General features: G+C 71.8%; 50 protein-coding genes, 1 pseudogene and 1 riboswitch (2 of these 52 cut by a window edge). Of the genes and pseudogenes, 24 read left to right on the top strand and 27 right to left on the bottom strand.

Annotation, left to right across the window (positions count from 1 at the left end; genetic code table 11):
* On the top strand, positions 1 to 360 hold the 3' portion of the coding sequence (locus ACIBTS_RS26120) for a sensor histidine kinase (RefSeq protein ID WP_399322540.1). 1083 nt of this gene lie to the left of the window's left edge; 360 of the gene's 1443 nt are visible here — the last part of the coding sequence; its start codon lies beyond the left edge, outside the window; the stop codon is at positions 358 to 360.
* Positions 361 to 579: 219 nt separating this feature from the next.
* On the opposite strand, the gene ACIBTS_RS26125 is transcribed toward ACIBTS_RS26120, so the two are convergent.
* From ACIBTS_RS26125 to ACIBTS_RS26140, 4 genes are all read right to left on the bottom strand, one after another.
* A complete protein-coding gene (locus ACIBTS_RS26125) occupies positions 580 to 996 on the bottom strand; it encodes an ATP-binding protein (protein ID WP_399322542.1) in 417 nt (138 codons plus the stop codon).
* Positions 997 to 1093: 97 nt separating this feature from the next.
* The gene (locus ACIBTS_RS26130; protein ID WP_399322544.1) at positions 1094 to 2632 is read right to left on the bottom strand and encodes an ABC transporter substrate-binding protein; all 1539 of its coding nucleotides are present in this window, start codon (positions 2630 to 2632) and stop codon (positions 1094 to 1096) included.
* A gap of 210 nt (positions 2633 to 2842) precedes the next feature.
* Complete coding sequence (locus ACIBTS_RS26135) at positions 2843 to 4276, bottom strand: metallophosphoesterase (RefSeq protein WP_399322665.1); 1434 nt, start codon at positions 4274 to 4276, stop codon at positions 2843 to 2845.
* A gap of 2 nt (positions 4277 to 4278) precedes the next feature.
* Entirely contained in the window at positions 4279 to 4518 is a 240-nt protein-coding gene (locus ACIBTS_RS26140) for an SCO4848 family membrane protein (RefSeq protein ID WP_319673561.1), read from the bottom strand.
* Between the two features lie 91 nt (positions 4519 to 4609).
* Between ACIBTS_RS26140 and ACIBTS_RS26145 the strand changes: the two genes are divergently transcribed.
* Positions 4610 to 5953, top strand: coding sequence for a D-alanyl-D-alanine carboxypeptidase family protein (locus tag ACIBTS_RS26145; RefSeq protein ID WP_399322545.1), 1344 nt, complete (start codon positions 4610 to 4612; stop codon positions 5951 to 5953).
* Here the strand turns inward: ACIBTS_RS26145 and ACIBTS_RS26150 are convergent.
* On the bottom strand, positions 5907 to 6824 hold the full coding sequence (locus tag ACIBTS_RS26150; RefSeq protein ID WP_319673563.1) for a YihY/virulence factor BrkB family protein: 918 nt from the start codon (positions 6822 to 6824) through the stop codon (positions 5907 to 5909). The genes ACIBTS_RS26145 and ACIBTS_RS26150 overlap by 47 nt on opposite strands.
* 165 nt (positions 6825 to 6989) lie before the next feature.
* Between ACIBTS_RS26150 and ACIBTS_RS26155 the strand changes: the two genes are divergently transcribed.
* Positions 6990 to 7745, top strand: coding sequence for a decaprenylphospho-beta-D-erythro-pentofuranosid-2-ulose 2-reductase (locus ACIBTS_RS26155; RefSeq protein WP_399322667.1), 756 nt, complete (start codon positions 6990 to 6992; stop codon positions 7743 to 7745).
* Between the two features lie 140 nt (positions 7746 to 7885).
* On the opposite strand, the gene ACIBTS_RS26160 is transcribed toward ACIBTS_RS26155, so the two are convergent.
* Positions 7886 to 8362, bottom strand: a complete 477-nt coding sequence (locus tag ACIBTS_RS26160; protein WP_399322546.1) for a MarR family winged helix-turn-helix transcriptional regulator — start codon at positions 8360 to 8362, stop codon at positions 7886 to 7888.
* Between the two features lie 73 nt (positions 8363 to 8435).
* Between ACIBTS_RS26160 and ACIBTS_RS26165 the strand changes: the two genes are divergently transcribed.
* Both ACIBTS_RS26165 and ACIBTS_RS26170 read left to right on the top strand, forming a co-directional pair.
* Entirely contained in the window at positions 8436 to 9359 is a 924-nt protein-coding gene (locus ACIBTS_RS26165; protein WP_399322548.1) for an alpha/beta hydrolase, read from the top strand.
* Positions 9360 to 9526: 167 nt separating this feature from the next.
* Positions 9527 to 10030, top strand: a pseudogene (locus ACIBTS_RS26170) (transposase); the annotation flags it as partial.
* A gap of 197 nt (positions 10031 to 10227) precedes the next feature.
* Here ACIBTS_RS26170 and ACIBTS_RS26175 read toward each other — a convergent pair.
* Positions 10228 to 10806, bottom strand: coding sequence for a 2'-5' RNA ligase family protein (locus ACIBTS_RS26175; protein ID WP_399322549.1), 579 nt, complete (start codon positions 10804 to 10806; stop codon positions 10228 to 10230).
* A gap of 177 nt (positions 10807 to 10983) precedes the next feature.
* Positions 10984 to 11997, bottom strand: a complete 1014-nt coding sequence (gene trpS / locus ACIBTS_RS26180) for a tryptophan--tRNA ligase (protein WP_099937157.1) — start codon at positions 11995 to 11997, stop codon at positions 10984 to 10986.
* Positions 11998 to 12139: 142 nt separating this feature from the next.
* Between trpS and ACIBTS_RS26185 the strand changes: the two genes are divergently transcribed.
* The 3 genes from ACIBTS_RS26185 to ACIBTS_RS26195 all read left to right on the top strand — a co-directional run bounded on the left by ACIBTS_RS26185 (position 12140) and on the right by ACIBTS_RS26195 (position 14530).
* Positions 12140 to 12697, top strand: coding sequence for an RNA polymerase sigma factor (locus tag ACIBTS_RS26185; protein ID WP_399322551.1), 558 nt, complete (start codon positions 12140 to 12142; stop codon positions 12695 to 12697).
* The gene (locus ACIBTS_RS26190; protein WP_399322553.1) at positions 12694 to 13611 is read left to right on the top strand and encodes a hypothetical protein; all 918 of its coding nucleotides are present in this window, start codon (positions 12694 to 12696) and stop codon (positions 13609 to 13611) included. Before ACIBTS_RS26185 ends, ACIBTS_RS26190 begins: the two co-directional genes overlap by 4 nt.
* A 169-nt stretch (positions 13612 to 13780) precedes the next feature.
* Positions 13781 to 14530: a hypothetical protein gene (locus tag ACIBTS_RS26195; protein WP_399322554.1), complete on the top strand. Its 750-nt coding sequence runs from the start codon at positions 13781 to 13783 to the stop codon at positions 14528 to 14530.
* A 34-nt stretch (positions 14531 to 14564) separates the two neighbouring features.
* Here the strand turns inward: ACIBTS_RS26195 and ACIBTS_RS26200 are convergent, their stop codons facing one another.
* The 3 genes from ACIBTS_RS26200 to ACIBTS_RS26210 all read right to left on the bottom strand — a co-directional run bounded on the left by ACIBTS_RS26200 (position 14565) and on the right by ACIBTS_RS26210 (position 17990).
* Positions 14565 to 16016, bottom strand: a complete 1452-nt coding sequence (locus tag ACIBTS_RS26200) for a glycine hydroxymethyltransferase (protein WP_399322556.1) — start codon at positions 16014 to 16016, stop codon at positions 14565 to 14567.
* Positions 16017 to 16064: 48 nt separating this feature from the next.
* A riboswitch (ZMP/ZTP riboswitch) is annotated at positions 16065 to 16154 on the bottom strand.
* Between the two features lie 229 nt (positions 16155 to 16383).
* Positions 16384 to 17574, bottom strand: a complete 1191-nt coding sequence (locus ACIBTS_RS26205; RefSeq protein ID WP_399322558.1) for a glutathionylspermidine synthase family protein — start codon at positions 17572 to 17574, stop codon at positions 16384 to 16386.
* A gap of 41 nt (positions 17575 to 17615) precedes the next feature.
* A complete protein-coding gene (locus ACIBTS_RS26210; protein WP_399322560.1) occupies positions 17616 to 17990 on the bottom strand; it encodes a hypothetical protein in 375 nt (124 codons plus the stop codon).
* 138 nt (positions 17991 to 18128) lie between these two features.
* Here ACIBTS_RS26210 and ACIBTS_RS26215 point away from each other — a divergent pair, with 138 nt between their 5' ends.
* Positions 18129 to 19193 carry a hypothetical protein gene (locus ACIBTS_RS26215; RefSeq protein WP_399322668.1) on the top strand — a complete coding sequence of 355 codons (1065 nt, stop codon included), beginning with the start codon at positions 18129 to 18131 and terminating at the stop codon, positions 19191 to 19193.
* Here ACIBTS_RS26215 and ACIBTS_RS26220 read toward each other — a convergent pair.
* Positions 19174 to 19953, bottom strand: a complete 780-nt coding sequence (locus ACIBTS_RS26220) for a DUF3050 domain-containing protein (RefSeq protein ID WP_399322562.1) — start codon at positions 19951 to 19953, stop codon at positions 19174 to 19176. The genes ACIBTS_RS26215 and ACIBTS_RS26220 overlap by 20 nt on opposite strands.
* A 200-nt stretch (positions 19954 to 20153) precedes the next feature.
* Between ACIBTS_RS26220 and ACIBTS_RS26225 the strand changes: the two genes are divergently transcribed.
* The 6 genes from ACIBTS_RS26225 (at position 20154) to ACIBTS_RS26250 (ending at position 28510) form a co-directional block, all read left to right on the top strand.
* Positions 20154 to 20780, top strand: a complete 627-nt coding sequence (locus ACIBTS_RS26225; RefSeq protein ID WP_319675690.1) for an antibiotic biosynthesis monooxygenase — start codon at positions 20154 to 20156, stop codon at positions 20778 to 20780.
* A gap of 30 nt (positions 20781 to 20810) precedes the next feature.
* Complete coding sequence (pabB, locus tag ACIBTS_RS26230; RefSeq protein WP_399322563.1) at positions 20811 to 23117, top strand: aminodeoxychorismate synthase component I; 2307 nt, start codon at positions 20811 to 20813, stop codon at positions 23115 to 23117.
* Complete coding sequence (locus ACIBTS_RS26235) at positions 23114 to 24784, top strand: benzoate-CoA ligase family protein (protein ID WP_399322565.1); 1671 nt, start codon at positions 23114 to 23116, stop codon at positions 24782 to 24784. Before pabB ends, ACIBTS_RS26235 begins: the two co-directional genes overlap by 4 nt.
* Before the next feature lie 77 nt (positions 24785 to 24861).
* Entirely contained in the window at positions 24862 to 26451 is a 1590-nt protein-coding gene (locus tag ACIBTS_RS26240) for an AMP-binding protein (protein WP_399322567.1), read from the top strand.
* Entirely contained in the window at positions 26448 to 27626 is a 1179-nt protein-coding gene (locus ACIBTS_RS26245) for an FAD-dependent monooxygenase (protein WP_399322568.1), read from the top strand. The genes ACIBTS_RS26240 and ACIBTS_RS26245 overlap by 4 nt, the downstream gene beginning before the upstream one ends.
* Before the next feature lie 32 nt (positions 27627 to 27658).
* Complete coding sequence (locus ACIBTS_RS26250) at positions 27659 to 28510, top strand: aminotransferase class IV (RefSeq protein ID WP_399322670.1); 852 nt, start codon at positions 27659 to 27661, stop codon at positions 28508 to 28510.
* Between the two features lie 85 nt (positions 28511 to 28595).
* On the opposite strand, the gene ACIBTS_RS26255 is transcribed toward ACIBTS_RS26250, so the two are convergent.
* Positions 28596 to 29081 (bottom strand): carboxymuconolactone decarboxylase family protein, encoded by a 486-nt coding sequence (locus ACIBTS_RS26255; RefSeq protein ID WP_399322569.1) that lies wholly within the window; start codon positions 29079 to 29081, stop codon positions 28596 to 28598.
* A 506-nt stretch (positions 29082 to 29587) separates the two neighbouring features.
* Complete coding sequence (locus ACIBTS_RS26260; RefSeq protein WP_399322570.1) at positions 29588 to 30475, bottom strand: hypothetical protein; 888 nt, start codon at positions 30473 to 30475, stop codon at positions 29588 to 29590.
* Positions 30476 to 30708: 233 nt separating this feature from the next.
* Here ACIBTS_RS26260 and ACIBTS_RS26265 point away from each other — a divergent pair, with 233 nt between their 5' ends.
* Positions 30709 to 31365, top strand: a complete 657-nt coding sequence (locus ACIBTS_RS26265; protein WP_399322571.1) for an FG-GAP-like repeat-containing protein — start codon at positions 30709 to 30711, stop codon at positions 31363 to 31365.
* Positions 31366 to 31473: 108 nt separating this feature from the next.
* Here ACIBTS_RS26265 and ACIBTS_RS26270 read toward each other — a convergent pair whose 3' ends face one another.
* Entirely contained in the window at positions 31474 to 32904 is a 1431-nt protein-coding gene (locus ACIBTS_RS26270) for a PLP-dependent aminotransferase family protein (protein WP_399322572.1), read from the bottom strand.
* A 47-nt stretch (positions 32905 to 32951) separates the two neighbouring features.
* On the opposite strand from ACIBTS_RS26270, the gene ACIBTS_RS26275 reads away from it, so the two are divergent.
* Positions 32952 to 33470 carry a carboxymuconolactone decarboxylase family protein gene (locus ACIBTS_RS26275; protein WP_399322574.1) on the top strand — a complete coding sequence of 173 codons (519 nt, stop codon included), beginning with the start codon at positions 32952 to 32954 and terminating at the stop codon, positions 33468 to 33470.
* Positions 33471 to 33490: 20 nt separating this feature from the next.
* Here the strand turns inward: ACIBTS_RS26275 and ACIBTS_RS26280 are convergent, their stop codons facing one another.
* The 7 genes from ACIBTS_RS26280 to ACIBTS_RS26310 form a co-directional block, all read right to left on the bottom strand.
* Positions 33491 to 34456, bottom strand: a complete 966-nt coding sequence (locus tag ACIBTS_RS26280; RefSeq protein WP_399322672.1) for an ABC transporter substrate-binding protein — start codon at positions 34454 to 34456, stop codon at positions 33491 to 33493.
* A gap of 13 nt (positions 34457 to 34469) precedes the next feature.
* A complete protein-coding gene (locus ACIBTS_RS26285; protein WP_399322575.1) occupies positions 34470 to 36413 on the bottom strand; it encodes an ABC transporter permease in 1944 nt (647 codons plus the stop codon).
* Entirely contained in the window at positions 36413 to 37594 is a 1182-nt protein-coding gene (locus ACIBTS_RS26290; RefSeq protein WP_399322576.1) for a glycine betaine/L-proline ABC transporter ATP-binding protein, read from the bottom strand. Before ACIBTS_RS26290 ends, ACIBTS_RS26285 begins: the two co-directional genes overlap by 1 nt.
* Entirely contained in the window at positions 37591 to 39123 is a 1533-nt protein-coding gene (locus ACIBTS_RS26295; RefSeq protein WP_399322578.1) for a GMC family oxidoreductase, read from the bottom strand. Before ACIBTS_RS26295 ends, ACIBTS_RS26290 begins: the two co-directional genes overlap by 4 nt.
* A gap of 61 nt (positions 39124 to 39184) precedes the next feature.
* A complete protein-coding gene (locus tag ACIBTS_RS26300) occupies positions 39185 to 40720 on the bottom strand; it encodes an aldehyde dehydrogenase family protein (protein ID WP_399322580.1) in 1536 nt (511 codons plus the stop codon).
* Between the two features lie 174 nt (positions 40721 to 40894).
* Positions 40895 to 41452, bottom strand: coding sequence for a DinB family protein (locus ACIBTS_RS26305; protein WP_399322582.1), 558 nt, complete (start codon positions 41450 to 41452; stop codon positions 40895 to 40897).
* Positions 41449 to 41577 carry a hypothetical protein gene (locus tag ACIBTS_RS26310; protein ID WP_399322584.1) on the bottom strand — a complete coding sequence of 43 codons (129 nt, stop codon included), beginning with the start codon at positions 41575 to 41577 and terminating at the stop codon, positions 41449 to 41451. The genes ACIBTS_RS26305 and ACIBTS_RS26310 overlap by 4 nt, the downstream gene beginning before the upstream one ends.
* A gap of 70 nt (positions 41578 to 41647) precedes the next feature.
* Here ACIBTS_RS26310 and ACIBTS_RS26315 point away from each other — a divergent pair, with 70 nt between their 5' ends.
* From ACIBTS_RS26315 to ACIBTS_RS26330, 4 genes are read left to right on the top strand one after another with little or no spacing between them, the layout of a single operon-like run.
* A complete protein-coding gene (locus ACIBTS_RS26315; RefSeq protein ID WP_399322586.1) occupies positions 41648 to 42046 on the top strand; it encodes a CU044_2847 family protein in 399 nt (132 codons plus the stop codon).
* A gap of 3 nt (positions 42047 to 42049) precedes the next feature.
* Entirely contained in the window at positions 42050 to 44413 is a 2364-nt protein-coding gene (locus ACIBTS_RS26320) for a trypsin-like peptidase domain-containing protein (protein WP_399322588.1), read from the top strand.
* Positions 44410 to 45372 (top strand): AAA family ATPase, encoded by a 963-nt coding sequence (locus ACIBTS_RS26325; RefSeq protein ID WP_399322590.1) that lies wholly within the window; start codon positions 44410 to 44412, stop codon positions 45370 to 45372. Before ACIBTS_RS26320 ends, ACIBTS_RS26325 begins: the two co-directional genes overlap by 4 nt.
* A 38-nt stretch (positions 45373 to 45410) precedes the next feature.
* Entirely contained in the window at positions 45411 to 48803 is a 3393-nt protein-coding gene (locus ACIBTS_RS26330) for an SAV_2336 N-terminal domain-related protein (protein WP_399322592.1), read from the top strand.
* A 64-nt stretch (positions 48804 to 48867) separates the two neighbouring features.
* On the opposite strand, the gene ACIBTS_RS26335 is transcribed toward ACIBTS_RS26330, so the two are convergent.
* The 5 genes from ACIBTS_RS26335 to ACIBTS_RS26355 all read right to left on the bottom strand — a co-directional run bounded on the left by ACIBTS_RS26335 (position 48868) and on the right by ACIBTS_RS26355 (position 53338).
* Positions 48868 to 49857 carry a malate dehydrogenase gene (locus ACIBTS_RS26335; protein ID WP_079660315.1) on the bottom strand — a complete coding sequence of 330 codons (990 nt, stop codon included), beginning with the start codon at positions 49855 to 49857 and terminating at the stop codon, positions 48868 to 48870.
* A 321-nt stretch (positions 49858 to 50178) separates the two neighbouring features.
* Entirely contained in the window at positions 50179 to 51234 is a 1056-nt protein-coding gene (locus ACIBTS_RS26340) for a helix-turn-helix domain-containing protein (RefSeq protein ID WP_399322594.1), read from the bottom strand.
* A 108-nt stretch (positions 51235 to 51342) separates the two neighbouring features.
* Complete coding sequence (locus ACIBTS_RS26345; protein WP_399322595.1) at positions 51343 to 51801, bottom strand: helix-turn-helix domain-containing protein; 459 nt, start codon at positions 51799 to 51801, stop codon at positions 51343 to 51345.
* Between the two features lie 84 nt (positions 51802 to 51885).
* A complete protein-coding gene (locus ACIBTS_RS26350; protein ID WP_399322673.1) occupies positions 51886 to 52425 on the bottom strand; it encodes a DUF3017 domain-containing protein in 540 nt (179 codons plus the stop codon).
* A 58-nt stretch (positions 52426 to 52483) separates the two neighbouring features.
* Positions 52484 to 53338, bottom strand: coding sequence for a bifunctional methylenetetrahydrofolate dehydrogenase/methenyltetrahydrofolate cyclohydrolase (locus tag ACIBTS_RS26355; protein ID WP_079660318.1), 855 nt, complete (start codon positions 53336 to 53338; stop codon positions 52484 to 52486).
* Between the two features lie 283 nt (positions 53339 to 53621).
* Between ACIBTS_RS26355 and ACIBTS_RS26360 the strand changes: the two genes are divergently transcribed.
* The 3 genes from ACIBTS_RS26360 to ACIBTS_RS26370 all read left to right on the top strand — a co-directional run.
* Entirely contained in the window at positions 53622 to 54239 is a 618-nt protein-coding gene (locus tag ACIBTS_RS26360; protein ID WP_399322597.1) for a hypothetical protein, read from the top strand.
* 144 nt (positions 54240 to 54383) lie between these two features.
* Positions 54384 to 55163: an FHA domain-containing protein gene (locus ACIBTS_RS26365; protein WP_399322599.1), complete on the top strand. Its 780-nt coding sequence runs from the start codon at positions 54384 to 54386 to the stop codon at positions 55161 to 55163.
* Positions 55160 to 56417, top strand: partial view of a protein kinase gene (locus ACIBTS_RS26370; protein ID WP_399322600.1) — the 5' portion only. The gene runs 362 nt beyond the window's last position; only the first 1258 of its 1620 coding nucleotides appear in the window; it begins with the start codon at positions 55160 to 55162; its stop codon lies off the right edge, out of view. The genes ACIBTS_RS26365 and ACIBTS_RS26370 overlap by 4 nt, the downstream gene beginning before the upstream one ends.

The raw sequence follows: 56417 nt of genomic DNA on the forward strand, positions 1-56417 counted from the left end.
GAGGGGGCGCTGCTGGTGCGGGCCGACGAGTCGGGGCTGCGGCAGGTACTGGGCAACCTGGTCGCCAACGTGCGCACCCACACGCCCGCCGACGTGCCGGTGCGGCTCGGGGCGCAGCGCGTGGACGGGGTCGTACGGCTGTCGGTCGAGGACAAGGGGCCGGGGCTGGGCGCGGAGGACGCGGCGCGGGTGTTCGACCGCTTCTTCCGGGCCGGCGGCGGCGCGGGCAGCGGGCTGGGCCTGGCGATCGTGCAGGGCGTCGTCGAGGCCCACGGCGGCGAGGTGAGCGTGCGCACGGCACGCGGCGAGGGCCTGGAAGTAACGGTGGAACTGCCGACGCGCCCGAAGATCTGCCCCTGAGCGCCCACCGCCACCGGATGCGACCTGGGGCCTGTCCGGCGGATCAAGTCGCAGGAGAGCAGCGGTGCCTGATCGATGCAGGTGAGCGGGGGATGGTGCGTCCAACTGCAAGGCGGAGGAGGGCGTCGACGCGATGGGGGTCCCCCCGCTCGAGCGCAGCCGAGAGTGGGGGAGGGCGTGCCAATCCCCGCGTCTGCGGCATGATCCGCCGGACAGGCCCTAGCCCTTGGCTCCCAGGCCCGGGGGTGTGATCAGGGCCCAGACCGTCTTGCCGTGGCGGCCCCTGGTCCAGACGCCCCATGCGGTGGCGAGGTGCTCCACCAGGTGCAGGCCGCGGCCGTGTTCCTCCCCCTCGCCGACCAGCCGCGGCCGCGGCTCCAGCCGGCCCTCGTCGGACACCTCTATGAGGCAGGAGCCGTCGCCGAGGGCGGTGACGGCCACCTCGAACTCCCGCTCCAGAAGCGGCCCGTGGCGTACGACGTTGGTGGCGAGCTCGGACACGACGAGGACGGCGTCGGCCAGCGCCGGGTCGTCCGGGCGGTGTCCCCAGTCGGCGAGATGCTCACGCACCCGACGCCGGGCGAGGCCGACGGACGCCGGGTGCCGGGGCAGCCGGAAGGAGTTGCGTCGCGACACGTCTGCTCCTCACCCCGAACGCACCTCCGTCACATGGTGCCCATCGGGTGCCTGCCCGTTGGCACGGGGGCGCATGCCCGGCGCGCGGGAGGATCCGTCAGATCCAGTCGAGCTTCCAGAGGCGGAACACGCCGTTGCCGTCCGCCAGATACTGGCCGCCGCCGACGTCCGCGCCGGTGACGACGTACTCCTTGCGCTGCCACAGCGGGATGACCGGCACGTCCTCGGCGACGGCCTGCTGGAGGCGGCGGAAGTCGTCGGCGACCCGGCTGCGGTCGGCGAACCGCTGGCTGTCGGCGATGTAGTTGTCGACGGCCTTGCTGCTGTAGCCGGTGTTCATGGTGGAGCCCGTGCCGACGAGCGGCGCCGCGAACGTGTCCGGGTCGGGGTAGTCGGCGACCCAGCCGACGGCGTACGCGTCGAGTTTTCCGGTGGCCCACCGTTTCTGGAAGTCGGTCCACTCGTAACCCTTGACGTTCACCTTGAACAGGCCGCCGGCCTCCAGCTGCCGCTTGAGCTCCTGGGCCTCGCTCGCCGCGGCCCCGCTGCCCAGGCCGTAGCCGTAGGTGAAGCTCACCGGGATGCTGACGCCGGCCTTCTCCAGGAGCTTGCGGGCCTTCTCGGGGTTCTGGTTCGGGTAGGTGTCGAAGAAGGAGGTGCTGTGGCCGGTGATGCCGGTCGGGACGAGCGAGTACAGCGGCTCGACGGTCCCGTCGTACACGGTCGACGCCAGTTGGGCGCGGTCGATCAGCCAGGCCATCGCCTTGCGGACGTCCGTGTCGTGCAGCGGGGAGTCGGAGCGGGTGTTGAAGTACAGGTTGCGGGTCTCGGAGCTGTCGGCCTCGGTGACGCGCTGGCCCGGGTCGCTGACGTTGAGGGCGGCGAGGACCGCGGGCGGCAGCTGCCGGGTGGCGGCCTCGACGTCCTTGGCCTTCCAGGCCTTCTCCAGGGCGTCGGGGTCCGCGTAGTAGCGCAGCTCGATGGGCGCGCCGGTGGAGACGGCCCCCTTGTAGCGCGAGTTGGGCGACAGAAGGACCTTCTTGCCCTTCGTGTACCCCGTCAGCCGGTACGGGCCGGTGCCGTCGACGTCGCTGCCGGTGCGCAGCGCGTCCGCCGGGTAGCGGGTGTGATCCACGATGGAACCGGCTCCGGTGGCCACCTTGAACGGGAAGGTGGCGTCCGGCGCCGACAGGTGGAAGGTGACGGTCAGGCCGTGGGCGTCCACCGACTTCAGGGTGGAGAACAGGGACGAGGGACCGACATCCGAGTTGATCTTCTTGACCCGGTCGAAGGAGAACTTCACGTCCTCGGCCGTCACCTTGCCGCCGCCGGTGAAGGTGAGGTCGTTGCGCAGCTCGCACGTGTACGTGACCAGGCCGCCCTGGGCGAAGGAACAGCTCTTGGCCGCGTCCGGCACGGGTGAGACGCCGCCCGGCTCGTACGTCAGCAGCGACTGGAAGACGTTGCTGAACAGGGCCCAGGAGCCGGCGTCGTAGGCGCCGGCCGGATCGAGCGAGGTGACGGTGTCCGTCGTGCCGACCGTGATGGTCGCCTTGTCGTTCTCCTGCGACGGCAACAGCTGCCAGCCGCCCACTCCGACGACCGCGAGAACCAGCAGCGTCATGAGTATCCGCATGCGAACGGACCGCATGGTGATGCCCTGCCTCCCCAGGCCCGCAAGCCGGGCCCAGTCAACAAAAAAGTGCCACTCCCCTTGGCGGCGGGCTCACCTAATCACACGAGTTTCGCGTGGGGGAAGAGGATTCTGACGAGATGAGAAAGAACTTACCGACGTACTGTTTCCGCCGGGTTTCACAGCTCCTTCTCACCTTCGCCCTCATCCGCCTCAGGCCTGTTTCGAGGCCAGTTCGATGACCGTGATGTCGGACGGGGCGCCCACGCGCGTGGGCGGGCCCCAGGCGCCCGCGCCCCGGGAGACGTACAGCTGGGTGTCGCCGTAGCGCTCCAGGCCCGCGACGGTCGGGTTGGCCGCCGCCGCGATGAAGTTGCCGGGCCACAGCTGGCCGCCGTGGGTGTGTCCGGAGAGCTGGAGGTCGACGCCGTGGTCGACGGCGTCGTGGATCTGGACCGGCTGGTGGGCGAGGAGGACGCATGCGCGCGTGGTGTCCCGGTCGCCGAGCGCACGGGTGAAGTCGGGGCCGTGCCCCTCGCTCTCGCCCGCGATGTCGTTGACACCGGCCAGGTCGAACCAGGGGAGTTCGGTGCGGGCGTTCTCCAGGGGGTTCAGGCCGAGCCGCCGCACCTGACGGACCCACTGTTCGGCGCCGGAGAAGTACTCGTGGTTGCCGGTGACGAAGAAGCTGCCGTGCCGGGCCTTCAGCTGCGCGAGCGGGGCGGCCGCCGGGCCCAGGTCCTTCACGCTGCCGTCGACCAGATCGCCGACCACGGCGATCAGGTCGGGCTGCGTCGCGTTGATCGTGTCGACGACCTTCTGCGCGAAGCCTCTGCCGAGGATCGGGCCGAGGTGGATGTCGCTGACGACGGCGATCCGGTACCCGTGCGCGGCGCGTGGCAGCTTGGCGAGCGGGACGGTGACCCGTTTGACCCGGGGACCGCGCAGGACGCCGTAACTCCCGTACCCGACCGTCCCCACGGCGGCCGCGGCGACCGCACCGCCGACGACGCGCGAGACGAAAACCCGACGCGAGGACGCCACCCCCGCGGACCCCGACTGCCCACCCTCCGACCGACCGGACCCCGGCTGCCCGGACCCCGGCTGCCCGGCGGCGAGCTGTCCAGGCGCGGGCTGCTCCGGCTGCCCGGCGGCGGCCTGCCCAGGCGCGGACTGCTCCAACTGCCCGGCAACGGCCTGCCCTGGCGCGGGCGCCGCCGTCGGGACCGGATCCGGGTTCGGGGACGGATCCGGGTTCGGGGACGGATCCGGGTGCGGGCTCGGGTCCAGGGGCGGGTGCGAAATGGGTGTCTCGGCAGGCGGCGCTGTGCGGGCCCGGCTCTCCAGGAAGCGGTGCAGCAGCGGGCGTACGGCCTCGGCGGCGAGCACGCCCAGGAGCAGGTAGATCGACAGGGCCAGCCACAGGAAGCCCGGCCAGGCCAGGGTGCGCTGGAGCCAGAAGGGGGCGCCGGCGCGTTCGGCGACCAGGGCACCGATCGCCAGGGCCCAGCCGCCCGCGATCAGCACGGCGCCGCCGCGACGCGCCCGGCCGGGGCCGCGGGTCGTGTCGCGGAACAGACGGCGCCACAGGTACCAGTTGGCCGCCACGAGCACCGCCGGCGCGAGCAGCGCGAAGACGATCACCATCGTCATGACATCCGACGCAGCGCGCGCAGACCACGCAACCCGATGGCCCCGACGACCGTCCCCAATACGAAGGAGACGACGGCCAGCGTCAGGTGCACCCAGAAGTACGCCGTCGGGTCGCCGTCGTCGAAGGCGAGCCCACTGCTGTCCTTGACCAGGTTTTTGACGAAAGTGACCCAGATGATCCAGCTCCACACCCCGAAGGCGAGCAGGAACCAGGAGACGGGGCGGCTGAGCTTCATGGGGTCAGTATCGCCGCCGGGTGTCCGGTTCCGTGACCGGGGTGGGGAGGGCGGCGGGACTTCCCCTCGTGTGCCAGGTACGTTCTCCGTCGTGCCCGCACCCATGAAGCAGACCCTCAGGCGATCCCTGCTGGTCACCTCCGCGACCCTCGCGTCCCTCGCGCTGACCGCGCCCGTCTCGCTCGCGGCGCCGAGCCCGTCACCGAAACCGTCGGCCGGTACGACGTCGTCACCGTCGCCGACGACCGGCAAGTCGCCCGCGCCGTCGGCCAGTGCCTCCCCCTCGGCCACTCCCCCGGCGAACATGTCGACCGTGGGCGGCACGCGACTCGGGCAGGCCGGGACGCAGGTGGCGATCGCGGGCGGCGCGCCGGTGCTGCCGAAGGACCTCACCGCGCGGTCGTGGATCGTCGCGGACGCCGAGTCGGGGGACGTGCTCGCCTCGCACAACGCGCACTGGCGGCTGCCCCCGGCGAGCACGATGAAGATGCTGTTCGCCGACACCGTGCTGCCGAGGTTCCCGAAGACCACCACGCACAAGGTCGACCCGAAGGACCTGGCCGGCATGGGGTCGGGTTCCAGTCTGGTCGGCATAAAGGAGGGCGAGACGTACACGGTCCACGACCTGTGGCTCGGCGTCTTCCTGCGCTCCGGCAACGACGCCGTGCACGTGCTGTCGGCGATGAACGGCGGCGTCGCGGGCACGGTGAAGGAGATGAACGAACACGCCGAGGAGCTCCAGGCCCTCGACACGCACGTCGTCTCCCCCGACGGCTACGACGCCTCCGGTCAGGTGTCCTCGGCGTACGACCTGACGCTGTTCGCCCGCTCGGGTCTGCAGAAGAAGGACTTCAGGGAGTACTGCTCGACCGTCTCGGCCAAGTTCCCGGCCGAGACGAAGAAAGACAAGAAGGGCAAGATCACCCGCGGGACCTTCGAGATCCAGAACACCAACCGGCTGCTCGCCGGCGACTACGACATCTCGCAGTACCCGGGCATCGCGGGCGTCAAGAACGGCAACACCACCAACGCGGGCGCCACGTTCACCGGCGTGGCCGAGCGCGGCGGCAAGGTGCTGCTGGTGACGGTCATGAACCCGTCGAAGACCGACCACAACGAGGTCTACAAGGAGACCGCCAGGCTCTTCGACTGGGGCTTCCAGGCGGCCGGCAAGGTGACGCCGGTGGGCGAGCTGGTCCCGCCGAAGGGCGCGCAGCCCGGCGCGAAGCCGTCCTCCTCCCCGGACTCCGGTCAGGCCGGCGGCGCCGGGAACGTGTCGTCGAAGCCGGTGGCCGGCGCGGTCGCCCGGGACGGCTCGCGCGGCATCTGGATCGCGCTGGCGATCACCGGCGGGCTGCTGGTGCTCCTCGCGGGCGGGGCGTTCCTCGTCAACCGCCGCTGGCCGCTGCCGGACCTGGTACGACGTCGTCGCTGACGTCGATGTCGCGCGGGTTGTCGGGGGCGGTGCCCGTCGCCGTCCAGGCCGCACAGAACAGGACCAGTTTCGACGTGAAGTTGATCCACAGCAGCAAGGCGATCGGCACGCCGAACGCGCCGTACATGCTCTTCGCGGCCACGCCCTGCATATAGCCGCTCAGCAGCAGCTTCAGCAGTTCGAAGCCGACGGCGCCGATCAGCGCGGCCACCACGAGGCGGCGGCGGGTCGGTTCGACGCCGGGCAGCAGGGTGAGGACGTACAGCAGGAGCAGGAAGTCGGCGAGGACGGCGATCGCGAAGGCGGCGACGCGCAGCAGGATGCCGCCCCAGCCCGCGTTGTCGATGCCGAGGGCGTCGGTGATCCGGCCGACCAGCGCCGAGGCGACGGTGGAGATGGCGAGGGTGACCAGCACGGCGCCGCCGAACCCGACGAGGACGCCCATGTCCTTGGCCTTGCGCAGAACGGGGTTCTCGTCGTCGTCGGGCCGCTCCCACACCGCGCGCAGACAGTCCCGCATCTGACCGACCCAGCCGATGCCGGTGAACAGCAGTGCCGCGCCGGCGATGAGGCCGATGGTGCCCGCGTTCTGGACCAGGCTGTTGATGTCCAACTGGTCGGAGATGCCGGGGACCTGGTCGGCGATCTTGTTCTGGAGTTCCTGCTGCCGGGACTCGCCGAGGGTGGCGGCTGCGACGGCGGCGGCCACGGTCAGCAGCGGAAACAGCGCGACGAAGCTGACGAACGTCATCGCGGCGGCCAGCCGCGTCCACTTCACCCGGTCCAGGCGCTCGTACGACCGCCACGCGTGCGTGGCCATGAGGCGGGTGACCCACGGCCCGATGCCGGGAAGCTTCTTCAGCCAGTCCATGATCCGAACTCTGCCCCAGTCTCTGCTTCAGTTGTCAGTCTCTGCTTCAGTCGTCGACAACCCCTGGTGCGAGTACCCGAAAAGCCCGGTCACCCATTTCGGGTAGCGGACGAATGTTGGGCGACCGACGTGTCATAGCGGGGCGATACGGTCATCTCCATGCTCATGAAGGACGCCTTCGGCCTGCCCCAGTCCATGCTCGTCCTCGGCGGTACGTCAGAGATCGCGCTGGCCACCGCACGCCGGCTGATCGCCCGCCGCACCCGCACGGTGTGGCTGGCCGGGCGGCCGTCCCCCGACCTGGAGTCGGCCGCCGCGCGGTTGCGCGTCCTCGGGGCGGACGTCCACACCGTGCCCTTCGACGCGCTGGACCCCGCGTCGCACGAGACCGTCCTCGGCAAGGTCTTCGCCGAGGGCGACGTCGACCTGGTGCTGCTCGCCTTCGGCGTCCTCGGCGACCAGGCAACCGACGAGCGCGAACCGGCGGCCGCGGTGCGCGTCGCGCAGACCAACTACACGGGCGGGGTGTCGGCGGGGCTGGTCGCCGCCCGCGCCCTGCAGACACAGGGGCACGGCTCCCTGGTCGTGCTGTCCTCCGTCGCCGGCGAGCGGGCCCGCCGCTCGGACTTCATCTACGGCTCCAGCAAGGCCGGCCTCGACGTCTTCACCCAGGGCCTGGGCGACGCGCTGCACGGCACGGGCGTCCACGTCATGGTCGTACGCCCCGGCTCCATGCGGACGAGCGCGACCACGGGGCGGACCCGGGAGCCGTTGACGACCACGCCGGGAGAGATCGCGACGGCCGTCGAACTGGGGCTCCGTCGACGGTCGGAGACGGTGTGGGTGCCGGGAGTGCTGCGCCTGGTGATGTCCGCGCTGCGCCACGCCCCACGCGCGATGTACCGCCGACTCCCGCTCTAGGAGTACGCCGACGCCACTCCAGGGCCTGTCCGGGGCGTCGGCCAGGGTGCGTATCGAGTCGTGATCAATCTGCGGGATTCGCCTCGCAACAAAGGCTGATCACATGGCCAGCGGGCAATCGCACTGGATCCACATGCCGGTCAGCCTGTAGGCAGGCCGATCTGGTCGCGTTCGAGCACGGAGCGGAGCTCCGAAAGGACCTGTACGGCGGCCAGTCCTGAGGGGCCACGGAGGGCGCCTGCGGTCAGCTCGGCCAGCGTTTCGGTGAAGGTCGCCTCCGCCGCCTCGACGAGTTGCAGGCCGTCATCGGTCAGGTCCAGCAGTGATGAGCGACGATCCGATGGATTGGTTCGCCGTATGACCCATGCCTGCTTCTCCAGGCGGTCGATGCCCTTGCTGGTCGCACCGATCCCGATGGCGAACTCAGCGGCGAGGTCCGCCACCCGGGACCCAGGGCGGTCGCGCAGGAAGCACAGGAATTCGAACTGCGAGGTGACGATCCCGTGCCGCTCGCGAAGACGGTCGTTCAGCGCGTTGTAGAGGCGCGTCTCACAGCGAACGAGGTCGGCGAAGAAGCCCGGGAGGTCGACCCGGCCACCGCTTGACTTAGATGCCATGGCATATATCTTAGCATTCACACAGATGCCTAGGCAGATAGTTCCTTGGCATGCACTTTCGATGGAGGCGACAATGAGCAGGCAACAGCGCACGGAAATCGACGCGATGGTCCGGCGGCCCCGGCCTGAGGGCCCTCGGTCGGTGGAGGAGCTCCGCGCCGGGTTCAGGGCGATGATGGCCGAAATGATCGTCCCAGCTGGGATCCGCACCCAGACTGCGACGCTCGGCGACCGGCCAGCGGTGCTCGTCGAGCCGGTCGGCACTCCGAAGGCCGGGACAATCCTTTACTTCCACGGCGGCTCCTACGTGGTCGGTTCACCGGAGACGGCGATGTCGCTGACGGGGAACCTGGTGACCAAAACAGGATTCAGGGCGTTCTCGTTGGATTACCGGCTTGCCCCTGAGCACCCGTTCCCGGCCGCGATCGAGGACGGGCTGAGCGCCTACCGCGCACTTCTCGACAGCGGCGAAGACCCTTCGGCGATCGCGTTCGCCGGGGACTCCGCCGGTGGAGGCCTCACTGCCGCCACCTGCCTCGCCGCTCGCGGCGCGGGCCTGCCCATGCCTGCCGCGATCGTGGCGTTCTCCCCCGGACTCGACATGACCCGGACAGGCGGGAGCATGGACAGCAAGGCGGGCATCGATCCGTTCTTCACGCGTGAGGGCATGGAACACACCGGGGCCATGTACCTTGCGGGACAGGATCCGCACCAGCCCATGCTCAGCCCCGCCATCCGCGCCGACCTGACCGGCTTCCCCCCGATACTTCTGCAGGCGGGCACCAACGAAATGCTCCTGGACGACTCCACACGCATGGCCACGCGCGCGAGGGAAGCCGGAGTGGACGTCATCCTGGACGTCACCGCTGACGTTCCACATGTCTTCCAGGCGTTCGCCGGCGTCCTGGACGAAGCCGACGAGGCACTGGAGCGAGCCGCCCTCTTTCTCAGTCAGCACGTCCGCACCAAGGGCACGGCACACACGCCAGCAAGCTGAAGGCGGCAGACGCCCTCATACGGACGACGGCCCACACCCCGGGCCCTGGCTCGCCGTTCCCCTCCCTGGCAGCCGCGGCCCCGCCACCCCGCTCTGAGGGCCATTCAAGACCCCGAGGCCCGTTCGCCGTAGGCGGTGTCTCACCCGGGGATGCTAGATCTTCTTGCGTGACGCGAATGCAACTGACTGATGAGGAATGGGAGTTCATCGGGCGGTACCTACCGATCGGCCAGTACGGCCCGTATCCCGAGCGGCTGCGGCAGCAGTTCGAGGGCGTGATCTGGCGGTTCAAGACCGGCGGGCAGTGGCGGGAGATACCGAAGGAGTTCGGCGCCTGGTCCACTGTGCACAACCGCTTCCGGCAGTGGCGTGACGCGGGCGTCTTCGAGGCCCTGCTGGAGGGCCTGATCGCGGAAGCAGCGAAGCGAGGCGAGGTGGACCTGTCCCTGGTCAGCATCGACTCCACCACCGCGCGCGCTCACCACGACGCCGCCGGGATGCACCTGGACCAAGACGTCCTCACTGCCCTGCAGAAGGCCGCGGACAGCCCGCAGTTCATCCCCGTGCTGGGGAAGATACGGGTCCGCGGTCCCGTCGGCCGCCCCCGCACCCGACCGGACGCGGTCGCCGCCGATAAGGCCTACTCCTCCCGCGGCAACCGCGCCCACCTGGGGCCAGCCGTCCTCGACCACGCAGCGGGCCAGGCGCAGCCGTCCGGTCTCGGCAGGGGTGCATTACGGTGGACCACGAGGGCCTTTCGGTCAGGTGCAGACGTAGCAATCCACACCGAACCGGAAGGCCCTCACCTGTTCAAGATCCCTCAGCCGAGACCTGGCTCACCCGTCCACAACCTCCCGGGACAGAACACCTAGTGCGTCGGCAGGGAGTTGCGGTCGGTGTGGGCTGCCTGCGGGGGGACGGTCGCGCCGCCGAAGGCGTACTCGCGCAGTTTGCGCCAGACGCCGTCGGCGCCCTGCTCGTGGAGGGAGAAGCCGGTGCAGGACCACTCGGCCTCGTAGTGGGCGAGCTCCTTGAAGGCCCGGTCCATCGCCGCCTCGTCGATGCCGTGCGCGACGGTGACGTGCGGGTGGTAGGGGAACTGCAGCTCGCGGGTGAGCGGCCCGGAGGCGTCACGGACCCGGTGCTGGAGCCAGGCGCAGGCCTCGGCGCCCTCGACGACCTTCACATAGACCACCGGTGACAGGGGCCGGAAGGTTCCCGTGCCGGACAGCCGCATCGGGAAGGGCCGGCCGGCCACGGCGACCTCGGTGAGGTGCGCGTGGACCGCCGCGAGCGCGGCCGCCTCGATCTCGGTCGGCGGCAGCAGTGTGACGTGGGTGCGGATGCCATGAGCCGCGGCGTCGCCGAAGCCCGCGCGCCGCTCCTGGAGCAGGCTGCCGTGAGGCTCCGGGACCGCGATCGACACACCGATCGTTACGGTCCCCACGTCTTCTCCTGTCGTCATGTCGTCATGGCGGGGTGTGGTGCCGGGTTCGTACTCAGTCGTACGGCTATCGACTGTACGGCCACGGCTGTGCTCTGGGCAGGCGCAGGGAACGTGATGTGCAGCGCTCTGCCCAGAGGAACGTGTGTGCGGTGCGCCCCGAGTGCTTCCGAGCGCCGCTCAGTGCTTCGCGGGCAGGAAGCCCACGCGCTCGTACGTCTGGGACAGCGTCTCCGCGGCGACGGCACGGGCCTTCTCGGCGCCCTTGGCGAGGAGCGCGTCGAGCGTCTCGGGGTCGTCCAGATACTGCTGTGTGCGGTCCCGGAACGGCGTCACGAACTCGACGACGACGTCGGCGAGGTCCGTCTTGAGCGCGCCGTAGAGCTTGCCTTCGTACTGCCGCTCCAGCTCCTGGACGCTCGTGCCGGTGAGGGTCGAGTAGATGCCCAGCAGGTTGCTCACGCCCGGCTTGTTCTCGGGGTCGTAGCGGACGACCGTGTCGGTGTCCGTGACCGCGCTCCTGACCTTCTTGGCGGTGGCCTTCGGGTCGTCGAGCAGGTTGATGAGGCCCTTCGGCGTGGACGCCGACTTGCTCATCTTGATCGACGGGTCCTGAAGGTCGTAGATCTTGCCCGTCTCCTTCAGGATGTACGGCTTCGGGATCGTGAACGTCTCGCCGAAGCGGCCGTTGAAGCGGGTGGCGAGGTCACGGGTGAGCTCGACGTGCTGGCGCTGGTCCTCGCCCACCGGCACCTCGTCGGCCTGGTACAGCAGGATGTCCGCGACCTGCAGGATCGGGTACGTGAACAGGCCCACGGAGGCGCGGTCGGCGCCCTGCCTGGCGGACTTGTCCTTGAACTGCGTCATACGGGACGCCTCGCCGAAGCCGGTGAGGCAGTTCATGACCCAGGCGAGCTGGGCGTGTTCGGGGACATGGCTCTGGATGAAGAGCGTGCAGCGGTCCGGGTCCAGGCCGGCCGCGAGGAGCTGCGCCGCGGCCAGGCGGGTGTTGGCCGTGAGCTCCTTCGGGTCCTGCGGGACCGTGATCGCGTGCAGGTCGACGACCATGTAGAACGCGTCGTGGGACTCCTGCAGGGCCACCCACTGGCGGACGGCGCCGAGGTAGTTGCCGAGGTGGAACGAGCCTGCGGTGGGCTGGATTCCGGAGAGCACGCGAGGACGGTCTGAGGCCATGCGCACCATTCTCGCAGAGCTTCAGGGCCGCTCCGGAACCCGCGCGAAACAGATGTCCCCGGGGTCGGAACCGATCGGGCTCGAGCGGTGTACCAAGAACGTGAGAGCGCGGGAGGGGGGCCGCATCGTCGATGAGGCCGCGGTGATCGCACGCGTACGCGCCGGAGAGCCGGAGGCGTACGCGGAGCTGGTGCGGGCCCACACTGGCATCGCCCTGCGGGCGGCCGCCGCGCTCGGGGCGGGTGCGGACGCGGAGGACGTGGTGCAGCAGGCCTTCGTGAAGGCGTACTACGCGCTGGGCCGGTTCCGGGACGGGGCCGCCTTCAAGCCGTGGCTGCTGTCGATCGTCGCCAATGAGACGAGGAACACAGTGCGTACGGCGGTGCGGCAGCGGACGCTGGCCGGCCGCGAGGCGGCCTTCGCGGAGGCCGAGCCGCTGATACCGGAATCGGCCGACCCGGCGGTCGCGACGCTCGAGACCGAGCGCCGCACGGCACTGCTGACAGCCCTGGAGAAGCTGAGCGAGGAGCACCGGCTGGTGGTGACGTACCGCTATCTCCTGGAGATGGACGAGTCCGAGACCGCCCAGGCCCTCGGCTGGCCGAGAGGGACGGTGAAGTCCCGACTCAACCGCGGCCTGCGCAAACTGGGCCGCCTGCTGCCGGACTTTCAGCCTGGGGAAGGGGGTGATGAAGCATGAGCGAGCCGTACGACGGTGAGGGCGCCGCTCGGGATCCACGCGGGCCCGCCGCCCGGCTGCCGGAGGAACTGCGGGCGCTCGGACGATCAATGGACGCGCCGAGAGGCGACGGGATCGACGGGGTCGGTGGGGTCAACGGGGTCGGTGGGATCGGGATCGACATCGGCGAGACGATGGCCGAGCGGGTGCTGGCGCAGCTACTCGCCGAGCGGGTGCCGGTGCCGGTGGCCGAGCCGCCGGGGGCCGCCGAGCGGCTGCGGGCCGTGCGGCGCTGGACGCGGGCGCGATGGCGTTCGCTGACGGCCGCGCTGTGCGGTCTGCTGACCGTGCTCGTGCTCACGCCCCCGGTGCGAGCGGCGGTGGTCGACTGGTTCGACTTCGGCGGCGTCGAGGTGCGGTACGACCCCTCGGCGTCCCCCTCCCCCGGCGCGCAGGCGCCCGACTGCGGCGGTTCGCTGTCCCTCGCCGAGGCCCGGCTCGCAGCCGGTTTCGAGCCGCTGGTGCCGGACGCACTGGGCGCCCCGGACGAGGTGGCGGTGACCCGTGAGCCGCAGGGGCGGTTCCTGATCAGCCTGTGCTGGAGCGAGAACGGCCGGGCGATCCGGCTGGACGAGTATCCGGCGCACCTGGACGTCAGCTTCGCCAAAACCCTGCGCGAGCCCCCGGAGTGGGTGGACCTGGACACGGCGACCCACGACGACGGTGTGCCTGACCCCGCCCTGTGGTTTCCGAAGCCGCACCTGCTGAGCTTCTGGCTGGTGGACGCCGACGGCAACCGCTACACCCGCGAGAAGCGGACCGCCGGGCCGACGCTCCTGTGGGTGCACGGCGCCGCCACCGGCGACACCACGCTCCGGCTGGAGGGCGTGCCGTCCAAGGCACGGGCCGTGCAGATCGCGCGCTCGCTGGGCTAGGTGTGGGCTGGGTGTCCAGTCCCGGGAGGCCGTGGCCGACCTCGGAATCGGCCCCCGTGGGGTGGGAACCCCGGGCGGCCGGGCGGTGTACCAGGAGTGACACAGCGGATGCGGACGCCGAGCCGCTCCGGGGCAGGGCACGGAGGGCGTGAGAGAGGGAGACGGGCAAATGATTCGGGGGAATGGCAGGGCGCTGGTGGCCGCATGGGCGGCGGCACTGTCGATGGCGGTGGGCCTGGTCGTCGGCCTGGCGGTGACCGGCGCGAGCGCGGCACCGGACAACGGGGATGACGGCCCCGATGTGGCGATGGTGATCGCCGGCTCGACCGGGCGGACGACGACCCTGCGGGCCGGGGACGCGCGGACCGGGCAGGACTTCGCCCTGCTCTGGCAACTGCTCCAGCCGACGAACACCACGATGGAGCGGTCGCCGGAAACATGGCAGGAGGACCGGTATCCGCCCGTGCGGTTCACCGTCTTCTGGGGGCTGACGGGCGTCGGGGGCTGGCCGCAGACCAAGCGGGCACCGGGCGGTGATGTGGCCGTCGAACGCCAGGATCAACTGTTCATGGCCCAGGACGGCACCCCATGGGTCCGCTCGGACCCGGCACCGGAGGTGGAGGACGACGACATCCGCTGGCATCGGGCACCGAGGGACATCCTCGCGCGAGTGGAGCAGGAGAGGCTGCTCGCCGACGGCACCGGTTCGGAGAGCTCGGGCAAGGGCCCGGGAAAGGGCTCGGGGGCGGCCCTCGATGCACAGACCGGCGCCTGGTGGGCGATACCGGGACTGGCCCTGGGCGCGGCTCTGGGGGCCGGCGGTTCGGTGCTGATACGCCGCGCGGCGGCCCGGCACCAAGCCGGACCGCCGCGGAGAAGCTCGCAGGGAGAGCCACGTCAGGAGCTGATCGATCTCTGAGCTCGCCGGATGGGTCCGGCCGAGGGCGACGACGTCAGCCGAGGTTGATCTCCGGGTACAGCGGGAAGCCCGCGACCAGGTCCGTGGCCCGCTGCGAGATCTCGTCCGCCACCTTCGCGTCCAGGACGTGAGAAGCCTTGGAGGGGGCGCCCGACTTCGTCGTACCCGGCTCGGTGGTGGTGAGGACACGGTCGATCAGGGCCGCCACCTCGTCCATCTCGGCCGTGCCCAGGCCGCGCGTGGTCAGGGCAGGGGTGCCGATACGGATACCGGAGGTGTACCAGGCGCCGTTCGGGTCGGCGGGGATGGCGTTGCGGTTGGTGACGATGCCCGAATCGAGCAGCGCGGCCTCGGCCTGACGGCCGGTGAGGCCGTAGGAGGAGGCGACGTCGATCAGGTTCAGGTGATTGTCCGTGCCGCCGGTGACGAGGGTCGCGCCCCGGCTCATCAGCCCCTCGGCCAGCGCGCGGGAGTTGTCGACGATGCGCTGGGCGTAGTCCCGGAAGGAGGGCTGACGGGCCTCCGCGAGGGCGACGGCCTTGGCGGCCATGACGTGCGGGAGCGGGCCACCGAGGACCATCGGGCAGCCTCGGTCGACCTGGTCCTTGAGGGAGTCGTCGCACAGGACCATGCCGCCGCGCGGGCCGCGCAGGGACTTGTGAGTGGTGGTCGTCACGATCTGCGCGTGCGGAACCGGGTCGAAGTCGCCGGTCAGGACCTTGCCCGCGACCAGACCCGCGAAGTGCGCCATGTCGACCATCAGGGTCGCGCCGACCTCGTCGGCGATCTCCCGCATGATCCGGAAGTTCACCAGCCGGGGGTATGCGGAGTAACCGGCGACGATGATCATCGGCTTGAAGTCACGGGCCGAGGCGCGCAGGGCCTCGTAGTCGATCAGGCCGGTCGCCGGGTCCGTGCCGTAGGAGCGCTGGTCGAACATCTTGCCGGAGATGTTCGGGCGGAAGCCGTGGGTGAGGTGGCCGCCTGCGTCCAGGGACATGCCGAGCATGCGCTGGTTGCCGAAGGCCTGGCGCAGCGTGGCCCAGTCGGCCTCGGAGAGGTCGTTGACCTGGCGGGCGCCGGTCTTCTCCAGGAAGGGCGCCTCGACACGGTCGGCGAGGACGGCCCAGAAGGCCACCAGGTTGGCGTCGATACCGGAGTGCGGCTGGACATAGGCGTGGCGGGCGCCGAACAGCTCGCGGGCATGCTCTGCGGCCAGGGCTTCGACCGTGTCCACGTTGCGACAGCCGGCGTAGAAGCGGCGGCCGACGGTGCCCTCGGCGTACTTGTCGCTGAACCAGTTGCCCATCGCGAGGAGCGTGGCCGGGGAGGCGTAGTTCTCGGACGCGATCAGCTTGAGCATCTCGCGCTGGTCGTGAACCTCCTGGACGATGGCGTCGGCGACACGCGGCTCGACCGCACGGATCACGTCGAGAGCCGCACGGAAGGCGGTGGACTCGGTGGAGAGGGGCTGCTGCTCGGACATGTCGTCGGCCTCCGGGTGGCGTGGTGCTGGAAAGCGGTCACGGTGTCACGGTTCGGCCCAGGCGCACGGCACAGTCACTGCTCAAGGCCGCTCCCCGATGGTCCGTCCCATCCCAGCGCGCCAGTCACGGCCTGCTCACCACCCTAGCGGGCACGTCACAAGGGCAGGGCCCCGAGTCCACCATGCGAGCGATCTCGGGGCGCCTCCTGAGCTTGCGGGCTTCCGGGCTTCCGGGCTTGCGGGCTTGCGGGCTTGCGGGCTTCCGGGCTTCCGGGCTTCCGGGCTTCCGGGCTTCCGGGGCTACGGGGCTACGGGGCTACGGGGCTACGGGGCTACGGGGCTACGGGGCTACGGGGCTACGGGGCTTCTAAAGGATCACGTGGGGGAGGAAGCGGGCGTACTCGTCTGTGATCAGGCCGGAGGATTCGCGGATGCCGAGGCCTGCCGACTCGTCCTCGACGATCCAGGCGCCGAGGACGACGTGGTTGCCGTCGAAGGCGGGCAGCGGCGCCAACTGCTGGTAGCAGCAGGGTTCGTCGGTGCGCAGGACGGCCGGGGCGGCGCCCGGTTCGTGGACCGTGACGCCGGCGCCCTCGCGGCCCAGCAGCGGCTTGGCGACGTAGCCGGTCGTGGCCGCCAGTTCGCGGGGGCCGTCGAGGTAGGCGGGCAGGAGGTTGGGGTGGCCGGGGTACAGCTCCCACAGGACGGCCAGGAGCGCCTTGTTACTGAGCAGCATCTTCCAGGCCGGCTCGATCCACATCGTGGAGCCGGTGCCGCCGCCGTTGTCGAGGGTGTCGAGGACATGACCGCCGAAGCGGTCGGTGGTGAGCCACTCCCAGGGGTACAGCTTGAAGCAGCTGCGGATGAAGCGGAGTTGGTGGTCGACGAAGCGGCCGGACAGGGGGTCCCAGCCGATCTCCTCCATGGAGATCCAGTCGGTGTCCAGGCCGGCCTGCTCGGCGGTCTCCTTGAGATAGGCGACCGTCATGAGGTCCTCGCCGAGTTCGTCGGCGGAGGAGTGCGCGAAGTGCAGCGGGCTGCCGGGCGGGAGCAGGACGGCCTGTTTCTTCCAGGCGGCGACGAGTCGTTCATGGAGGGAGTTCCACTGGTCGGCGCCGGGGAAGCGCTCCTCCATCCAGAACCACTGGGGGGAGGCGGCCTCCACGAGGGAGGTGGGGGTGTCGGCGTTGTACTCCAGGAGTTTCGCCGGGCCGGCGGCGTCGTAGCGGAGGTCGAACCGGCCGTAGACGGAAGGGAGCTCGGCGCGTCGGCGCCAGGCCTCGGCGACCGCCGCCGCGATGCGCGGGTCGGTGATGCCGAGGTCGGCGAGACGGTCGGAGTCGACCAGGTGCGTGGCCGCCGCCAGGCACATCTCGTGGAGTTCCTCGACGGTCTCCTCCAGCGCCTCGACCTCGTCGAGAGTGAACGTGTAGTACGCGCTCTCGTCCCAGTAGGGGCGCAGAAGGCCGTCGGGGTGGCGGGTGAGGGGATAGACGAGCCCCTGTTCCTCGACGGTGCGCTGCCAGTCGGGGCGGGGTTCGATGGTGTGACGTCGCATGGGTGCAGGTGTCCTCTTCAGCCGCTCGGTCGCTCAGCCGCTCAGCCGCCGGAGCTGCCCTTGTGGCTGCCGCCGTCGCTGTCGCCGCCGCCGAAGCCGCCGCGGCTGACACCGCTGCCGCCTCCACTGCTGCTGGAGGAGCCCCCGGATCCCTTGCCCGGCTTGCTGAAGGAGCCGCCGTCGACCCAGGAGCCCTGCTTCTTGCCGCCGTAGTACCAGACGCCGGCCGCCGAGGTCTTGGTCGACTTGCAGTTCTTGTCGGCGACGACCTTGTACCCCTTGGCGAGGTTGTAGCTGTCGCGGTCGACGCAGCGCTTGTCGGGGTCGGAGGAGCAGGCGGTGAGGGCCGCCGCGAGCAGTCCCATGCCTCCCAGTACGACCGTGCCCGAGCGCAGCTTTCGACGCGTGTCCGCCATGTTCCCGTCTCCCCGTGTCCCCGTTGTCGCATCGCCCCTACGGCGATTTCCGGCCGTCAGCCTAGACATCGGTCGGACGGGACCCGCGGGCGGCCCGTTCACCCGCCGCTCGCCTACAGTCCTTTCGTGCTCTTTGGAATGGTGTGTGCCCTCAGCGCGGCGATCTGCTTCGGTACGGCGACGGTGTTGCAGGCGATGGCGGCGCGCGCCGCCGCCGACGGCAGCGACGGGCGGGGCGGTGGAGGCGGTGGCGACGCGGCGCTGTTGCTGCGGGCGGTGCGCCAGTGGCGGTATCTGGCGGGGCTGGCGCTGGACGGGCTCGGGTTCCTGTTCCAGATCGCCGCACTGCGGTCGGTGCCGATCTACGCAGTCGGTGCGGCCCTCGCCTCCAGTCTGGCGGTGACGGCGGTGGTCGCGGCGCGGCTGCTGCGGGTGCGGCTGAGCCGGATGGAGTGGCTGGCCGTGGCGGTGGTATGCGCGGGGCTAAGCATGCTGGGGCTGGCCTCCGGGACGGAGGGCGAGGAGAGCGGCCCGGACGCGTTGCCGTGGGTGATGCTCGGCGCGGCGCTCGGGGTGCTGCTGCTGGGCCTGGCGGGCGGGCGGCTCACCGGGCGGGGGCGGGCGCTGGTGCTGGGGCTGGGTGCCGGGTGCGGGTTCGGGGTGGTGGAGGTGGCGGTGCGGCTGATCGACTCGCTCGCGCCCTCGGATCTGCTCGCCAACCCGGCGACGTACGCCCTGCTGGTGGGGGGCGGTGCCGCGTTCCTGTTGCTGACGACGGCGCTGCAGCGGGGGTCGGTGACGACGGCCACGGCCGGCATAGTGATCGGCGAGACGATCGGTCCGGCGCTCGTGGGCGTGGTGTGGCTGGGAGACCGCACCCGGGAAGGGCTCGGCTGGCTGGCCGTGCTGGGGTTCGCGGTCGCCGTCGCGGGGGCGCTCGCACTGGCCCGGTTCGGAGAGGCCCCGGAGGCGGCACCGACCCAGGACACGCCGGAAACGCCTGAGACGCCTGAGACGCCGGAGACACCTGAAGCGTCGGAGACGCCGGAGACACCTGAAGCACCGGGCGCACCGGACTCGCCGGACTCGCCGCACTCGCCGCACTCGCCGGACTCGCCGGAGGCCTCGGATTCGCCGGAGGCACCGGAGGCACCAGAAGCCCCAGGTGCACCGGGCGCGCCCGTCAGGCCATCGCCTCGGTGATGCCGTCCCACAGGCGGGTTCGCGCCTCCAGTGCGTGGGTCGCGGTCTCGACGGCCTCCTGCCAGTGGGTGTCGTCGGCGCCGCACAGGTCGGCCACCATCTGCATGGCCATGGGGGTGTGCTCCTCGCCGTCGACCTCGATGTGCCGGGCGAGGTAGTCGCAGAAGAGCGGGAACCGGTCGGTGCCCTCCTTCTTGATCACCTGGTCGAACATGTCCGGGATGAGGTCCTCCCGGGAGAAGGCGAAGGCGGCGGCCCGGCAGTGCAGCGGCCGGTCGGCGATGATCTCGAAGGTGGTGCGCACGAACTCCGCGGCGGGGGCCGGTACTTGGGCGACCCGCAGCGCCGAGGACACATCGTGGCCCTCGCCGACCAGCGCGAGGAACGTGTCGATGCGGGAGGTGTCGGCGCCGGCCTCGTCCATGCCCGCGCGGTACAGCTCGAAGTGGCTGGTGAAGCCGCCGTTCAGCTCGTCGCTCTCCTCGACGAGGACGATGTCGTTGATGAGCCGCCGGCTCACCTCCGAGCCGCGCGGCACCCAGGGGACGTCGACGCAGGTGAGGTCGCGCTGGAGCGACTTGAGCAGGGACATGAAGTCCCAGACGGCGAACACGTGGTGCGCCATGAACGTCGCCATGTCGTCCCGGGTGCTGATCCGCTGGTAAATAGGGTGGGCGGTGACTTCTTTTCGGGCGGGTTCGATCATGGAACGAGCCCTTTCGATTCCCTCATGGGTCAGATTCCAGTCGTACCTGGACATGAATCTCCTTCGGTTCGGAAACTCGACGGGAACTCGACGGGGGACTCGATCGTGCACTTCTCCCGACTTACCGGCAAGCGCTTCCGAGAATTCGTAATAGTTACCGGCAGTACCGTTCCACATACCTCTCGACAGAAGCCGCCAAGGTTGCCGAAAAACGCATGAAGACTAACGTATCGGACATCCGCAGACGTTAGTAAATGTTTGAAGGATGTGTGAACACTGAGAGCCTCCGCTCCGTACTTGACACCGTGACCAGTAATCCCGTCACCGTCACCTCGGCTTATCGCGTGACGCCGGGCCGAGAGGCCGACTTTCACTCCTGGGGGTGGGCCATGCTGGGCGCGAGTGCGCAGCAGCCCGGCTTCCTCGGGGGTGGCGTGCTAGTCGACGGAGAGGCGGAGTGGCATGTCGTCTATCGCTTCGCCAGCGAAGGAACATCCCGGGCCTGGGAGAACTCGGCTGCCCGTATGCAGTGGGACGCCCGGGCCGCGGGGATCGCCGTGCAGACGGACCGCAAGAGCGTGCGGGGCTCCAAGGTGTGGTTCGACTCCCAGACCGCCGTCCCGAAGGCGCCGGCCCCGCCGTCGAAATGGAAGCTATGGTTCGTGAATATGAGCGCGGTTTTCCCACCGGTGCTCCTCTTCAACCTGACCGTGATTCCTTATCTCGGCGGCCTCAACCCGTTCATTCGCACCCTGCTGCTCTGCCTGTGCGTGACGGCCATCGTGACCTGGATTCTCATGCCCCGCCTTCAGCGTTTCTTCAAGAAATGGCTGTATCCACCGCTCCAGGCACTGCGCGGGCGGCACAAACGGACCGCGTAGTACCGAGAACGACCCTAGGGAGGTGGGCGGGTGAAGACCCTGCTCATCGACAATTACGACTCGTACACGTACAACCTGTTCCAGCTGATCGCCGAGGTCAACGGCGAGGAACCGGTCGTGATCCTCAATGACGCCCCCGCGGACGCGATTCCGGATCTTGCGGAATTCGACAACGTGGTGGTGTCGCCGGGTCCGGGGCATCCGGCGAAGGCGCGTGACTTCGGCATCAGCGCCCGGGTGCTCGCCGGGTCCACGGTGCCGGTGCTCGGGGTCTGCCTCGGCCACCAGGGCATCGCGCACGGGGCAGGCGCCCTGGTGGCGCCCGCCCCGGAGCCCCGGCACGGGTATCTGTCGGCCGTACGGCACGACGGGCGCGACCTGTTCCAGGGGCTGCCGCAGAACTTCACCGCGGTCCGCTACCACTCGCTGGCCGTGCGCGAGCCGCTGCCCGACGGCCTACAGGCCACGGCCTGGGCGGAGGACGGCGTCCTGATGGGGCTGCGGCACCGCGAACGGCCGCTGTGGGGCGTGCAGTTCCACCCGGAGTCGGTGCTCACCGAGTACGGGCACCGCATACTGGTGAACTTCCGCAACCTCACCGCCGAGCGGGCCCGCAAGCTGCGGACGAAGAACACCGCGGTCCCGCCGACCGAGGCGGCGATACCGAGCCGCGCCCCCGCGGTGACGACCGTCCCGATCCCGCGTCCGCGCCGGTCCGGCGGCCCCGCCCACCGGCTGCACACCCGCCGCATCGCCGAGGCGATCGACGCGGAGGCCGCCTTCACGCGGATGCACTCCGCCTCCCCGCGGGCGTTCTGGCTGGACAGCTCCCGGGTCGAGCCGGGGCTCTCCCGGTTCTCGTTCTTCGGTGACGACAGCGGTCCGCTCGCCGAGTTCGTCCGATACGACGTCGAGACCGGGACGTGCGAGATCGAGCGGGCCGGACGGCCGACGCGCAAGGTCAGGGCCGGCGTCTTCGACTATCTCAAGCGGCAGCTGGCCAACCGCCGGGTCGACGCCACCGGGCTGCCCTTCGACTTCACCGGCGGCTACGTCGGCTACTTCGGCTACGAGACGAAGGCCGACTGCGGCTCCCCGAACGCGCACCGCTCCGCCACGCCGGACGCCTGCTGGCTCTTCGCCGACCGACTGATCGCGGTGGACCACGAGGAGGGCTTCACCTACGCGGTCTGCGTCGCGGAGGACACCCCGCAGGCCACCCGGGAGGCCACGGAGTGGCTGGAGAGCACCCTCGCCCAGCTCACCTCGCTGCCCACGGAGACCGACCGGCCGACGCCCGCGCACGCGCCCTTGCCCGTGCACGCCGAGGCGGCCGTGCCCGACCTCGGCGAGGTCGAGCCGTGGCTGGTGCGGGACCGGGCGACGTATCTCGCGGACATCGAGGCCTGCAAGCGGGAGCTCGCGGCGGGCACCAGCTACGAGATCTGTCTGACCAACGCCGCCCGTTTACCCGCTCCGGACGACGCGTACGCCTTCTACCGGGTGCTGCGCCGCGTCAACCCGGCCCCGTACGCCTCCTATCTGCGGTTCGGCGACCTCGACGTGGTCGGCTCCTCGCCCGAGCGGTTCCTGCGGATCACCCGGGACGGCATCGCCGAGGCCAAGCCCATCAAGGGCACCGCGCCGCGCGGCGCGGATCCCCGGGAGGACGCCCTGCTCAGGGACGCGCTCGCAGCGGACGCCAAGACCCGCGCCGAGAACCTGATGATCGTCGACCTGCTCCGCAACGACCTGGGGCGGGTCTGCCGGAGCGGGACCGTGCGCGTCTCCCGGCTCATGGCCACCGAGACGTACGCGACCGTGCACCAGCTCGTGTCCACCGTCGAGGGGCGGCTGCGCCAGGGCACCGACGCGGTGGACTGCGTGCGCGCCTGCTTCCCCGGCGGGTCGATGACCGGCGCGCCGAAGCTGCGCACGCTGGAGATCATCGACGAGCTGGAGACCGAGGCGCGCGGCGTGTACTCGGGGGCCCTCGGCTACCTGGGGTGCAGCGGCGGCGCCGACCTCAACATCGTCATCCGCACCGCCGTCCTGGCCGACGGCCTCCTGCAGTTGGGCGCGGGCGGCGCGATCGTCCTCGACTCCGACCCGGTCGCCGAGTACGACGAGATGCTCCTGAAGACGGCCGCCCAGATGCGGGCCCTGCGGGAGCACACGGCGGCCCGGGCGCGGGTGCCGTCGCGTGCGACGAAGGCGGCCGAGGCCCAGGTGAGCGCGCTGCGCCGGGCCGGGGCCAGAACCGGGAGGCGCGGAGCGCGCCCGGAGTCCCCGGAGCCCGGCCCCGCTGTGGGCACCGTGAAGGAGGACACCCGATGACGACGCCCCGGCCCACGGCCACACCGCAGCTCGCGGCACCGCAGCCCACGGCCATGCCACAGCCCATGGCCACGACCACGGCGCGTGCCACGACCGTTCCCCAGCCCAGAGCGGCCCTGGACGGCTCCGTGTCCGCCTCCGTGTCCGTGTCCGTCTCCGCCTCCGGATCCGGATCCGGATCAGGTGCCCCCGGCAACCTCGCCGCCTACCTCGACGATCTCGCCGAGCGGCGCGGGTGGGGCAGCCGGGTCGCCTTCCATCAGGGGCATCAGGGGTGGACCCACGGGGAGGTGCACGCGCTCGCGGCGCGGGCGGCCGGTGTGCTCGCCGGTCACGGGGTGCGGCCCGGCGACCGGGTGCTGCTCGCGCTGCCCGACGGGATCGCCTGGGTGACGGCCTTTCTCGGGGTCGCCCGGCTGGGCGCCGTCGCCGTCCTCGTCAACCCCGAACTGCCCGCCGCCGAGCACGCGTTCATGGCCGAGGACACCGGCGCCGTGCTGTGTCTGACCGGGCCGGGGCTGGAGGACCGGTTCACCGAGCGGGCGCGGCTCGGCGCCGACCAGTTCCTCGCGCTGGCCCCGACCGCCGTGCCGGCCCCCGCCCACCCGGTCGACGCGGACGCGCCGCTGTACGTGCAGTACACCTCCGGCACCACGGGCCGCCCGAAGGGGGTCGTGCACACGCACGGCGACCCGAAGGCGTACCACGACCTGATCGGCCGGCGGCTGCTGGGGATCACCGAGGACGACGTCACCCTGTCGGTGTCGAAGCTGTACTTCGCCTACGGGTTCGGCAACGCGTTCGTCTTCCCCCTCTTCTCCGGGTCGTCCGCCGTGCTGGTGGACCGGCGTCCGACGCCCGCCGCCGTCGACGAGCTGGTCGCCAGGCACCGGGTCACCCTGCTCTACTCCGTGCCGTCGGCGTTCGCGGCGCTGGTCGCCGACCGGGGCAGCGGGCACGCGGCCTGCTTCGCCTCGGTGCGCGCCGCGGTGTCGGCCGGCGAGGGCATGCCGGACGAACTCGGCCAGCGCGTCGGCGAGTTGCTCGGGGCACCGGTGCTTGAGCAGATCGGCTCCACCGAAGCCGGTCACGCCTTCTGCGCCAACAGCCTCGGCCACAACCATCCCGGCACCGTCGGGCGTCCCGTACCGGGGTTCGAGGTGGAGGTGCGCGATCGTGCCGGGCGGCCCGTGTCCGACGGCGAGGAGGGCGAGCTGTGGGTGCGCGGGCCGACGGTGACGTCCGGCTATCTGAACCGACCCGAGGAGACGGAACGCACCCTCGTCGGCGGCTGGCTGGCCACCCACGACCGGGCGCGCCGTGAACCGGACGGCGCCTACCGGCATCTGGGCCGCACCGACGACATGGAGATGGTCGGCGGGATCACCGTCTCCCCGCTGGAGGTGGAGGCCGTGCTGCGCGCCCATCCGGCGGTGCGGGAGGTCGCGGTCGCGGCCGTCACCGACGGGCGCGGCTTCAGCCGGCTGCGTGCCTTCGTCGTGCCGGTCTCGTCCCCCGCGGACGGTCTGAGCGACGACCTCGTCGCGCTGGCCCGCGACCGGCTCGCCGCGTTCAAGGTCCCGCGCAGCGTCAGCTTCGTGCCGTCCCTGCCCCGGACCTCCACCGGAAAGCTCCGCCGCCACCTCGTCCGCCAGGGCGCGTGGTGACCGCCGCAGCCCCGGACCCGGCCCCGGTCCCGGCCGCCGCCCCAGCCCCCTGCCGTACGTCAGAGAGGAACAGCCACATGTCGCAGCAACCCCTGCTCGCCGACCGCGGGTTCTACCTGGGCCCGCTGTTCCGGCGGGCGGCCGACCGCCACGGCGCCGTCTTCGTCACCCTGGACCGGCCGCTGGACACCCACCCGGCCCTCGGGGTCGACCTCGACTACCAGGCCCTCGCCGACGTGGTCGAGGACCTGTCGGGCAGGCTGTGGGCGGCGGGGGTGCGGCCCTCGGAGCAGGTGGTCGTCCACAAGACGGACAACGTCGACATCGTGCTGCTGACCTGCGCGGTCTCCCGTATCGGCGCAGTTCCGGTGCTCCTGTCCCCCGGGCTGGCCGGGCCGGTCGTCCGACAGCTTCTCGGACGGCTCCGGGAGCCGTGGCTGATCACCGACCGGGCCAAGCTGGACGGCCCGCTCGCGGACGTCGAGCTCTCCGGGCTCGTCCGGCGGGCGCTCTCCGTCGACGACGCGACCGGCGAGGACGGGCACGACGCCGAGCCGCTGGCGAAGCACGCCGGCGCCCAAGTCCCCGCGCCCGTCCGGCTGCACCCGCGTGAGCCCGCCCTGATCACCCACAGTTCGGGCACCACCGGCGTGCCGAAGCTGGCCGTGCACTGCGCGAACACCATGTGGAACCGGCTCGTCCCGCAGAAGGCCATGGGCTGGCCCACCCGCGGGGAGACAGCCGCGCTGCACATGTCGTTCGTGCACTCGCGCTTCTACCACCTGCTGGGCGTCCTGCTGCACTTCGGCAGCCCGCTGGTGCTGATCACCGACCCGGAGCCGGCCGCCGTGGGCCCGCTGCTGGCCCGTCACCGGCCCGGCATCGTAGAGACCCACCCCAACACCTTCGTGCTGTGGGAGGAGCTGGCCGACGCACCCGGGGCCCCGCTGTCCCGGGTGAAGTCGTACGGCTCCACGTTCGACGCGATCCACCCGCGCACCGTGAAGCGGCTGCTGGGCGCGTCGAAGCGCCGGGCGCCGTGGCTGATCCAGCTGTACGGGCAGAGCGAGACGGGGCCGGTCGCGTTCCAGTGGTTCACGCGGCGCAGCACGGAGCGGGCCGACGGGCGGCGGGTCGGGATCGGCATCCCCGGCTTCACCCGGGTCCGTATCGCGGACGCCGACGGCTTCCGGGCCGCGCCGGGCACGCCCGGCCGGATCGAGGCCCGCACCCGGGGGCGCATCCTCACCTACCTGGGCGCGCGGGCGCAGTACGAGCGCCAACTGGACGGCGGCTGGTGGCAGATGGGCGACATGGGCTACATGAGCCGGTGGGGTTCCCTGCATCTGATCGACCGTGAGATCGACCAGATCGACGCCGTGCACAGCACCCTGGAGGTCGAGGACGCGCTGATGGAGCGGCTGGAGGAACTGCGTGAGGTCGTCATCGTGCCGGGCGCGGACCGCGAGCCGGTACCGGTGGTGTGTGTCCGGGGCGAACAGCCACTGGACCCGGAGCGCTGGCGGGAGGCCACGGCCGATCTGCCCGCGATGGCCGAACCGCGACAGTGGCGGTTCGAGGAACTGCCGATGACCGCCACCTGGAAGGTGAAGCGGGTGGAGATCACCCGCATGCTGACCGGGACGCGAGAGAGCGTGCGCGTGTGAACCCGGTGATCGTGGTGGGCGCGGGCCCGGTCGGCCTGTCGGCCGCGCTGGGCCTGCGCTCGCGCGGACTGCCGGTCGTGCTCCTGGAGGCGGACCCCGAGGACCGCGAACGGCCGGGCAGCCGGGCCCTGTTCGTGCACAAGGAGACCCTGCGGCTGCTCGACGGGATGTCCCCGGGCCTGGCCGCCGAGATCACGGCGTACGGTCGGACCTGGCACACCCGGCGCACCTTCTACCGGGGCCGCGAGGTGTACTCCCGCACCTTCCCGCCCCCGTCCGGGCTGCCGCCCTTCACCAGCCTGCGCCAACTGGACACCGAGCGCTTCCTGCGCGCCGCGTGCGAGCGGGCGGGGGTCGAGTTCGTCTGGGACGCGCGCATCCTCGGTGTCCGGGCGTCCGAGAACGGCGTCACGCTGACCGGCGAGGACGGACGCGCCTGGGACGCCAAGTACGTCGTAGCCGCCGACGGCGCCCGCTCGGTCGTCCGGGGCGAGCTGGGCATCGCCATGGAGGGCGTGCGCGGCGAGGGCTTCCACGTCGTCGTGGACGTCGCCGACGTCCTGGGCGCCGAGCAGCCGCTGGAGCGGGTCTTCCACTACGAGCATCCGGGCGTCGGGGGGCGCAGCGTGATGCGGGTGCCGTTCACCGGCGGCTTCCAGGTCGACCTCCAGTGCCGCGACGACGACCAGGAGGAGGCCTACGGCACCGAGGACGCCGTACGGGAGTGGCTGCCCGAGGTCGTGGGCGACGGGTACGCCGACCGGATCCTGTGGGTGTCGACGTACCGCTTCCTGCGCAAGGTCGCGGCGTCCTTCACCGATCCGCACGGGCGGGTGCTGCTCGTCGGGGAGGCCGCGCATCTGTTCCCGCCGTTCGGGGCGCGCGGCATGAACAGCGGGATCGCGGACGCGGCAGCGGCGGCGCAGGCGATCGCCACCGGGACGGCCCAGGCCGTACGGGAGTTCGCCGAAGTACGGCGCGCGGCGGGGCTGTTCAACAGCGAGGCCGCCGGAATCGCCCTGGACCACCTGCGCCCGCAACGCCGGATCGTACGGCTCAGGCAGCGCGCGGCGGCCGCGCTCGCGCCCGTACTGCCGTCGTGCGGCTCGTGGCTGGAGCACGCACCGTACGGGCCCCGGGGCGGTGCCCCGGCGGTGGCGGGCGGGAAGTACTGAGCGGGAAGCAGGAGGCAGGGGTGACTGCACAACTGACGGCGGCCGGGGCCGAGGAAGTCCTGTTGACCTGGACGCCCAGCCGGGGCCTGACGGTGGAACCGGGCTCCGTGACGACCGCGACGACCGGTCCGCTGCTGGTCGCGGACTCGTGGCTGGTGCGCGAGGGCCGGGTGCGCGGGTACGGCCGGCACCGGGAACGCTTCCTGCGGGCCTGCGCCGAGTCTGACGGGCCCGGGCCCGGACCGCGCCGGCTGGTCGAGTTCTGGCACGACATGACGGCCGCGCTGCCGCGTACGGGTGAGTGGTTCCCCCGGGTGGAACTCGCCGCCGGCTCCCGGGAACTGCGGCTACGGCTGCGGCACGCGCCGCCGCTCGGCAGCGAGGTGCGCCTGTGGGCGGTCGGTCAGCCCGATCCACGGACCCTGCCCCGCCGCAAGGGCCCCGACCTGGACGCCCTGGCCCGGGTACGCGGGCGGGCGGTCGAAGAGGGGGCCCAGGAAGGAATCCTGGTCGACCCCTCGGGGATGGTGCTGGAGTCGGCGACCGCGAGCGTCCTGTGGTGGGAGGACGACACCCTCTGCCTGCCCCCGGCGGGGTCGCCCCTGCTCCCCGGGATCACCGGCGGGCTGATCCAGGAACGGGCCCTGCGGTCCGGGATCCGCGTCGCCCACCGCAAGCGGACGGTGCCCGAGCTGGCCGACCGCGAGGTGTGGCTCGTGAACGCGCTGCACGGCATCCGCCCGGTGACGAGCTGGACCGGGACCGGGACCGGGACCGGGACCGGGACGGGAATCGAAGAGCCGATGACGGCCGGTCCGGCGACGCGGGCGACGGAATGGAGGAACTGGCTGGAAAGTCTCCCGGAGCCGCTTCCGGACATGTGATCAAAAACAAACGATGGGCATCGGTAATTACTACCGATGCCCATATTCGACGTGCCCTCGTATTACTTCTCGACTACTTCCTTGATTACTTCTTGGCAGGCTGATAAGCACCCGGAACCATACGCGTCGCGATCGCGATCCGGTTGTAGGCGTTGATGACCGTGGCCGCCCAGATCAGCGCCGCGACCTGTGCCTCGTCGAAGACGGCCGCGGCCTCGGCGTAGACGTCGTCCGGTACGTGCCCGTCGGCGACGAAGGTCACGGCCTCGGTCAACGCCAGTGCAGCGCGCTCCCGTTCGGTGAAGAAGGGGGTCTCCCGCCAGGCGTTCAGCGCATAGATGCGCTGCTCGGTCTCGTCCGCCGAGCGGGCGTCCTTGGTGTGCATGTCGAGGCAGAACGCGCAGCCGTTGAGCTGCGAGGCGCGGATCCGGATCAGTTCCAGAAGCTCGGGCTCGACCTTGGCGTCCTGCGCCGCGGAAACGGCCGCGCCGTGCAGGGTGCCCATCGCGGCGGAAACGTCTGGAGTTATCTTCTTGAGGGCCACGCGGGACACGGAATTGTTGTTCGTCATGGGTAAGACTCTATCCGGGAAAAGGAAGAACCCAGCCACTTTCGAGAAGAGAAACGGCTCACGCCGCCTTCCTTCCCAACGCACACCACACCAACTTGCCCCGACGCCCTATGTGCGGGACAGCGCCCGCACCAAGGCCGTCGCCCGCCGGCCCTCCGAGTCGCCGAGTCACGTGCGGGTGGACGACTTCGCAGGCGCCGGAAGCGCCACAGCGTACGTGGGCGGAGCCGTGTCCCGCCTGGGCACCGTCGTACGCGATGCTCCGCACGGCACGGGCAATTGGTGGTTATGCGCCATCTCGCGGCCAGGAGACCCAGGCCGGGCACGCCGACGACGGCCCGAACCCGCCAACCGACGAGCTTGCCGAACCCAGCGAGGGCTCAGCCCGGCGAACGGGCGCGTTCCGGGACGGCTGCGACGCCCGATCTGCCCGATGCGTCGGGGGCGTCGGTGCGGGTGCCGGGCTGAACTCCGGCACCCGCGACGGAAGGCGTGGGCTGGACCGTCTACTCGGTGGCGTCGAAGAGCTGGGCCGCGCCGGTCGCGTGAACCGCGCGCTCGGACCAGACGGTTAGCTGGTCGGAGTCGGTACAGGCTTCGACGCGGGCTCTGACATCGTCCGGCACAGCGATGCCACGCCACTCAAGGATGCGAAGAGTCATCTCGGCCCGCTCTCGGACCCGGCCTTCCTCGCGGCCTTCTTCCCGTACCTCCTCGGCGAGCGGGTGTCGCCAGAAGTACTGCATCGCCGTCATCAGGTCCCTCCACATCTGCCGAACCTGGTCATCCGCCAGGCACGAGTCGACGAACTGCACGAGCACCGCGGCACTGTCGCGGTCCATGTCCTTCAGGGCCGCTGCCAGCGATTCCAGTATGGCGGGGGCCTGCCGCCCCCGGCCGTGTGTCATGGCCGAGAGCGCCGCGAGGGGTGGATCCTGCTTGGCCTCCCGCTCGGTGGCGATCACGGGTACGTTGTCCGGCCCCAGCACGAAGGGCCGCACGGTCAGCGAAGGCACACCGCGTACGCCCAGATGGATGGGCTGCGCCGCCCAGCGGGCCGTGGCACGGCTCTGGGTGACGACGATGAGGACGGGCTCGCAGCGGTACTTCTCGTACAGGTAGCTGAGGTAGTACGGCCAGCTGCCGCGCTTCCGGTCGTCCGGCTGGCCCTGCGACTCCACGACCAGGAGGTAACTGCCCTCGTCGGTCTCGGCCCGCAGGAGCGTGTCCACGCGCCGCTCGACGGGCTCGATCTCGGTGAGGTCGACGTTCATGCCGGCGAAGTCGTACGGCTCGGGAAAGGGAACGTGTAACACCTGCTGGAGCGCTCGGGTAAGCAGCGCCGGGTCCTTCTGGAAGATCCGGTGCAGCGCCTCGTGCGACGAGCCGACCATCGGCTCTCCTTTCTGTCTGACGTGATCAACGAGCTACGCCGCGTTCAGTTCGCACCACACCAACTTGCCTCGATGCCCCGTCCGGGACAGCCGACACCTTCGGCACCCACGACAAGGGGAACCTGCTCACCGACGGCAAGACCGCCCCGCACATCTGGGACGGCGCGAGCAGGTATTCCCTGGTCACCCACAACGGCGACTTCGCTCCCTCCGACGGCGTCACCGACTGGGTGGTGCGCACGCCCGAGGGTCTGCTCTTCATCTACCCCGGCGACGGCTACGGCGCGATCGACGTCAGCAAGCGCATCGAGGTGCAGCTCCCGGCCAACGCCCCCGCCCCCGCCACCTTCACGGAGATCAAGTCGGCGGGTGACATCACGGGGGACGGTCAGCCCGAACTCTTCGTGACCGGTGGAGTGGGCGGCGCCGAACTGTGGGTCTTCACCGGCTACAGCGGCGGCGCCTTCTCCACTGCCACCCGGCTGACCACTTCCGACTGGGGCGACGCCGAGCGGGACTTCGTGGCCATCGCCGACTACAACGCCGACGGCGCGGCCGACCTCACGTACCGCACCTCGGCCGGCCATATCCTCCTGCGCAAGGGCATCCTCGACAGCGACGGCGTGGGCACGGTTCTGACCAGCCTGGGCACATCCGGCGCGAGCCTGGGCGGCGGCGACGTCATGTACGTCACCAGCACCATGACCCGGGCCGCCTTCCCCCTGCTCTACGGCAGCCCCGACACCACCGGGGACGGCATCCCCGACATCTGGGCGACCAACAGTGCCGGAGCACTCCTGCTGTACAAGGGCGGCGCCACAGCGATCGGCACCGCCACGACGCTGCGCACCAGCGGCTACACCACCAGCACGGCAAAGCAACTGGGCTGACGCCGACTCCTACAGAAAGGGGGTCCGAGACGACGGTCTCGGACCCCCTTTCAGACACCGTCCGGTCGGCGAGCACCGCTCCGGGAGCCTCCGGGAACTCCGGGACCCTTACCCGGGAAGAGGAATCCCGGTGCCGTACTCACCCAAGGACAACGCCCCGCACAACGCGTCCAGTGCCCCGGACCAGGCGTGGTCCGGTGGGGTGCCGTAGCCGACGACGAGGGCGTCGAGGGGGGTGGTGACCGCGTCGGGGTGGCGGTGGCGGGGGGTGAGGCCGTCGACCGCCAGGCCCTGGTGGGCCGCGGCTCGGACCACCGCCGGTTCGGTGCCGGGCGGGAGGCGGAGGACTGCGTGCAGGCCCGCCGCGATGCCGGTGACGCGGATGGCGGGGGCGCGGGCGGCCAGGGCGGACACCAGCGCGTCGCGGCGTCGGCGGTAGCGGGTGCGGGACGCCCGGACGTGGCGGTCGTACGCCCCCGACGTGATGAACTCCGCCAGCGTCAGCTGGTCCAGGACCCCGGAGGTGTCCACCCCGCCCTTGGCCGCCACCACCTCCTCCGTCACGCCCGGCGGCAGCACCATCCAGCCCAGGCGCAGGCCGGGCGCCAGGGACTTGCTCGCCGTGCCCAGGTACACCACGTGGTCGGGGTCCAGGCCCTGGAGGGCGCCGACGGGCTGGCGGTCGTAGCGGAACTCGCCGTCGTAGTCGTCCTCCAGGACCAGGCCGCCGGTGCGCCGTGCCCAGTCCACGACGGCCGCCCGCCGGTCGCGGTGCAGGGGCACGCCCATCGGGAACTGGTGGGCCGGGGTGAGCAGCGCCGCGCCGGATTCCCGTCCCTTCAACTCGCCTGTACTCGTGCCCAGTTCGTCGAACGGGAGCGGGGTCGTGGCCAGACCGGTCGCCGCCAGGAGCCTCCAGTGCTCGTCCAGGCCGTACGCCTCGACGGCGATCGTGCGCGCACCGCGTGCCCGTAGGACGGCGCTGAGGAGTTTCAGGCCATGCGCGAACCCGGCGCACACGACGATGCGTTCGGGGTCGGCGCGCACTCCGCGAGCCCGGGAGAGGTACCCGGCGAGCGCGGTGCGCAGTTCGACGCGGCCCCGGGGGTCGCCGTAGCCGAAGGCGTCGGAAGGGGCGGCGGTGAGGGCGCGGCGGGCCGCCTTGAGCCACTCGGCGCGGGGGAAGGAGGCGAGGTCGGGAGTGCCGGGGCGGAGGTCGTAGGCGGGGCGGTGGTCTTCGAGGCGGCGGGGCGATGCATCCGTCGGCAGAACCACCCTCCGGTCCCCCACCTGCGTCCCCGAACCCTGGCGTGCGGTGAGCCAGCCCTCGGCTACGAGGTCGGCGTAGGCGTCGGCCACCGTGTTGCGGGCGATGCCCAGGTCGACGGCTAGGGAGCGCGAGGAGGGCAGCCGGGTGCCCGGGGCCAGTCGGCCGGTGCGGACCGCCTCGCGCAGGGCGTCGGTCAGGCCCCGGCGCAGCTGCGGGCCGGTCGGTTCGAGATGCAGGTCGACACCCAGAGTGGCCCAAGCTTTCGGCATGGAAATGGACCATACCCCTGGGCAGCTTCCCTTCTAGGGTCGAGGGCATGACGACGCACGCAGACACCCCGACCACCGATGAACAGGTTCAGTACGCCCCCGAACACACCCCTCGGCTGAACTGGACCGAGCACGCCCCCGAGGTCTTCAAGGCGATGCTCCGGCTCGACGCCGCCGCCCGTAAGGGATTCGACTCGAAGCTGCTGGAGCTGGTGAAGATCCGCGCCTCGCAGATCAACCGCTGCGCGCTCTGCGTCGACATGCACAGCAAGGACGCGCTGGCGGCCGGCGAGAGCGTCGAGCGGATCGTCCAGCTCAGCGCCTGGGAGGAGTCGGAGCACTTCTACACGGAGAAGGAGCTCGCGGCGCTGGCGCTGACGGAGGCGGTGACCGTCCTGACGGACGGCTTCGTGCCCGACGCGGTGTACGACCGGGCCGCCGGGTTCTTCGAGGAGGCCGAGCTGGCGCAGTTGATCGCCGCGATCACGGTGATCAACGCGTGGAACCGGTTCGGCGTGACCTGCCGACTGGTGCCGGGGCACTACCGGCCGGGTCAGTACGCGTAAGGCGTATGAGCCGAGCGGGGTCAGGACAGCCACGGTTTCCAGGTGGGCTCGTGGCTGTTCACCCACCTTTTCGCCGCCTCCTGCGGGGTCAGTTTCTGGTCGGCGATCATCAGGGAGACCTCGTTCTGGTCCTCCGTCGTCCACTTGAGCTTCTTCAGGAACGCGGCCGCCTTGCCGCCGTCCTTCGCGAAGTCCGCGTTGAGGTACTTCTCCAGCGGGGTGTGCGGGTAGCCGCAGGCCACCTTCGCCGGGTCGGCGTCGCAGCCCTCCTTGTAGGCGGGGAGCTTGACCTCCGTCATCGGGACCTTCTTGAACAGCCACTGCGGGGCGTACCAGTACGACAGGAAGGGCTTCTTCGCCTTGGCGAACTGGCGGATCTGGGTGATCTGCGCGGCCTCCGAACCGGCGAACACGACCTGGTAGTCGAGCTTCAGGTTGTCGACCAGGGCTTTGTCGTTGGTGACGTAGGACGGGGAGCCGTCCATGAGCTGGCCCTTGCCGCCGCTCTCGGCGGTGCGGAACAGGGACGCGTACTTGTTGAGGTTCTTCCAGTTCGTGATGTCGGGGTGCTGTTCGACCAGGTACGTCGGCACGAACCAGCCGATGTGCCCGGTGACGCCGAGGTCGCCGCCGCGCGCGATCGTCTTCTTGTCGTCGACGTACCGCTTCTCCTGGTCGGGGTGGCCCCAGTCCTCCAGGATCGCGTCGACCCGGCCCTGGCTGAGCGCGTCCCAGGCGGGGATCTCGTCGACCTGCACGGTGTCCACGCGGTAGCCGAGCTTGTGTTCGAGGAGGTACTGGGCGACGGCTACGTTGGACTGCGCGCCCACCCAGGACTGGACCGACAGGGTCACGGTCTTCGCGCCCTGCGCGCCCGCGAAGGGCGAGGCCTGCTTGGTCATGTCGGCGGCGCCGCAGCCGGACAGCAGCAGCGCCGAGGCGCCGGCCACGGCGGCCGTCGTCGTCATACAAATGCGAATACGCATACGAAGGCGCATGTCACGCTCCCTTCCTCGCACGGCGTTCCGTCGGCTGCGTCACCCGGTCGAGCATCAGGCCGAGGCAGACGATCGCGGCGCCGGCCACCAGACCGGTCGCGAGGTCGCCCTGGGCGAGCCCGAAGACGGCGTCGTAGCCGAGCGCGCCGCCACCGACCAGACCGCCGATGACGACGACGGCGAGGACGAGGACCACGCCCTGGTTCACGGCGAGCAGCAACGCGGGCCGGGCCAGCGGGAGTTGGATCTGACGGAGCTGTTGTGTGCCGGTCGCGCCGAGGGAGCGGGCCGACTCCATCGCCGCCTGGTCGACCTGCCGCAGGCCCTGCGCGGTGATCCGGACGACGGCGGGCAGCGCGTAGACGACGGCCGCCGCGACGGCGGGTGCGCGGCCGACGCCGAACAGCGCGACGACCGGGATCAGGTACACGAACTGGGGCATCGTCTGGAAGACGTCCAGGACGGGACGCAGCAGCCGCTCGAAGCGGTCGCTGCGGGCGGCGGCGACGCCGATCGCGAAGCCCAGGACGAGGGTGACGGCGACGGCGGCCAGCACCTGGGACAGGGTGTCCAGGGACGGCTCCCACACGCCGAGCACACCGGTCGCGGCGAGCGCGAGGACGGCGGTCAGCGCGGTGCGCCAGGTGCCGATCGGCCAGGCGATCGCGGCGACCAGCAGCAGCACCGCCCACCAGGGCAGCCCCTGCAGGCCGTCCCGGACGGGGTCGAGGACCCAGGTGGTGAAGTGGCCTGCCCAGTCGGCGGTGCCGCCGACGACGGGCACCCCGGAGTAGAGGTGGTCGGTCATCCAGCCGACGGCGTCGTTGACCGGGGCGGCGATGGCCACCGTCCAGGCGTCGGGCCAGTCGAGCCGGCCGATCGCGCGTCCGGCGAGGGCCACGGCCACGGCGGCGGCCGCCGCGTAGACCCACGTCGTCCACCGGGCGGGCGCGTCGTCGCTCTCCTGTCCGGCGGCGGCCGTGACGCGGTCCAGGACGACCGCGAGCAGCACGATCGGGATGCCGGCGGCGAGGGCCGCGCCCACGTCGACGGAGGCCAGCGCCTGGTAGACGCGGTCGCCGAGGCCGCCCGCGCCGATCACCGACGCGATGACCGCCATCGACAGCGCCATCATGATCGTCTGGTTGAGGCCGAGGAGGAGTTCCCTGCGGGCCAGCGGGATCCGGGCGGTCAGCAGGCGTTGGCGTGCGGTCGCGCCCAGTGAGTCCACCGCCTCCAGGACCTCCTTGTCGGCGCCGCGCAGACCGAGCGCGGTGAGCCGGGCCATGGGCGGGGCGGCGTAGACGACGGTGGCCAGGACGGCCGCCGGGACGCCGATGCCGAAGACGAGCACGACCGGGAGGAGGTACGCGAACGCGGGCAGCACCTGCATGGTGTCCAGGACCGGGCGCAGGGCGCGGTCGAGGCGCTCGGAGAGACCGCCGGCCAGGCCGAGCAGCGCGCCCACGACGACCGAGGCGAGGACGGCGACGACCATCAGGGCGAGCGTCTGCATCGTCGGCACCCACATGCCGAGCAGGCCGCAGGCCAGGAACGCGGCCGCCGTGCCGAGCGCGAGGCGCACGCCGGCGACGCGCCAGGCGATCAGCGCGCCCGCGGCGGTGACGCCCGCCCAGCCGGCGGCGAGCAGGAGGAAGTAGACGGCGCGTACGGAGAGGACCACTCCGTTGCTGATGTGGCCGAGGAAGTAGAGGAAGAGGGGGTGGCTGTCCCGGTTGTCGATGATCCAGTCGCTGGTGCTGGTGAGGGGCTTGGTGAGGTCGACGGTGAGCGAGTCGGGCCAGCTGCCGCTGGACCAGCGGGCGTTGGCCAGCGGGACGAGGACGGCGGCGGCCAGGGCGAGGACGAGGAGCTTGCGGGCGGCCTGGTGTTTGAGGAAGCCGGGCAGGGCGAGTCGGGGGGTGGGAACGGTGACCGTTGCCATCACACGGCCTCCGTGTCGGTGCTCGGGGGGTGGGGCGCTTGCCCGCGCTTACGGGGTGCCGCTTGCTTGGGGACGGGCGCCGCCCCAGCGGCACGATTGCCCTCAGTTGAGCCGGGCTCTGTTCCGGCGACCACTGCCAGGAGGGTGTCCGAGTCGACCATGCCCAGGCAGCGGCCCGCGTTCATGACGCGGGCCGGAGTGCCTGCCCGGGCCACCGCCTCGATGGCCTGGGAGACCGTCGCGGCCGGGGACACCGCCGGGCCGCTGCCCGCCTCCCCCGCGGTCGCGGGCCGCATGGCCGTGCGGACCGTCAGCACCTGCTCGCGGGGCACGTCGCGGACGAACTCGCGGACGTAGTCGTCGGCCGGGGAGCCCACGATCTCCTCGGGGGTGCCCAGCTGCACCACGCAGCCGTCGCGCATGAGGGCGATGCGGTCGCCCAGTTTCAGCGCCTCGCTGAGGTCGTGCGTGATGAAGACCATCGTGCGGCCCTCCTCGCGGTGCAGCCGGACGACCTCCTCCTGCATGTCGCGCCGGATGAGCGGGTCGAGCGCGCTGAACGGCTCGTCGAAGAGGAGGACCTCCGGGTCGACGGCCAGCGCCCGGGCCAGGCCGACGCGTTGCCGCTGGCCGCCGGAGAGCTGGGCGGGCCTGCGCTGTTCCATGCCGTCGAGGCCGACCTTCGCGACGACGTCCTTCGCGCGCGCCCGTCGCTCGGCGCGGCCGACGCCCTGGATCTCCAGGCCGTACGCCACGTTGTCGAGGACGGTGCGGTGCGGGAGCAGGCCGAAGTGCTGGAAGACCATGGCGGCGCGGTGCCGGCGCAGTTCGCGCAGCCGGGTGCGGTCCATCGCGCGGACGTCCTCGCCGTCGACGGCGATCGTGCCGGCCGTCGGCTCGATCAGCCGGGTCAGACAGCGCACGAGGGTGGACTTGCCGGAGCCGGACAGGCCCATCACGACGAAGACCTCGCCCTTGCGGACGTCGAAGGAGACGTCCCGGACGGCGGCCGTGCAGCCGGTGCGGGATCGCAGCTCGGCTGGGGCCAGGGAGGCCAGTTCGGGGTCTGCGGGGATCCGGTCGGCCTTGGGGCCGAAGACCTTCCACAGGCCGTCGACCGAGAAGACGGGGTCGTCGGCGCCCGTGGTGGGCGGCTTGCGGGTGGCGGGCGTGATCGTCATCGTGCATCGCCTCCGATCAGGTCGACGGCTTTCTCGCCGACCATCAGCACCCCGATCATCGGGTTGACGGCGGTCATGGTCGGGAACACGGACGCGTCGGCGATCCGCAGACCGTCCAGTCCGCGCACCTTCAACTGCGGGTCGACGACGGCCTGTTCGTCGTCGGCCGCGCCCATCCGGCAGGTGCCCGCCGGGTGGTACACGGTGTGGGCGACCTTGCGGGCGTACTCGCTCAGTTCCTCGTCGCCCGTGATGTGCGGGCCGGGGGCCACCTCGCGTTTGAGCCAGCCGGCCAGCGGCTCGGTCTTCGCGATCTCGCGGGCGATGCGGATACCGTCGACGAGGGTGCGGCCGTCGTGGTCGTCCTCGTCGGTGAAGTAACGGAAGTCGAGGGCGGGCTTCACGGCCGGGTCCGCGCTCCGCAGGTAGAGCCGTCCACGGGACTTCGGCTTGGGGATGTTGGGGGTCATCGAGACTCCGTACGGCGGGCGTTCGTAGCCCAGTCGCTCCGGGTTGTCCGTGAAGGGGACCTGGTAGAAGTGGAACATCAGGTCGGGGCCCGCGTGTTCGGGGTCGCGGCGCACGAACAGGCCGGCGTCGGAGTCCATCGCGGAGTTCTCCGGTATCGGCCCGTGGGTCTCCCAGACGATCACCGACTCGGGGTGGTCGAGGAGGTTCTCGCCGACGCCGGGCAGGTCGTGGACGACGGGGATGCCGAGGGCGTCCAGGTCGGCCTTGGGTCCGATGCCGGAGTGCAGGAGGAGCCGGGGCGAGTCGACGGCTCCCGCGCACAGCACGACCTCGCGCCGGGCCCGTACGAGGATCTCCTCGCCGTCCTTCGTGCGGACGTGCACGCCCTGCGCTCGGGCACCGTCCAGCTCCAGCCGGTACGCCCAGGTCTCCAGCAGGATCGTCAGGTTGGGCCGCTCGTCGAGCACCGGGTGCAGGTAGGCCACCGACGCGCTGGAGCGCTTGTTGGTCTCGGGGTGGTAGGCGAGGTCGAAGAAGCCGACGCCGTCGGTGAAGGGCTTGCGGTTGAAGCCCTCGACGCGGGGTACCCCGACGGCCTGCTGTGCCGCTTCGACGAAGTCGCGGGCGATGGCGTTCCGGTCCTTCTCGTCGACCGGGACGATGTTGTTCAGCAGGCGCGCGTAGTAGGCCTCCATCTGGACCGCGCCCCAGCCCTGGGCGCCGGCCGCCTCCCATTCGTCGAAGTCGGAGGGCAGCGGCTTGAAGGCGATGAGCGTGTTGTGGGAGGAGCAGCCGCCGAGGACGCGGGCGCGGCTGTGCCGGATGTGGGAGTTGCCGCGCGGCTGCTCGGTGGTCGGATAGTCGTAGTCGAGCTCGCCGCCGAGCAGGCCCGTCCAGCGGCGCAGGGTGAGGACGTCGTCGCGGCCGACGTCGGTGGGGCCGCCCTCGATGACGGCGACGGTGGTGGCGGGGTTCTCGGTCAGCCGGGAGGCGATGACGGAACCGGCGGTTCCGCCTCCGATGACCACATAGTCGTAGACGTGGGGGTTCTCGGACATGGGGGGTACTCCAGGGGCGTGCGAGGTCTGGCGCGAGGTCTTGGGGGGGACGGCCGGGGGGTCAGCCTGCGAACCAGCGGACGGGCTTCGGCGCGAGGTTCTGGTAGACGTGCTTGGTCTCGCGGTACTCGGCGAGCCCGGCCGGACCCAGTTCGCGGCCCACACCGCTCTTGCCGAAGCCGCCCCACTCCGCCTGCGGCAGGTAGGGGTGGAAGTCGTTGATCCAGACGGTGCCGTGGCGCAGCCGCCCGGCGACCCGTCGTGCCCGGCCCGCGTCGGCGGTCCAGACGGCGCCCGCGAGGCCGTACTCGGAGTCGTTGGCGAGCGCGACGGCCTCGTCCTCGGTGCGGAAGGTCTCGACGGTGAGGACCGGACCGAAGACCTCCTCCCGCACGACCCGCATCTCGCGGTGGCAGTGGTCGAGGACGGTGGGCTCGTAGAAGTAGCCGGACTCGGGGCGGTGCGGCGCGGGTTCCGGCCGCGCGCCGCCGGTGCGCAGCACCGCGCCCTCGGCGAGCGCGGAGGCGACGTACGCCTCGGTCTTGGCGCGCTGCTGCTCGGAGACGAGCGGCCCGCACTCGACGCCGTCCTCGGTGCCGCGGCCGAGCCTGATCCGGCCTGCCCTGCGGGCGAGTTCGGCGACGAAGCGGTCCCTCACCGATTCCTCGACGATGAGGCGGGAGCCCGCCGAGCAGACCTGGCCGCTGTGGATGAAGGCCGCGTTGAGGGCCTGGTCGACGGCGGTGTCGAAGGCCTCGGGGGTGGCGCAGGCGTCGGCGAAGACCACGTTGGGGTTCTTGCCGCCGAGTTCGAGGGCCACCTTCTTGACGGTCGGGGCGGCCGCCCGTGCGACCTTCGCGCCGCTGACCAGGCCGCCGGTGAAGGAGACGAGGTCGACGTCGGGATGCTCGGCGAGCCGGGCGCCTACGGTGTGCCCGGGACCGGTGACGATGCCCGCGACCCCGGCGGGCAGCCCGGCCTCGAGCAGCAGGTCGATCAGCGCGATGGTCGTCAGCGGGGTGATCTCGCTCGGCTTGACGACGAAGGTGTTGCCCGCGGCGAGGGCCGGGGCGATCTTCCAACTCGCCTGGAGCAGCGGGTAGTTCCAGGGGGTGATCAGCGCGCAGACGCCGACGGGTTCGTGGACGACGACACTGTGGACGTCGGCCGTGCCCGCGTCCACGACCCGGCCCGGGGCCTCGGAGGCGACGAGGCCAGCGAAGTAGCGGAAGGCGTCGGCGACGCAGTCGATGTCGACGCGGCCCTCTTCGAGCGTCTTGCCCGCGTCCCGGCTCTCCAGCAGGCCGAGGCGTTCGCGGTCGCGTATGAGGAGGTCGGCGACGCGGTGCAGCACGGCGGCGCGTTCCACAGCGGGGGTGAGCGGCCAGCCGCCCGCGCCGCCGGCGAAGGCGGCACGGGCGGCCGCGACCGCCAGGTCGGTGTCCTTCTCGTCGCCCTCCGCCACCACGGCGAAGGGGCGGCCGTCCGCGGGGTCGAGGATCTCGCGGGTGGCGCCGGAGGCCGCTTCCAGCCACTCGCCGCCGATATGAATCGTCCGGTGCTCTCGCGGTTCCGGCTGTTCCGTCCTGTCGGCCATGATCGGTGTTGCCTTCCGTTCCTGTTCAGTCCCCCTGTGTCACCCGCTGGGCACTCTCGGGGACCGCGATCGCCTGCCCCCGCCCCCCGCTTGCATGCGCAATCCATGGCCGAAAGTGCGCCGCGTCACTGAAAATGCGGGCATATGGGTACAAATGGAACAGTGATCGCTCGTTCAGCGAGGCGGGTCCTCCCCCACCCGGCCGTCTATCGACTCGCGGATCAGGTCGGCCTGGCCCACGTGGCGGGCGTACTCCTCGATCAGGTCGACGAATAGGTGACGCAGGCTGGGCGACTCGCCGCGCGCGCTCGTGTAGGCGACGAGACTGTCGGGGCCGCCCTCCGCGAGCGCCTGCCGGACATGGGCCCGGGAGCGGGCCACGGCCGCCTCCCACAGCCCGTACAACTGCTCGGGCGCGTCGGAGGCGGCGGACCGCCACTCCCAGTCGGGCTCGGCATCCCAGTCGACCGTGTCCCAGGGCGCGCCCAGCGGCTTGCCCAGCAGACGCCGGGTGAGGTACTCGTCCTCGACCAGCGCCAGATGCTTCAGCAGCCCGCCCAGGGTGAGAGTCGAGGGCGCGAGCCGGGTGTTCAGTGCGGCCGCGTCCAGGCCCTCGCACTTCCAGGCCAGGATCCTGCGCTGCCGCTCCAGGGAGCCGACCAGTGTGTCGGCCTCGGAGCCGGCGACGGGCGGCTCCAGCAGTACGGGCTCGTTGTTCTCAACTTCACTCATGACCCGCAGGCTACGGGCGGGCGGGCGGCCTCGCACAGGAACCGCTCGGGCGTCAACTCGGCGGTGTGGGCCCGGAAGTCGCCGAAGGCATCCCCGCCCTCGTCCCCGTACGGGAGGCTGGGCACTCGAACATGGAGCGCCGCTCTTCGACGCGGGGGGCTGGTCCGTCCTCGTCTCGTCGATCACAATGTCGGCGTGGCCCAACCGATAAGCGCAGAAGAAGAGTTGGACGACGGCACGCCCGTCAGATTCGTGCTGACGTCCGCGACTCCCGTCCACGACGGCGGTGCCGCCCGCCCCGACGGCGACGCCGACCTCCCCGAGGGCATGGGCAGAGCCGTCCCCGTGGCCACCGGAGGCGCCGCCGTCGCCAGCTTCGCGGCGGGGGCGCTGCGCACCGCGCTCAAACCGCTCGGGCCGCTGCTGCAAGAAGTCCACGACGTCGTCTCGGCCGTGCCGGACCCGCCTGCCGAGCTGAGCGTCACCTTCGGTGTGCAGATCGGACAGGATCTGAAACTCGGGATCGTGGGCGGCAACGGTCAGGCGCATCTCACGGTGACCGCCAGTTGGAAACCGGCGCCCGGCACGGAGTGAACCATGGGCTGGTTCAAGGCCGTGGGGACGTCCGGCGACGCGGAGGCGGGATCACGCGTCGCCTCCGTGCGCCGGTCGGCGGACGGCAGGACGGCGGGCGGGGCGGTCGTGCTCGGCATCGACACGGTGCTGACCTGCGCACACGTGATCAACGACGCCTTGGGCAGAGCACTCTTCGAGACCCGGACACCGAGGCTGGACGAGGTGTTCGTGGCGCTGGACGGCCCGCTGCGGACCACGCGGTACCCAGCCCGCGTGGTGCACTGGATCGCCCCGCGCGCTCTTGACGGCGGGGCGGTGCGGGACGGCGACCGCGAGTGGCTCGGCGATCTCGCGGTGCTGCGGATCGAGGCGCCGCTCGGCAGCGTCCCCGCCCCCGCACCCCGTGCGGCCATGACGCCCGGCCAGAAGGTGCGGGCCTGGCACGGCAGCGGGCACGGCGCAACCTTCGCGGATCTCGAGGTCGCCGCCCTGGACGGCCCGATCGGCTACCTCGACGGCAAGAGCACCGGGATGGCGGTCGGCCCCGGCTACAGCGGGGGTCCGCTCTGGTCGGAGGAGGACGGCGCCGTCGTAGGGCTCGTCGCCGCGCACTACATGCCACCGTGCGGTCCGGACGGGGCGCGTCTGCCGCCCGACCCGCAGCACCTGATCCGGCGCAGCTGGGGCATCCCCTGGCAGCGGGTCGAGGCGGAACTGCGCCCCCTCGGCGTCCTCGACCCGGACGGCACATGCGGGCCGGGAACCCAGCACGGCGCGGGGGGTGCGGGCGGCTTGGGGGGCGTGGGAAGCGGTGGAGACGTCGAGTCCGACGATCCCGCTCACGGCATGCTGGTGATGGCGCTCAGGAACGCCCTCGCGTCGCCGTACACGCTCGGTGACACCGCCCGTCAGCTCGCGCACGAGTGCGGGATCGCGCCGGGCAGCCCGGTGACGCCGCCCACGGTCGAGGAGTTCGCGGACTTCCTGGTCACCCATCCGCGCGCACTGCCCGCCCTGGTCGAGATCCTGCGGCCCAGGGACCCGAGGTCCGCCGACCGGGTACTGGTCGCCGGCCGGCTCACGGACATTCCGCTGCTGCTCGCACCGCGCGAGCACCGGCGGCTGCACCAGGTCCTGCGCCGGATCGAACGGCCCGTCCTCGCGCGGTTCCCCGAGGCGGTGCGCGAGGCGACGAAGCGGGTCGCGGTGCCGGCCGACGGGGACACCCTCGACATCGTCCTCGACCGCCTGGAGACACTGCCCGGCGACGGCCACTCCGACGACGGCGGGCCCCGGGTCCCCGCGCTGCTGCGGGTCGTCGAGTACATCGCCGCCCTGTGCCCGCAGCCCCGCAAGGCGGACCTGCGGCTGTGGTCGGACGGGGTGGCCGGACGGCTCGGCATTCCGTCGGCCGCGCTGCGCGAGCGGCGCTCCGACGCCGGGGACTGGGCCCGGATGCTGCGCGGCGGGGCGCGGCGGGTGCGGGTTCTGGCCCAGGTGACGCGGGCCGGGCGGGGGCGGCACCGGATGCGCGTGTGGTGCGACGAGGGCACCGGGCCGCGGCAGATGTCGGTCGACAGTTCCGCCACGTACTCGGCGTCGGGGGCGGCACGCGAACTGCTGCGGGTCCTGGAGTCCCTCGCGCCCTCGGCAACGGACGGGGCGCGACCGCTGGTCGAGGTCCTCGTGGACCGCGCCGACCTCAATCTCCCGGTCGACGAATGGGCCGCCCAGGCGCCGGGGGAGGTCGTGCCGGGTGTGCTCGGGGTCGAGTTCCCGCTGGTGGTGCACTGCCCGGAACTGCTGCGCCGGCACGAGCGGTTCCTCCCGGACTGGCGGGAGCGGTGGCGGCAGCTCGACTCGGGGGAGACGCTGGTCGTCTCGGACCCCGCCCAGGACCCGCACCAGATCTACTACGAGCTCATGGGCCGGCTCGACACCGTCCGCGTCTCCGTCGACGTCCCGCCGGGCCCGCGCGACGCCATCGTTCAGATCTGCCTCGCCGTGGGCATACCGGTGGTGGTGTGGGACCGCGGAAACGGCACGGAGGCATCGTCCTCGTCTTCTTCGTCCGCGTCCTCGTCCTCGTCCTCTTCGTCCGCGTCCTCGTCGTCTTCGTCTTCGTCTTCGTCTTCGTCTTCGGTGTCATCCTCGGCGGCCTCCGCTGCGTCTCCCTCTTCGACTCCCTCCTCGGCGCCGTCCCATGTCGTGCGGCACATGGCGGAGGTCGCCACCCGTGAACTGCCCGACGGGGTCCGTGTCTACCGGGCCAACGCCAGGGGGACGCGCGCTCCCGAGTTCCCCGGCCGCCCGGTCCTCGCCTGGGCGGACGCCGACCGCACGGTGCCCCGGCTGCACCTGACCGAACCCCAGGAGAGCGCATGACCTCCGCAGAGGATCCCGAGGCCCGCTCCGACTGGCGCCTCTTCCGCGGCGACGGTGTCCCGCGGGCCGTCGCCCTGCCCTCGGCCCCGCCGTGGCGCCGCTTCAGCCCGACGCCGGCCGTCCGCCCCGAACTGCCCTACCTGATCGAGCAGCAGCACGCCGACGTCGTCAACGCGGCGCTGCATCTGCGCCGCCCGCTGCTGGTCACCGGACCGGCGGGCACCGGCAAGTCCTCGCTGGCCCGTGCCGTGGCCCACGAGTTGCGGCTCGGCGAACTGCTGCGCTGGTCCATCAACAGCCGGTCGTCCGTGCGCGAGGCGCTCTACCAGTACGACGCCATCGGACGGCTGCGCGAGACCACCCTCAGCCGGGACCGGGGCGAACGCGAGCCGTCCATCGGGACGTTCATCCGGCTCGGCCCGCTCGGCACCGCGCTGGTGCCCTCCGCCACACCGCGCGCCCTGCTCATCGACGAGATGGACAAGGGCGACGTCGATCTGCCCAACGACCTGCTCACCGTCTTCGAGGAGGGCTACTTCGACATCCCCGAACTGACCCGGCTCCCCGAGGACATGGTCGAGGTGGAGGTGCAGACCGCCGATCACCGGGGCACGGTGACGGTACGTCAGGGACGGGTCCAGTGCGCCGAGTTCCCGGTGGCCGTCATCACCAGCAACGGTGAGCGCGACTTCCCGCCCGCCTTCCTGCGCCGTTGCGTCCGGCTCGAGCTGCCGGTGCCCGACGAGGCACGGCTGCGGGCCATCGTCACCGCCCACCTCGGCGAGGAGGCGCTGCGCGAGGCCGACGACCTGATCGACGCGTTCCTGCGCCGCCGCGCCCCCGGCGAACTCGCCACCGACCAGCTGCTCAACGCGGTGTTCCTGCGCACCGGAGGCGTCGACCTCAACGCGGAGGGCCTCCTGGACGCCGTACTGCACCAGCTCACCGGCGCGATGTGAGACGACCATGACGAGGCGGCCGTGGTGAGGGGGGTGCGGTGAGCGGGGGCGAGAGCCTGGCCGGCGCCGGATCCGGGGGCGGTGGGGCGCGGCTCGGGGAGGCTCTGCGGGTGTTGCGGGGTGTCGGGCATGAGCTGGACGCCGACCAGGTGCTCGACGTGCTGTGGCTGGCCAGGGTGCTGCCCGCCGGAGCGGCCACCGCGCTCAACCCGTCCACCCCCGCCGGGCAACCGGGGGACGCAGGTCCGTCCGCGCCCGACGCCGACGAGCCCGGTCCGAAGCCGCCGGCACCGGACCCCGACGACCCGGACCTGCCCGACCTCACCGCCCCCTCCCTGTACGGGTCGGCCCGTTCCGCGCCGCCGCCGATGCCGGACATCCGGCTGCGGCAGAGCGGCGAACCGAACCGGGCGATGCCCGTCCGGGTCCCCGAGGACAAGGCACTCGCTGCCGAACTGGCGCTGGGCCGCGCGCTCCGGCCGCTGCGCCGCCGCCACCCCAGCCCGCACCGCCTGGAGATCGACGAGGAGCGCACCGCCGCCGAACTCGCCGAGACGCGGCTGCCCGACGTGGTGCAACGGCCCGTGCAGGAGCGGTGGCTGCATCTGGTGCTGCTCGTCGACGACGGCCTGTCGATGCTCCTGTGGCACCGTCTCGGCGCCGAACTGCGCACCCTCCTCGAACGTCTCGGCGCCTTCGCCACCAACCGCGTCCTCGGCCTCGACACCCGCAGCGCCCCAGAACCCCGGCTGCACGCCCGCCCCTTCCGGCACGACAGCACATCCGTGCCGCTCAGCGCCGTCAGCGACCCGTCGGGGCACACCCTGGTCCTCGTCGTCAGCGACGGCATGGGCGCCTCCTGGCGCAGCGGCGCCCTGCACCGGCTGCTGTCGCAGTGGGCCTCCCGCGGACCCACCGCCGTGCTCCACACCCTGCCGCCCGACCTGTGGGAGGGCTCGGGCATCCACGCCGAGCGTTGGCAGGCCACGACTCGGCGCATCGGCGGCGCCAACACCTCCTGGGACATCACCGACCCGGTCCTCCCGGCCGACCTCGCCGCCTTCGACGGGGTTCCGGTGCCGGTCCTGGAGCCGACGGCGGCCTCCCTGCGCAACTGGGCCCATCTCCTCGCCTCCCCCGGCACCACGGTCCCGCTGCCCCTGCTGTCCCGTCCCGGGCGGCACGGCGCGAGCGGCCCCGCCGTCGGCCCGGGCGACGCCCAGCACTTCCGGGACGCCGCCACCCCGGAGGCGTACCGGCTCGCGGCGCATCTGGCGGCCGTGTCGCCACTGACCGTGCCGGTCATGCGGCTCGTGCAGACGGCTGTCCCGTGGCGGGCCCGGACCTCCCACCTCGCGGAGGTCTTCCTCGGCGGGCTGATGCGGCCGCACCCCGCGCCGGTGCCGGGGCCACTGCCCGCCAAACACCAGGTCTTCGACTTCTCCGACACCTCCAGGCTGGTGCTCCTGGACGCGGTTCCGCAGGCCGAACTGCTCAGAACCAGCCGCAGCATCGGGCGGCGCCTGGAGCAACTCGCCGGCCACTCACCGGACTTCCCGGCCTGGCTCGCCCACCCGGACGGTACGGCCCATCTCCCCGGCAGCCACCGCCCGTTCACCAGCGTCGAACGCCGGCTGCTCACCCGCTTCGGGGTGTCGTTCGAGCGTGAGGCCCTGGGGCTGGAGACGGGGCGCGGCGCGAGCACCGAATCGCCGGACGGCTGGACGTCCCTGCTGGAGGACGACCCCCGGCGCCTCGGACCGTACCGGCTGCTGCGGCGCCGGCGGCTGCGGCGGACCGTGGAGTACGACGCCGTCGACGCGCGGGGCGCCCACGTCCTGGTCCGCACCCCACGCCCCGACCACCCGGCCGGCGACGCCCTGGCGGCCGAGGCGGAGGCGCTGCGTCGGCTGGGCGGCCAGTACGCCCCCGCGCTGCTCTCCACCGAGCTCGCCGGACGGCCGCCCTGGCTGGCGGTGGCTCCGATCGGCGAAGGCCCGCAGCAGCCCGCCGCGCCCCGCCTGGCGGAGATCTTCAACGCGGCCCACACGGACGGCCGCGCCCCCTTCGACAAGATCACCGCGCTGGTCGTGGGCTGGCATCTCGCCAGCGCGCTGGCCCTGTGCCATCTGCACGGGATCGTGCTCGCGGACCTCAACGCGGAGAACATCCACGTGCTGCGCCGGTCGGTCGTCCTCGCGGACCTCTCCGACTGCGCCGTGGACGGCGCCTACGTGGGGACGGGGCCGCCGCCGCCCCCCGAGGACAACGTGCGCGCGCTGGGTGAGCTGCTCCAGATCGTCAGCAGCAAGGCCGGCTGGGAGCTGCCCGGTCAGCCGGAGGGCATGCATCTGTGGCAGGGCGACACCTGGCGGGCGCTGCGGCGGCGCGTCCTGCGGTGCCTGGCCGCGGACCCGGCCGAGCGGCCCAGCGCGGCCGAGGTCGCGGACGTACTGGCCCGGTACATCGCCCAGTCCCGCGTCACCCGCACCGTCCCGCCGGCGTCCGCGGTCAACGCCCTGCCCACGGAGCGCGTCCCGCTCGCCCTGCCGCCGGCCGGCCCGCTGTCCGGGGCCGGTGTGCCGTCAGGGCCCGGTCTGCCGGCGGGCCTGCGCCCGCCCCGCTTCGGCAGCGCCCGCCGCGAGGCGGAGGCGCGGCTGGCCCGGCTGCGGACGCCGCTGCGTCACGGCAGGCGCCTCACGGTGGTCGGCGCCTACCACTACAGCGGGCGGGCCACCACGACGATGGTGCTCGGCTCGCTGCTCGCCGCGGTCCGGGGCGAGCCCGTCCTCGCCCTCGACGGGGCGGCCCACGAGGGGGCCCTGGGACGCTTCCTGACGGACCGTAACCCGGCCACGGTGCGCGATCTCGCGGGGCTTTCCGCCGACCCGTCGTACGACGAGGTCCGCGCCCTGACCACCCGGCTGCCGTCCGGACTGGAAGTGGCCGCGCACCCGTCCGGCCACGCCAACCCGAACCTGGTGCACGCCCAGGCCTACGAGCATGTGCTGGCCCGGACGGAGCCGTTCTACTCCTTCGTGCTCACCGACTGGGCGCCGCAGCGGCTCGACGACTCGGCGGACCCCGTGCTGGACCTGACCGACCGGCTGATCCTGTGCTGCGGCACCGCCGACTGGTTCCTCGCCGCGGCCCGGCAGGTCCTGGAGCGGCTGCGCACCGCCCGCCGCTGGCGGCTGGCCGACGAGGCGATCGTCGTCGTCACCGAGGTCGACGGGCCTTCCGCGCGGCGCGTGCCGGCCGCCCTGGCGAGCCGTATCGGGGTGAGCGTGAACCAGGTGGTCGCGGTGCCCTTCGACCGGGCGCTGAGCTCCTCGTTCTTCCAGGAAAGGGAGTTGAACGGGCTGCGGACACCGACCCTGAACGTCTTCCTGGACCTGGCGGAGCGGGTCGTACGAACCCGGACGCACTGATCCCCGGACGCACTGATCCCCGGGCAGCCGCGGCAGCCCGGGGATCGGAAGCGGTGACGGGAGATCAGATGAGGCCGAGGGCGCGGACCGCCTCGCGCTCCTCCGCCAGCTCCTGCACCGACGCGTCGATACGGGCGCGCGAGAACTCGTTGACGTCCAGGCCCTGGACGATCTCGTACCGGCCGTCCTTGGTGGTGACCGGGAAGGAGGAGATCAGGCCCTCCGGGACGCCGTAGGAGCCGTCCGACGGGATGCCCATGGAGGCCCAGTCGCCGTCCGCGGTGCCGTTGACCCAGGTGTGGACGTGGTCGATGGCCGCGTTGGCGGCGGAGGCGGCCGAGGACGCGCCGCGCGCCTCGATGATGGCCGCGCCGCGCTTGGCGACGGTCGGGATGAAGTCCTCGGCCAGCCACTTCTCGTCGCTCACGACCTCGGCGGCGTTCTTGCCGGCGATCGTGGCGTGGAAGATGTCCGGGTACTGGGTGGCCGAGTGGTTGCCCCAGATGGTGAGGCGCTTGATGTCGGCGACCGTCGAGCCGGTCTTCTTCGCGAGCTGGGTCAGCGCGCGGTTGTGGTCCAGGCGGGTCATCGCGGTGAAGCGCTCGGCCGGTACGTCCGGCGCGGCGGCCTGCGCGATGAGCGCGTTGGTGTTGGCCGGGTTGCCGACGACGAGGACCTTGATGTCGTCCGCGGCGTGGTCGTTGATGGCCTTGCCCTGCGGCTTGAAGATGCCGCCGTTGGCCTCCAGGAGGTCGCCGCGCTCCATGCCCTTGGTGCGGGGGCGGGCGCCGACGAGGAGGGCGACGTTCGCGCCGTCGAAGGCGACGTTCGGGTCGTCCGTGATGTCGATGCCCTGGAGCAGCGGGAAGGCGCAGTCGTCGAGCTCCATCGCGGTGCCCTCGGCGGCCTTCAGCGCGGGGGTGATCTCCAGCAGGCGCAGCTTGACCGGCACGTCCGCGCCGAGCAGCTGGCCGGAGGCGATGCGGAAGAGCAGGGCGTAACCGATCTGGCCGGCCGCGCCGGTGACGGTGACGTTCACGGGAGTGCGGGTCATGGCGTTCTCCGTATGACAGCTGTCGGTGGGGCGTCCCTGCCCCGGGTGGGACGTACAAATGATCGATCTCTTGGTATCAAGAGATCCATCCAGCGGTCAGGCTATCGCGCATCCGGGATCCCGGACGTCCGGGGTTGTGTGGCCCGTCCCACAGAGCGGCTCGGCCGACGACGGACCGACGGCCGCCGGTCCGGGAGAGGAGGAACCGAGCGGCCGCCGTGGTGGGGGTACCGGGTCGCGCCGGACTCCCGTGGGGGTACGGTTCGCGTGCCCCGCCCGGACGGGGCTATTCCTCTCGCCGCCGTTTTTTCTTGACGGGCGCTATGGCGTGCAGCCCTGCTGCCCCGACGCCAGCACCGCGCACGCCTTCGCGTCCGCAGGGCTCTTCACCGCCACCATCGGCGTGTACGCGATCGTGTCGCCGGCGACCGTGATGCTGCCGGTCTGCCGCACCGACCCGACGGTCACCCGCACCCCGTCCCCCTGCGCGGCCTGCGTGATCCGGCCCCAGGCCGCCCGGCAGGTCCTGCTGTAGCGGACCTCGACCAGGGTCGCCCCGACCGTCGCGGTCTTCGCCGTCTCCACCAGGTCGCCGCTGCACCCCATCCGCTCCGCGTCCCGGCCCGTGCAGCCGGAGCCGCTGCACAACACCCCGGAAGGCAGGACAGGAGCCGAACCGACCAGCGGGGAGGGCGACTTGACGGTACCCACCGTCTGCTTCGCGTCCCCGCCGTCGGTCAGGAGGAACGCCCCCACGACGACGATCACCACCCCCACGACCCCGGCCAGGAACATCGCCGTCCGCCGCGGTCCGGCACCCGGGGATCCGGAGCCGCCGGAATCGCCGGACCCGCCGTAGCCGCCGGACCCGCCGGGCCCGGACTGCGAGGGCGCAATCGTCGGCGACACGCCCGCCGGGCCCGCGATCCCCGGAGTCACCGCGAACCGTACGTCACCCGTCCTGCGCGCCTCGGCCGTCCCGCGCGCCTCGGCCTTCTCCCGGCCCTCACCGTCCTCCCGTACCTCGGGCGGCGGCCCGAACTCCCCCAGGGCGGCGCGCGCCTGGGCGATCCGAAGGGCCTCCATGGTCCGGTCGTGCCGCATCTCCGAGCGGCTCCAGGCCCGTTCGGCCAGCTCCCACATGGTCGTCAGATGGATGGGCGGCGTGCCGGTGACCTCGGCCAGCGCCACGATCGCGCCCTTGGGGGCGAGCAGCCGGCCGTTGAGGTAACGCTCCCAGGACGTCTTGCTGTAGCCCGTGCGGTCGGCCACCGCCGCGACGCTCAGTCCCGTGCGGTCCACCACCCGCCGCAACTGCTCGGCGAACTCCCGCACCTGCGGATCGAGTTCGTCCGGCAGAGCCCTCCACCGAGGCATCGGACCCCCTCCCTCCGCCAAGTCCCCCATCGGTAACGTTAGACCCGATGTACAGACGATTCGGGACACATACCCGAACTGTCAACGTATCGACACGACGAGCACACCTCAGCCGAAGGCGACCGCTCCCCCGACGGCCGTGAGCAGCAGGGCGAGCAGGAGCAGGACCGCGTAGAGCAGGAGGCGTCCGGCGGGGCGGGGCGCGGGCTCCGGGGCGGGTTCCTCCAGCCGCTCCCACCAGGGGACCGTCGGATCGTCCTCGTACCCCCCGGCCGGATTCACCGACGCCGGCCGCGGCCAGGCCTCGACCGCCAGTTCCCAGCGCACGACATGGCGCTCGGCCTCCGCGCCGGCCAGCCCCGCGACCCCGCACAACGCGGCGACGGCCTGCCGGGGCGGCGGCTGGACGGCGTTGAGATACCGCTGCCAGGAGGACTTGCTGTACGCGGTGCGCGCGCCGAGCGCGGCCAGACTCAGGCCCGTACCGTCCTTGAGCTGCCGCAACTGTTCCACGAAGTGCCGAACCTCCGACGGCAGCCCGTCCGGCAGCGGCTGCCAGGCGCCCATTCCGCCCACCTTTCCCTCGATCCGTTGAGGGGACGACGCGGGGCGGCCGGACGGTTCCCGCCGGACCGGCCGGCGGGAACGGAATCAGTTGCTGGTGACCGTGAAGTGCAGGGTGTCCTTCAGGAACGGGATCTGCAGCCACGGGTCGGGCTGTGCCATCAGCGCCAGCAGGACGATCGCGGTGCCCAGCACCCCGTAGGTCGCGATGTCGGTGAAGCGGGAGCGGACGGCGAGCATGCCGACGCCGGGCAGCAGCCAGCGCAGGACAGCGCCGGTCAGCAGGCCGACGCCGATCAGGATGGTGCCGATCCGGAACACGTCGAGCGCGGTCAGCAGCAGGCCGAGCGCGACGACGCCCAGGACGGCGATGATCGGCCACTGCCGGGCGGCCAGCGCGTCGCCGTTCGCGGCCCGACCGGCGCCCTCGGGGCGCGCGGTGTCGCGGGTGAACTTCGGGAAGCGGCGGGTGGTGCGGCGCGGCACACCGTCGGGGCCGGGGGCGCTGACCGGGTCGCGCACCTCGATGTCGTCCCCGTCGTTCACGTCCTTCACGCCGTCCCCGCCGTCCGTGCCGTCCCCGCCGTCCTTCGCGCCCATGCCGTCCGTGGTGTCCGTGGTTTTCATGCCGTCCGCCGCGCCCTCGGCGTCCCTATCCTCGTCCTCGGCGTTGCCGGAGGTGCCCTCAGGCGACACTGCGCTCCGCCGCCTCGACCACGTTGACGAGCAGCTGGGCACGGGTCATCGGGCCGACGCCGCCGGGGTTCGGGGAGATCCAGCCGGCCACCTCGCGGACGTCCGGGTGGACGTCGCCCACGATCTTCCCCTCCGCGTTGCGGGAGACGCCGACGTCGAGGACGGCCGCGCCCGGCTTGACGTCCTCGGCCCGCACCAGGTGGGCGGAGCCCGCGGCGGCGACGATGACGTCGGCCCGCTTCAGATGCGCCGAGAGGTCCCGGGTGCCGGTGTGGCACTGGGTCACCGTCGCGTTCTCGGTGCGCCGGGTCAGCAGCAGCGGCATCGGACGGCCGATGGTGACCCCGCGGCCGACGACCACGACCTCGGCGCCCTTGATCTCGACGCCGTACCGGCGCAGCAGTGTGAGGACGCCGTTGGGGGTGCAGGGCAGCGGCGCGGGCTCGCCCAGGACCAGCCGGCCGAGGTTCATCGGGTGCAGGCCGTCGGCGTCCTTGGCCGGATCCATCAGCTCCAGGATGCGGTTCTCGTCGATGCCCTTGGGCAGCGGCAGCTGCACGATGTAACCGGTACAGGCGGGGTCGTCGTTCAGCTCGCGGACGACCGCCTCGATCTCCTCCTGGGTGGCCGTGCCGGGCAGCTCACGCTGGATGGAGGCGATGCCGACCTCGGCGCAGTCGCGGTGCTTGCCGGCGACGTACTTCTGACTGCCGGGGTCGGTGCCGACGAGGATCGTGCCGAGGCCGGGCGTCACACCCTTCTCCTTCAGCGCCGCCACTCGGGCGGTCAGATCGGACTTGATCTCGGCTGCGGTGGCCTTGCCATCGAGAATCTGGGCGGTCATGGGCCCATCCTCCCGGATGACGGGCCCCCGGTTCCAATCCGGGTGACGCCGTACGGGGCGCGGGCACCACCCGGACCTGTGCGTTCGTGATCAATGATGTTGCACTTGCACAACACCTGGGGAATGCCGCGGAATGCGGCTGGACAACAAACCGACCATTGCAGAACGATTGCCGTCACAGTGCCGCGGGCAGTACCGGGGGGACGACCGCATCTGTAGACCTTCCTCCGAACCAGGCCGCCCGTCGTCCCCGCACTCGAATGCACACGGAGGAAGGACCGCCATGAGTTTCGGCGACCCGAACAACCCCTACGGCCCGCCGCAGGGTCCGCCGCAGGGCCCGCCGCCCGGCTATCCGCCGCAGGGCCCGCCGCCCGGCCAGCCCGGCTACGGCTACCCCACCGCTCCCCAGGGACAGCCCGGTTACGGCTACCCGCAGGCCCCGCCGGTTCCCCAGGGGTACGGCTACGGCGTCCCGCAGGAGATGCCCGGCCTGGTCAAGACCGCCCGGGTGCTGCTGTTCATCCTCGCCGGCTTCCAGATCCTGGTCGGCGTCTTCGTCGGCGTCGTCGGCGGCCTCCTGCAGGACACCTCCAACGGCTTCGGCTCCGGCGACGACACCGGCACGGCGACCGGCGTGCTGATCGCGGTCGGTCTGTTCGTGATGGCGCTGGGCGCCCTGTCGATCTTCCTGGGCGTCAAGTTCAAGTCCGGCCGCGGCGGCATCCGGGTCACGACCATCGTGTACTCGTCGCTGATGATCCTCGGCAGCCTGGTCAACATCGTGAACGGCGCCGGTGGTTCGGGCACCTTCGGGGGCGTCATCTCGCTCGCGTTCGGCGGCATCATCCTCTCCGCGATGATCAGCGGCGGGGCCTGGTTCAGCCGCCCGCGGTACTGACCGCGGCGGCCGGACCAGCGGCACGGAGAGCGACGCAACGGCGTCTTCTCGCCATTCCTCGCCGGGGCCGTGTCGTGTCGTGACACGGCCCCGTCCCGTCACCCACTCTGATGCCGTAAGGGCGGGTGGGGACGGGGTGACACCGTGTACAGCATCATCGTCGTACCTCCGGTACCTCTGGTACAGCGGGAGGACGGACCCGGCGGCCAGGAGCCAGGGCAGCTGCGGCTCGCCCCCGGTGAGCGGCTGACCTTCGGACGGTCGGCGCACGACAACGACCTGGAGATCCCGCACGAGGGCGTCTCCCGGCGGGCCGGCGAGATCACCGCGCAGGGCGCGTTCTGGATACTGAGCAATTTCAGCCGGGACCAGACGTACGTCGTGGACAACCCGGAGGGCGCCGGCGAGCACATCAAGGTCGCGCCCGGACGGCTGGACGCGCCCGTCCCCTTCGAGTTCGCCCGGATCGTGCTGCCCGCGGCGGGCGACCTGTTGACGTTCGAGGTGTGGGCGCCGCGCCACGACTACCTGGGCGCCGCGTCGGGCCTGGACGGAGCGACCACGGCGCCCGCGTTCTCCCTCGACCGGGGAAAGCGCTACTTCGCGGTGCTGGCCGCCCTGTGCGAGCCCCGACTGCGGGGCGAACCGCACGCCGCGCTGCCCACCGTCGACCAGGTCGTGGCCCGGCTGCGCCCGGGCTGGCCCGCCGCCTCCCGCACCTCCGTGCAGTGGAACATCGACTACCTGGCCGTGAAGCTGCGGCTCAAACCCGGCCCCGACACCGTGGACCCGGGCCCGCGGCTCAATGGCAAGAAAGAGTCCCTGGTGTCGCTGGCGCTCCGCTTCGACCTGGTACGCGAGGACGACCTCGGCGTCCTGACGGGACGGTCGCCCGCACCCGCCGACCGGGCGGCGGTGCGGTGACCGAGCCGTACGCCGTCCGGGTCCCCAGGGGCTACCGGGTGGGCGGCTGGGAGGTGCGGGAGCCGATCGCGACCGGCGCGTTCGGCAGTGTGTACGCGGCCCAGCGGGACCTCCCTGACAACGATGCCCCCTCGGACGCGGCAGCCGAGCCCGGGACGGCCGCCCTCAAGTTCCTGCCCACCGGCACCCACACCCCCCGCCAGCTCGCCCATCTGCGCGAACTGGCCGAGCGTGAGGTGGAGTTGCTGAGCCGTCTCAGCAGCCCGCGCCTCATCCGCCTCTACGAGACCCTCACCGTGGACGACCCGTCCCGGCCCGAACTCGACGGCGCCACCGTGCTGGTGCTGGAGAAGGCCGAGGACTCGCTGGCGGCGCTGCTGAGACGCGACGCCGGACCCGCGGCCGGGCCGGCCCTGCTCGCCCAGGTCTGCGCGGGCCTGGCCCAGCTGCACCGGGCGGGCTGGGTGCACGGCGACCTGAAACCGGCCAACGTGCTGCTGATGAAGGACGGTTCGGCCCGCCTCGCCGACTTCAACATGGCCGCCGAACTGGAGGGCACGCACGCCTACACCCCGGCCTTCTCCACCCCCGACTACACCCCGCCCGAGCTGCTGTGGGCCGAGATCGGCGAGCGGGGCCGCCGGATCCGCCCCTCCGCCGACGTCTGGGCGTTCGGCGTCCTCTCCCACCTGGTCCTCACCGGCTCCTTCCCGCTGCCCGGCGGCACGCCGACGGCCCGCCGCGACGCGGCCGTCGCCTACGCCCGCGGCACCGCCGAACTGCGTCTGTCACCCCAACTCCCGGAGGACTGGCGGGACATCGTCCGCGCCTGTCTGGCCCGCACGCATGCCGACCGGATCGGCACACAGGCCCTGCTGCGCCGGGTGGAGAAGGCCACCGGAACGGCCCCGGCCGGCGGCCGGCTCCGTCTGCTCCCCGGCCACCCGTTCAGCCCGTTCAGCCTGTTCAGCCCGTCCCGCCCGTCCCGTCGTACGACGATCCTGGCCACCACGTTCGCGGCCGTCGTCCTGGCGGCACTCGGCTACGGCATCAGTACCTGGACCGGCAACGGAACCTCCGGCGACGACCGAGCGCCCGGCGGAAGCGTGTCGGTGACACCCGCCGCGCAGTACGGCGCCGTGGACCTGCGCACCGACAAGGGCGTACCGGCCGCGTACCGGCTGCTGATCGTCGAGACGGCGCACGACTGCAGACAGCCTGCCGTCACCCCCTCCCTCATCGCCGCCATGCTGA

It is taken from the genome of Streptomyces sp. NPDC050121 (genome assembly GCF_044460385.1).
In the GTDB taxonomy this organism is placed as follows: Bacteria; Actinomycetota; Actinomycetes; order Streptomycetales; family Streptomycetaceae; genus Streptomyces; species Streptomyces soliscabiei.

Bases quoted from the DNA above. Each gene is read 5' to 3' on its own strand.
- ACIBTS_RS26130 (WP_399322544.1), bottom strand. From the start codon at position 2,632: ATGCGGATACTCATGACGCTGCTGGTTCTCGCGGTCGTCGGAGTGGGC.
- ACIBTS_RS26135 (WP_399322665.1), bottom strand. From the start codon at position 4,276: ATGGTGATCGTCTTCGCGCTGCTCGCGCCGGCGGTGCTCGTGGCGGCC.
- ACIBTS_RS26140 (WP_319673561.1), bottom strand. From the start codon at position 4,518: ATGAAGCTCAGCCGCCCCGTCTCCTGGTTCCTGCTCGCCTTCGGGGTG.
- ACIBTS_RS26150 (WP_319673563.1), bottom strand. From the start codon at position 6,824: ATGGACTGGCTGAAGAAGCTTCCCGGCATCGGGCCGTGGGTCACCCGC.
- ACIBTS_RS26155 (WP_399322667.1), top strand. From the start codon at position 6,990: ATGAAGGACGCCTTCGGCCTGCCCCAGTCCATGCTCGTCCTCGGCGGT.
- ACIBTS_RS26160 (WP_399322546.1), bottom strand. From the start codon at position 8,362: ATGGCATCTAAGTCAAGCGGTGGCCGGGTCGACCTCCCGGGCTTCTTC.
- ACIBTS_RS26165 (WP_399322548.1), top strand. From the start codon at position 8,436: ATGAGCAGGCAACAGCGCACGGAAATCGACGCGATGGTCCGGCGGCCC.
- trpS (WP_099937157.1), bottom strand. From the start codon at position 11,997: ATGGCCTCAGACCGTCCTCGCGTGCTCTCCGGAATCCAGCCCACCGCA.
- ACIBTS_RS26190 (WP_399322553.1), top strand. From the start codon at position 12,694: ATGAGCGAGCCGTACGACGGTGAGGGCGCCGCTCGGGATCCACGCGGG.
- ACIBTS_RS26195 (WP_399322554.1), top strand. From the start codon at position 13,781: ATGATTCGGGGGAATGGCAGGGCGCTGGTGGCCGCATGGGCGGCGGCA.
- ACIBTS_RS26200 (WP_399322556.1), bottom strand. From the start codon at position 16,016: ATGTCCGAGCAGCAGCCCCTCTCCACCGAGTCCACCGCCTTCCGTGCG.
- ACIBTS_RS26205 (WP_399322558.1), bottom strand. From the start codon at position 17,574: ATGCGACGTCACACCATCGAACCCCGCCCCGACTGGCAGCGCACCGTC.
- ACIBTS_RS26210 (WP_399322560.1), bottom strand. From the start codon at position 17,990: ATGGCGGACACGCGTCGAAAGCTGCGCTCGGGCACGGTCGTACTGGGA.
- ACIBTS_RS26215 (WP_399322668.1), top strand. From the start codon at position 18,129: ATGGTGTGTGCCCTCAGCGCGGCGATCTGCTTCGGTACGGCGACGGTG.
- ACIBTS_RS26220 (WP_399322562.1), bottom strand. From the start codon at position 19,953: ATGTCCAGGTACGACTGGAATCTGACCCATGAGGGAATCGAAAGGGCT.
- ACIBTS_RS26225 (WP_319675690.1), top strand. From the start codon at position 20,154: ATGTTTGAAGGATGTGTGAACACTGAGAGCCTCCGCTCCGTACTTGAC.
- ACIBTS_RS26235 (WP_399322565.1), top strand. From the start codon at position 23,114: ATGACGACGCCCCGGCCCACGGCCACACCGCAGCTCGCGGCACCGCAG.
- ACIBTS_RS26240 (WP_399322567.1), top strand. From the start codon at position 24,862: ATGTCGCAGCAACCCCTGCTCGCCGACCGCGGGTTCTACCTGGGCCCG.
- ACIBTS_RS26255 (WP_399322569.1), bottom strand. From the start codon at position 29,081: ATGACGAACAACAATTCCGTGTCCCGCGTGGCCCTCAAGAAGATAACT.
- ACIBTS_RS26260 (WP_399322570.1), bottom strand. From the start codon at position 30,475: ATGGTCGGCTCGTCGCACGAGGCGCTGCACCGGATCTTCCAGAAGGAC.
- ACIBTS_RS26270 (WP_399322572.1), bottom strand. From the start codon at position 32,904: ATGCCGAAAGCTTGGGCCACTCTGGGTGTCGACCTGCATCTCGAACCG.
- ACIBTS_RS26275 (WP_399322574.1), top strand. From the start codon at position 32,952: ATGACGACGCACGCAGACACCCCGACCACCGATGAACAGGTTCAGTAC.
- ACIBTS_RS26280 (WP_399322672.1), bottom strand. From the start codon at position 34,456: ATGCGTATTCGCATTTGTATGACGACGACGGCCGCCGTGGCCGGCGCC.
- ACIBTS_RS26285 (WP_399322575.1), bottom strand. From the start codon at position 36,413: ATGGCAACGGTCACCGTTCCCACCCCCCGACTCGCCCTGCCCGGCTTC.
- ACIBTS_RS26290 (WP_399322576.1), bottom strand. From the start codon at position 37,594: ATGACGATCACGCCCGCCACCCGCAAGCCGCCCACCACGGGCGCCGAC.
- ACIBTS_RS26295 (WP_399322578.1), bottom strand. From the start codon at position 39,123: ATGTCCGAGAACCCCCACGTCTACGACTATGTGGTCATCGGAGGCGGA.
- ACIBTS_RS26300 (WP_399322580.1), bottom strand. From the start codon at position 40,720: ATGGCCGACAGGACGGAACAGCCGGAACCGCGAGAGCACCGGACGATT.
- ACIBTS_RS26305 (WP_399322582.1), bottom strand. From the start codon at position 41,452: ATGAGTGAAGTTGAGAACAACGAGCCCGTACTGCTGGAGCCGCCCGTC.
- ACIBTS_RS26320 (WP_399322588.1), top strand. From the start codon at position 42,050: ATGGGCTGGTTCAAGGCCGTGGGGACGTCCGGCGACGCGGAGGCGGGA.
- ACIBTS_RS26325 (WP_399322590.1), top strand. From the start codon at position 44,410: ATGACCTCCGCAGAGGATCCCGAGGCCCGCTCCGACTGGCGCCTCTTC.
- ACIBTS_RS26335 (WP_079660315.1), bottom strand. From the start codon at position 49,857: ATGACCCGCACTCCCGTGAACGTCACCGTCACCGGCGCGGCCGGCCAG.
- ACIBTS_RS26340 (WP_399322594.1), bottom strand. From the start codon at position 51,234: ATGCCTCGGTGGAGGGCTCTGCCGGACGAACTCGATCCGCAGGTGCGG.
- ACIBTS_RS26345 (WP_399322595.1), bottom strand. From the start codon at position 51,801: ATGGGCGCCTGGCAGCCGCTGCCGGACGGGCTGCCGTCGGAGGTTCGG.
- ACIBTS_RS26350 (WP_399322673.1), bottom strand. From the start codon at position 52,425: ATGAAAACCACGGACACCACGGACGGCATGGGCGCGAAGGACGGCGGG.
- ACIBTS_RS26355 (WP_079660318.1), bottom strand. From the start codon at position 53,338: ATGACCGCCCAGATTCTCGATGGCAAGGCCACCGCAGCCGAGATCAAG.
- ACIBTS_RS26360 (WP_399322597.1), top strand. From the start codon at position 53,622: ATGAGTTTCGGCGACCCGAACAACCCCTACGGCCCGCCGCAGGGTCCG.